Consider the following 55,610-nt stretch of genomic DNA (forward strand, 5'->3'; position numbering starts at 1 on the left):
TGGCCGCGGGGTCATCAGCCGGGCTGGCCGCCTTCAGCCCCGCTTTGCCGGCTGATTTATAATGGCGGCATGACGTCTCCTACCCAAATCGGGCCGGCGCTGATCCGCCACCTCGGTCTCGCCGACTACGACAGCACCTTTGCCGCGATGCGCGCCTTCACCGACGCGCGCACGCCGGACACCCGCGACGAACTGTGGATCGTCGAGCACCCGCCCGTTTTCACGCTGGGCCTGGGCGCCGACCGTGGCCACCTGCTGGCCGGCGCGTCCGCCATCCCCGTGGTGCAGACCGACCGGGGCGGCGAAGTCACCTACCACGGCCCCGGCCAGGTGGTGATATACATGCTGATCGACCTGCGCCGCAACAAGCCCGGCGGCAAGCTGTATGCCCGGCAATTCGTCCATAAAATCGAGCAGGCGATCATCAATGTGTTAGGGGCGTATAATCTCGTCGGTGAGCGCGTTGAAGGCGCGCCGGGCATTTACATGGCCGATGGGCCGAAGCGAGGCGCCAAAATCGCCGCGCTCGGCTTGAAAGTGCGCGGCAACGGTTGCACCTACCATGGGCTGTCGCTGAATGTGGCGATGGATTTGGCCCCGTTTTCCTGGATTAATCCTTGCGGCTATGCCGGGCTGGAAACAGTCGATATGCGGTCCGTCGGCGCCCAGGCGCAATTGTCGGACGTGCAACAGCAACTGGCCGACGAACTGATACGCGTCCTGGCTCTTGTAGAACCAGCAGCAATACACGAACAACCAAACTATGCCCGCGAGGGCACGCAGCCAAATGACCACTGAGACCACCTCCAGCATTGCCCCCGCTTACAACCCGAGCGAAAAGCAAAAAGGCGCGAGCAAGACCGCGCGCATCCCGATCAAGATCGTGCCGATCGAGCAAGTTGAGCGTCTGAAGAAGCCGGAGTGGATCCGCGTCAAGGCCGCGTCGGCCTCGACCCGTTTCTACGAGATCAAGGACATTCTGCGCGAGAACAAGCTGGTCACCGTCTGCGAAGAAGCGAGCTGCCCGAACATCGGCGAATGCTTCGGCAAGGGCACGGCCACCTTCATGATCATGGGCGACAAGTGCACCCGCCGCTGCCCGTTCTGCGACGTCGGCCACGGCCGTCCCGATCCGCTGGACAAGGAAGAGCCGGGCAACCTGTCGCGCACCATCGCCGAGCTGCGCCTGAGCTATGTGGTCATCACCTCGGTCGACCGCGACGACTTGCGCGACGGCGGCGCCGGCCACTTCGTCGAGTGCATCCAGAACACCCGCGCGCTGTCGCCGCGCACGCAGATCGAAGTGCTGGTGCCGGACTTCCGCGGCCGTCTGCAAAAGGCGCTGGACATCTTCAAGGACGGTCTGCCGGACGTGATGAACCACAACCTGGAAACGGTGCCGCGCCTGTACAAGGAAGCGCGTCCGGGTTCGGACTACATGCACTCGCTGCAGCTGCTCAAGGAATTCAAGGAGCTGTATCCTGAAGTCAAAACCAAGTCGGGCATCATGGTCGGCCTGGGCGAGACCGACGAGGAAATCCTGCAAGTGATGCGCGACATGCGCGAGCACAACATCGACATGCTGACCATCGGCCAGTACCTGGCGCCGTCGAACAGCCACCTGCCGGTGCGCCGCTACGTGCACCCGGACGTGTTCAAGATGTTCGAAGCGGAAGCGTACAAGATGGGCTTCAAGCACGCCGCCGTCGGCGCCATGGTGCGCAGCTCGTACCATGCTGACGAGCAGGCGCATAACGTGCTGGCCGCCGTCAACGAGTAATCAAGAACGGGGTCAAGTCTGTCATTCGGACACGACCTCATCTTTTTGGGGCGGCGCGATTGGCTCTTTCGAGCGCAGCGATTGCGCGGCTTACCGTTTTCACCGAGACCTGAAAATAGGCGGCTATCTGACTCATTGTGTAGACGGTAGAGTGGTAGGCCTCGGCCATCGCTATCTCGCGCGTTGAGAATTTAGCTGCGTAGTCTTCGAGCGGTAAGGCGGTGGCTCGCCGTTGCTCCCTCGCGATCTCACCGGATATCTCGGTCGCCGCCGATTTCCGGTGTTGCGCGATGAATTCGTCGTCGCCCAAAATGCACCGGAAAGCCACTTGCTCAAGCGGGCTCTCCGCGTCAATCCCTGAGAGCAGGAAAGCGAGATAAGCCTGCCTCGCAAATATGGGATCCTCGCCAAATGAATCCAGTAGCCACTTAGCGTTCATCCACGGTGGCGACGGACGGTCCCCCAGCATAAATTGGAGACTGCTCCATTCCCAGTCTCCCAATTTATCGACGATGCCCGCTCGAATGGGGTTCAAAACGATGTAGCGCGCCAGCTCCAGCAGGTAGCTTTCTTTCTGAACCAATATTGCGTGGTACCTGCCTTGTAACACGTGGCCGACCAAGTTGTGGCGGCGATTGTAGTATCGAGAATAGACACTGTTCAATTGCCGCATGCCCTGGCCCAGGTTGCCGTCGGGTGTCTCGATGAGCAAGTGATAGTGATTCGTCATCTGGCAATAGGCGTGAATCACGAAGTGAAAGCGGTCGCACATGCGCGCAGTTTCTTCGAGCCAGACGAGACGATCTTGCCTGTCGCAGAATACCCTCTCGCGTCGGTTGCCTCGGCAAGTGACATGATAGAGTGCTCCAGGAAATTCAAGTCTGAGAGGTCTGGCCAATCTTGGTCTCCTGACAGCTTATTGAGAGAATATGCCAGTCCGGCGTAGTCTCCGATCGGATTTTTCGAAGTAGGGCTGAGCGCGTGTCCGAATGTCAGACTTGACCCCGGATTTGGTTACGGCCGCCAGCATCGGGCGCTTCCGCCAGTATCTCGCCATACAACGCCACCAGCTTGGCGCCCTCCCCATCCCACCGGTATTTGCTTTCGGCCGCGCGCCTGCCGTTGCGGCCCATCGCGTCGGCCTCCTCGGGATGCGTCAGCAGGTAGTTGATCGCCTTGGCGATCGCGTTTGGATTTTCGGGATCGACGCAGATGCCGCATTCGGCGTCCTCCACAATGCCGCGCCACAGCGGAAAGTCCGAGGCGATCACCGGCACGCCGGCCGACATGTATTCGAACAGTTTGATCGGCAGCGCATTGACGAAGTTCGGCTCGGGCTTCAACGTCACCAGGCCGCACAGGCTGCGCGCCATGATCTCCCCCACCTTTTGGCGGTCGACGAAGCCGTATTCCTCGACCTGATGCCAGCCGCGATAAGCCCGGAGTTCCACCCGCAACGCGGGCGGGTCGAAGGCGCCGGCCAGCAGCAGTTTGACCGGCACCATCTCCAGCGCCTGGATGATGTGACGGATGCCGCGCATCTCGTTGATCGCGCCGACATAGCAGACGCTGTCGCGCGGGAACGCGGTCAACACCGTCGCTGGCGCGGCGGCAAGCTCGTTGATGGCCGGATAGTTGTGGACCACCGCCACCCGCGCGGCGCTCTTGTCGAACAGCGCGCCGATGTACGGCGTGGCCGCGACCATGGCGGCGAAGCGCCGCGCCGCGAAGTGCTCCACCGCGCGCGCGACCGAGCCGATGACGTGGCGCAGCGGCCTCGGTATCCATTGCTTCGAGTGGATGTCGGCGCGCAGGTCTTCATGCAGGTCGTAGATGACCTTGCGGCCCTGCCAGCTCAGCAGCAAGCCATACGGAATCAGCTCGGGATCGTGAAAATGATAGACGTCGGCGTTGAGCGCCTTGGCGGTCCGGTAGCAGCGCCAACTGTGCGCCACCATGCGCCGCAAACGCCCGCCCGGCAGCGCGGTCAGCGGATGGATGGTGACGCCGGCGCCGGCCGCCTCGGCGACTTGCGTCGCGTCGGCGCCGATGACCAGATGCACGTCGAAGCCGGCCTGCGCGAGCGAGACGCATTGCTTGCGGTAGATGCGGATGTCGAGGCCGGGATGCACCGACGAAAAATGGCAGATTTTTTTCATGGCACGGCTCCCTCGCTAGGCCGCCAGCCTGGACGCCCCGGTCTGCCGGCGCGGCACGCGTGTCGGATCGACCAGCCATGCCAACAGCAGCGCTTCATCGAGCAGGTCCGGGTCCCGCGACAGCGCTTCGTCCGACAGCAGCGTGTCGAGCTGTTGGCTGTTTTTGAGCGGCCCCTGCAATGCCGTCGCATGGTCGAAGATGGTCCCGCGCAGCGCCGCCCCGATGCCCTGGGTGATCCAGTTCTGCGTGACGTCGAAGCCGCGCTTCTTGCGGTTGAGCCGCACGGCGTCGGGCACCAGGCCCTTGGCCGCATGGCGCAGCATCCATTTGCCGTAGCCGTTGGCGATCTTCATGCGCGTCGGCAGCGCCAGCGCGAATTCGATCAGGCGGTAGTCCATGAACGGCAGCCGGGTCTCGATGCCGTAGCCCATCGAGTTGCGGTCCTCGTAGCGCAGCAGGGTGGGCAGGCTCCATTGCTGGATGTCCTCGATCTGCCGGTCCGGCAGCGAGATGCCGGCCTCGCCCCACAGGTTGTGCGCGCCCGGCTCCCAGTCGATCAGGCGGAACGCGGCCGCCTTGCGCTTGCCGCCATTGTAGCGATTGAGGTTTTGCCAATACATGCGCGCCTGGCCAGCCTCGTGCGCGAGCATCAGCCCCAGCGAATACATCAACCGCAGCGCGCCTTTCGGCTCGCGCCGGTGCAGCGCCTCGCGCAGCGCGATGACGATGAACTTGCGGTAGCCGGCGAAGATCTCGTCGCTGCCTTGCCCGCCCAGCAGCACCTTGAAGCCGGCCTTGCCGACCTCGCGGAACACGGCGTTCTGCGCGATCGGGCTCATGCCGGAAAACGGCGCCTCCTGGAAGGCCATCGTCTTCTCCAGCACCTCGTACAAGTCCCAACCGCTGTAGCGCGGCCAGACGTAGGTGACGTCGATGCCGGTGGCCTTGGCCAGCGATTGCGTGCCGGGGCCTTCGGACGTGCGTTCGGACGGCGAGCCGAACGAGAACGCGTGCGTGTCGGCGCCGTGGCGTTGCATCATGCAGGCGATAGCAGCCGAATCCAGGCCGGCGCTCAACGACACGGCCACCGGCACGTCGCTGCGCAACCGCAACTGCACGGCGCTGTCGAGCAGCCGGCGGCATTCTTCGAGCAGGTCGGCGTCACCGGTGTGCGCCATGGCCTTGCGCCGCCGCGCCACCGCGTCGCGCAGCGAGTACCAGCGGCCTTCGGCGATGCCGATGCATTCGGGTGACAGCTGGAACTTGACCCAGCATCCGGCGCCGACCGCGTTCACGTGTTTGTAGGGCGAGCCCGATTGCGCGCTTTCATAGGCTTTGTAGCGTACGCCGCGCGCGCAGTAGTCGGTGTCGATGTCGGTGCCAACCGCGCTGGCGATGCTGGCGACCGACGAGCCGAAGACGATATCGCCATTCTGGCAGCGACCCCACAGCAATGGCTTGACGCCGAAGCGGTCGCGCACCAGCCAGAGCTCGCCGGTCTTTTCGTTCAACGCGGCAAAGGCGAACATGCCGTTGAGGCGCTGCAAGGCGTCCGGGCCCCACAGCGCCCATGCGCGCAGCAATACCTCGGTATCGCTGCCGCCGTTAAATACTTGCCCGTTGGCTTGCAGTGCTTCGCGGATTTCGCCGTAGTTGTAGATCTCGCCGTTGTAGACGATGGACCAGCCGGACGCCGCATCGACCATCGGCTGCGCGCCAAGCGCCGACAGTTCGATCACCGCGAGCCTGCTGTGGGCGATGGTGACGGCGTGGCCGCGACAGGCCACCTGCCTGGCGCCGCGCGCGTCCGGGCCGCGTCCGTTGATGTAGCGAAAGGCGGCGGCCAACGCGGCAGAGTTGTCGCATTGCGGCGCGCCATTGTTGATCATGCCCCATATTCCACACATTTTTTTGTTCCCGCGATCGATGAAAGTGGCGTTGATCGTAGCTGAACAAAAAGACAACGGATGCGAGGTGGGTCAATATCGCGCGTGATCCCTCACACCTGGATGTCGAACGCACGCTCGACGAACCAGACCAATGCCACCAAGGCGATCACGGCCGAACCACCGGTGAGCGCGCGCCGGTAGAACACGGTATTTCGCAGCGTAAATGCCAGCGGCAGGAACAGTGCGACGATGCACAATTGCCCAAGTTCCACGCCGAGGTTGAATCCGAACAAGCTTGCCAGCAGCGCCGTCTTCGGCAGGCCAAGATCGATCAGCACGCTGGCGAAGCCGAAGCCGTGGATCAGGCCGAACACGAAGGCGGCGACCGGCCGCCGTCCCCGGAACAGCGGGTAGATGTTGTTGACCGCCGCCAGGATCACAGAGGCGGCGATGGCCGATTCGACAAAGCGCGACGGCAGCGAGATCAGCGACAGGCTGGCCAGGGTCAGCGTGAGCGAGTGCGCCAGCGTGAACGCCGTCACCACCTTGAGCACGTCGATGAAGGCGCCGCGCAGATTGTCGGACGGCGCGGCCAGCAGCACCGCCGGCAGCAGCAGCGACAGCAGGAACAGGATGTGGTCGTAGCCGATCCAGATATGCCACACGCCTTCCTTGATGTAGGTGGCGAATTGCTGCCAGCGGTTCGGGACCGTCAGCGACAAGGTCTGGCGCGCGTGCTGCGGATCGAAGATGGCGGTGGAGGTTTCGCCGTCGTGCGTCAGCCGCAGCAAGCCTTTGTGTTGCGGATCGAGGTCGGCGAAAAGGTGATAGTCGATGGTTAGCTGTGTCACCGGTTTTTGGCAGGTGACGCCGAAGCGCATCACGCTGTAGGCGCCGTCGGTGTGGTCGTCGATCAGTTGGTCGGCGATGTTGATGGTGCACGGGCCGTTGTCGGTTGATAGCTTCAGGCGCTCCAGCGCGTAGGCGGAGATGGCGGCGTGGCGGGCGCGGATTTCGTCCCAGGTCAGTTTGCCGTCGCCGTCTTGATCGAGGCCGATGGCGAAGTCCAGGTCGCGCAGGGCGATGTCCCACTGGCCGGTGATGTTATCGCCTTGCGTTGTCAGCGACAGATAACTGTCGCTCGGCTTGTGCGCCTGCGCCGGCAGCATGGCGCCGAACAGCAGCGCGAGGAATATAAAAAGACGTGCCATTATGTCCCCGTGGTGAGTTGGCGCATCAGGCGCTGCGCGGCGACGTCTTCGATCTTGTGCTGCGTTATCCAGTCGGTGACCGGCTTGGCCGCTGCGGCGTCCCGTGCCGCTACCGCCGCTTCCAGATAGATGCGCATGTCGGCCGGTTCTTTTTGTATCGCCCAGTTTTTCTTCGCCAGTGTCAGTGCGGTTGGCGCGTCCCGGCGCAGCAGCAATTCAAAGCGCGCTTGCTCGCGTTGGTGCACCGTGTCGCCGCGCAGCGCTGCGGCGTCGAAGCGGGCGGCCAGCTCCTTGACGTCGGAGGCCAGCACGCTGCTTTTGCCATCCTGCTGCTGCAATGCCAGCGCGCGCCGCAACAGCAGCGCGTCGATCCGCGATTGGTCGCGCAACAAGGTCAACACCTCGGCAGGCCGCTTTTGCTCCAGCAGCAGGTCGGCGTAGGCGCCCAGCAGATAGCTGTCGTTCGGCGCCATGGCCAGCGCGCTCTTGTAGCGCGCCTCGGCCACGGCGCTGTCGCCGCGCCGCTGCGCCATTTCGGCCAGCAGCGTCAACGCCCACTCCTTCAATTCCTCCGGCGCGTTGGCGCTGCGTTCCAACGTCAGCTCCAGCAACTGCTCGCTTTTGACGGAGCGGCCCGTGACCGTGCCCACATTGGCGATGCACGTCACGGTGATCAGTTCTATCGACAGCGCCGACAAATGCGCGCAGCTGGCGGTGGCGCCGGCGTAGTCGCCCTGCACCGTTTGCACGGTCGCTTGCGTCAGCCACGCCTGCGCGTTGTCCGGCTGCGCCGCCAGCACGCCTTTCAGGTCCGCCAGCGCGGGACCGAATTGATGGGTGCTTTGCAGCAGCGTGGCGCGCAGCAGGCGCACCGGCGGCGGCGGCGCGGCCTGCGACCACCACGGCGCCAGCGCGGCCTGCGCGTAGCCCAGATAGCGCGGATCTGTTTCGCTGCGGCCCAACGAAATGTAGCGCTTCGCGACGCTGGTCGCCAGCGCGACGTCGGTCGGCTTGGCGTTCAGTTCCGCGCGCAGGCTGCGCAACTGCTGCTGCACCGGATCGCCACGGCGCGGCAGCGTTTCGATCACTTGCTTGCCGCTGGACGGTATATAGGGCGCGGCTTGCGCGAGGGCGGCCGGCAATGCCAGGGCGATGATTATTGTTGTTCTCATGGGGACCTCTGAATCGATCTCTAAACGGACCTCTAAACGGCGTAAAGGGCGGACCATGCGGCGTCCGCCCTTGTCACTGCTTGCTTACTTCACGGCTGCCGGTTCCGTGTCGTCCGGCGTGGTGACGGCGACAGGATCGGTCGCCGTCGGCTCGGTGGTGGTTTCGCTGCCATCGCCGATGAGGGACATCACGGCGGCAAAGAAGCTATCCAACATGCTGACCGGCGGCGTGACCACCGGTGGCGTCACCACAGGCGGCGTCACCGGCGGTGTGGAGGCGATGTGGTCGCTGCCGCCGCCGCAGGCGCTCAACGCGAGCACGCATACCAGGCCCAGATATTTAAGGGATCTCATGTCGTCCCCCTTACATCTGCGGCGAACCGGCGATCGGCGTTTTCAGGTACGGGAACGAGGCGTTGAAGAAGCTGTCGTCCAGGTAGGCGCCGTCGGTGAAGTGCAGGCCGCCGGCAGCTGCGTCGGCCGGTGCGCAGCCCAGGTTCAGGGTACACAGTTTGCCCATCACCACGCGCAGCGCGATGTCGACCACATCGTCGCCCGGACGGCGGCCGTTCGGGAAGCCGGCGTTGTCGCCGTCGATGACGCCAAGGCGCTTCTGCGCGCCGGCGGCGACGGCTGGCGTCGACGTGTTCAGGCGCAGCATTTCAGACGCGGTGACAGTCGTCGGCTGGTTCAAGCCTTTGACGCCGGTGAGGAAGGCCGCCACCAGGTCGTTGCGCGGGAAATTGGTCGGCGCCTTGGCGCCGGCGCTGCCGTACAGGATTTCGATCAGCGCCGGCAAGGTCGGGTTGGTGACGTAGGTGGCGAACTGGCCGTCGCCGGAAGGCTTGCTGGCGTTGAAGGTGTCCTTGTCTTTGAGGCCGATGACGACTTCATTGACCAGCGGCGCGCCCAGGCGCGATACCTGGGTCCAGGCGCCGCCCTCTTTCGACGGCGAGCTGGAATTCGGCGTTGGGTTCAACAGGCGTCCCTGGCGCAGGCTGGCGGTGGTCCAGCCGCCGATGACCGGGTCGCCGCCGGTGGACGCGATCAGGCACGATGCCGCCACTTCCAGTTCGATCGCGGTCACGTTCTTGGTCGCCAGGTCGTCCTTGGCGCCCTTCTCGGCGCCGGCGGAAAACTCGGTGGCCGGCGCCTTGATGTTGACCAGGTCGAAGGTCTCGCCCAGGTTGACCACGAACGGGTCTTTGCGCTGGCCGACGAACAGGCGCGCCGGCGTGCTGCAGCCGGGGATGTTGACGTTGTAGACGTGGGCAGCGGCATACGCGGCGTAGTTGGGGATCGACTTGTTGCCGATGTTATCGAGCGGCTTGTCGAAGATGGCGCCGCCGGCGACGTTGGTGACGGCAGCCTTGGTGCCGGTACGGCGGTCGCCGCGCACGACGTTGACGGTGTAGGTCTCGCGCACGTTGGCGCCGGGGGCGTTGACGCCGGCAATGGCGCCGCCGTTGATCACCAGCGGAATCGAGACGTCCTTGCCGCCGACGGACAGTTTGGTGTCCTTGTTGGTGTTGGTGAAGCGGAACTGGAACGTCAAGTCTTCCTTGGCGTCGCCGTTGTTATCGATGTGGATCTCGTACAACGCGTTCGGGTCCATGGCGAAGTAGTTAGGGCCGCCGTAGGCGTCCTGCAGCGGCACGTAGTCGGCGATCAGGGTGACGAAGTTGGATCGGCCGCTCTCGTAGCTGCGGAACATATAGAAGTCGGTGGCGTCGACTTTGGGACTTTGCGTGACGAACGGTGCTTCGCGGTGGCTGGACGCCATGGCCGCCGGTGCGATGGCGCCGGCAAGAGTGCCCAGCACGGCCGCGTACAGCGCCTGCTTGAAGATTGTTTGCATTCGATTTCTCCCCAACTGGTTGATTTGATTGGACTGCACGGTCGTATACGCGGCGTCCATGACGCCAGATTCAGATTCGATAAGATTTTTGAAAATATATTCAAAAGTGATGCGTTAAAAACTGTGCGACAGCGTCACGCGCCAAGTGCGCGGCTCGACCGGGTGCGAGTGGACGTCGTCGACGCCCTCGGCCGGTTCGCCGGGCAGGCGCGAGGCGTAGTAGTAATCGATGTCGCTAGCGCGGCGGTTGAACAGGTTGAAGCCGTCGAGCGTGAGTTTGGTGCGCTTGCCGAGCTGGTAGCCGATGCGGCCGTAGGCCAGCGCCGTCGATGCCGAGCGCACGCTGTTGTCTTCGATGAGCGGGCGGGGTCCGAAGTAGCGCAGCTCCATGCCGCCGAACCAGCGTCCCAGGTCCTTGACCGTGACACCGAACGAGGCCACCTTGTTGAGCGAACCGGGCACGCGGTTGCCGGCCGGGTCGTCGCGACGATAGCGGGCGCGCGAGGCCGACAGGTCCAGGTCGAACAGCAGCCACGGCGCGGCGATGTAGTGGTTGCTCCATTCGATGCCGCTGCGGCGGCTGGGGCGGCTCGCCTCGGTGTCGCCGCTGTCGCCAACGTAGACCAGTTCGGAGTCGATGTCGAGCGTCCACAGCGACAGCGAGCTTTGCAGGCCGCGCAGCCATTCGCTGCGTACGCCCAGCTCGGCGCCGCGCGTGCCCACCAGCGGCGTGGCCCCGGCCGCGCCGGGCGCGATCACGCCACGGGCGTCGTTGCTGTGGAAGCCGGCGCCGTAATTGATGAAATATTCGGTGCTGGCCCATGGTCCGAAGATCAGCGACAGCTTGGGCGAGGCCTTGTTCGCGCTGGCGCTGTTGCCGTTGACGTCGAAGCGGTAGGCGTCATAGCGCAGGCCGGCGATGGTGCGAAATTCCGGTAGCCAATAACTGGTGTTCTCCAGATACAGTCCGGCGCTCGCTTCCTTGACGCGGTCTTCGCGCACGGTGCTCAGCCGCTCGCGTTCCCGCGTGGCGTACAGGCCGATCGGCGATATATGGTCGTAGCGGGTCTGCACGCCGACCTTGTTGCGCATGTCGATGCCGGCGATCTTGTCGAGCCAGGTCTGGCTGGCGTTGAAGCCGCCCATGGTGCGCCGCTCGCTCTGCTGGAACTGGTCGCCGTTGACCGGGTCGGCCAGCAGGTAGGTGAAGTTGCTGTATAGATCCAGACTGGAGCGCACCACATAGGCCGACGCTTCGGTGATGCGGCCGTCGTCGCGCCGGTGCATGTCCCACGACAGGCTGCTGCGGGACGTTTCGCCGCCGTCGCTGGCGTCGAGCGTGCCGAAGCGGTCGATCAGGCCGTCGCGCACGGCCCGTTGCGGCACCTGGTCGGTGGCGTTCCAGCGGTTGCGGTAGGCCATGGCGGTGACGCTGTAGCCATTTTGCGCGTCGCCACGGCTGTAGCGCAGCATGGCGTTGTATTTTCGCACCTGTTCCGGGGTTTGCCACGGACCGTCGTTGCGGCCCAGATCGATGCCGTACAGCAAGGTGCCGCCGGCGGCGTCCATCGAGTCCGCCAGCAAGGCGCGGCGGTAGCCGTAGCGTCCCAAGGTCAGGCTGGCGATGCCTTCTGGCAGCCGGTCCGACAGGCGGATGTGGGCCGCGCCGGCCGACGAAAAGTCGCCCTCGTCGGCGAAGTAGCTGCCCTTTTTATAGTCGATGCGCTGCACCAGCTCCGGGATCAGGAAATTCAGGTCGGAGTAGCCCTGGCCGTGCGCGTTGCTGCGCATGTTGACCGGCATCGCGTCGACATAGGTGGCGAAGTCGGTGCCGTGGTCGAGGTTGAAGCCGCGCAGGAAGTACTGGTTGGCCTTGCCGTCGCCGCTGTGCTGCGTGACGATCATGCCGGGCACGAACTCCAGCAGCTCGCCGGTGCGCAGCGCTGCGCGGCTGGCGATCAGGTTGGACGTCACCGTGCCCTGGCTGGCCGCGTCCGAGGTGCCGACCGCGTTGTCGTAATGCGCCAACACCGTCACCCGGCTCATCGCCACCGTGCCGGCCACTTCGGCGTCCTCGGCGGCGAGCGCCATGCCGGCCGGCCCCTGTGCGGCGGCCACTGCCAGCACCGCCGCCATGTTGCGTTTCATCCCCATCGCGTCTCCCAACCCGAGTTATTTTTTATTCAAAGTTGGGTAGTTGTACGGAGGGGGAGGCGGTTCGGATTCAATTGCTGACCCGATAATATATTTTCGCGCGCGCGTGAGAATATGGTATTTTTCACACGCCCAATTTGTTTTCCATCAATGCATCATCACTTTCAAGGCGCGCAGTGTCCGACGTTCATTCACTCGATCCCCAGCAGCTGCGCACGTGGCTGCAAGGCGCCGCCAACCGCGATGACGCCGCCTTCCGTTCCCTCTATGACGCCACATCATCGAAACTGTTTGGCTTCGCGCTGCGTATATTGAACAAGCGCGAACTTGCCGAAGAGGTGTTGCAAGAGAGTTTCGTGGCGATCTGGAACAACGCCGGCAGTTATCAAAGCCATTTGGCCGCACCGATGACGTGGATGACCACCATCGTGCGCAACAAGGCTTTCGATCTCTTGCGCCGCAGCGATGTGACCACCGAAATCGATGGGGAACAGTTTGACAGCGAGGTTATCAATGCATTACGGGATCCGGGCGCCACGCCGATCGAGGCACTTCAGATGAGCAGCGACGCCAAGGCACTGGCCTACTGCATGTCCGCGCTGGAAGGGCTGCACCGCCAGGTGGTGGGCCTGGCGTTCTTCCACGACCTGTCGCATAGCGAGGTGGCGGCGCAGATGGCGCTGCCGATCGGCACCGTCAAGACGTGGATACGCCGCAGCCTGGAACGGCTGAAGACCTGCTTGTCGAAGCGGGAGCAATCATGAACATCCGCGACAACGGACCGCTGCGCGAGAAGCTGGCGGCTGAATACGTGCTTGGCACCCTGAAGGGGGGCGCGCGGCGGCGTTTCGAAGGCTATATGCACAACGACGCGGCGCTGCGCCGCACCACGCAGGAGTGGGCGGACCGACTGACGCCGCTGGCAGAGTTCGCGACGCCGCAAGCGCCGCGCCGCCAGGTGTGGACCAACATCGAACGGCGCCTGAACCTGAAGCGCGCGCACTCTGCCTGGCAGTTCTGGCGCAACGAGTCGGTCACGTTCTGGCGCTCGCTGGGCGTGGTGTCGACGGCGCTGGCGGCCTTGCTGGTGGTGGTCATCAGCACCCGCACGCTGGACGCGCCGCAGCTCGATTATGTCGCCACGCTGACCGACGAGAAGTCGCAGACCGCGCTGGTGCTGACCGGCGACACCGGCCGCAAGGCGCTGACGGTGCGCATGGTGGGCAACGCGCCGGTGCCTGCGGATAAATCGCTCGAGCTGTGGGCGGTGCCGAAGCAGGGCAATCCGCGTTCGCTCGGTCTGCTGGCCGATCGGGGCGAGGTCAAGCTGGCGCTGACCAGCAACGCCATCGGCGACGACGTCGCGCTGCTGGCGGTGACCCTGGAGCCGAAGGGCGGCTCGCCGAAGTCCGACGGCCCGACCGGTCCTATCCTGTACAAAGGCGCTTGGGTACGCGTGATGTAGTTGGTATCATGGGGAGTACTGGGCTTCGGCCCTTACTCCGGGCCAGGGCTCAGGCATGAATTCATGGCTTCGCCGCGAGCGCAGCCGTTACCACTTCCCATTGTGCCAACCACCGTGCCGTCTCAACGCAACGGCTCTTGATTAGCCTGGCTATCCGCAAATGATGCTCATCCAATGGATGGGCAAAAATCGGTTCGTGGTGAGCGATTCTGTTTCGAAATCCCCGCAGTGCTTCCATTTCGTCATACAGCTTGGTTCTGGCCGCTGCCACTGTCAGCGGAAAGGGCAAGAAGGGAAACGCAATCCGCAAATTAACATTCCAGACATGAGGGTCGTGGCGTACGGTGAACATCTTGCACCAGAAAACGAATTTCAGCTCGGCGATCACTTTGCCGGTGGCACCGACGGGGATGCCTTGGCGAGCTTGTTGAAGATCGCCTTTGCGCGCTGCCGTCAACGTGCGTTCGAAACCGGCATCCCACGGCCAGTCGGGTCCATACTTGAGTTCGAGCGCATGAGCGATGCCGTTGCGCATAACTACCTCGCAGATATGTAGCGATGAGAAGAAAGCGCCGGACACCAGAGCATTCCAAATGTAAATATCCAGAGCGGTCGCGGCCGGGGAAAACCCCGTAGCAGCGAGATAGGTGCCCAAACGCACTGGCGAGATAGTGCGGCTAACAGCGACGGTTTGGGCGGGTGTTAGTGCCATTTTCATCAAATTTGATGCTTCGGTTTTAGGATTCGTATACAATCAGGTTGTGATTTCCAGGACTTGTTGGCTTCGGCCTTCCCCTGGGGACAAGAGAGTTAGAATGGCCCACTTCGGTGGGCCATTCCCGTTCACGGCTTTATTCTTCAGTCGGCCTTTGTAACCATGACGGCGGCCTTACGCTTGTGACGCTCAACGTCAAAGTCTGCGAAGCTGCGTATTACCACACAACGTACTCCACATCCCTTGCGACATTCCTGTAGCGCGTCAAGCCAATCGATTTCAGCACACGAAGTTTGCGCAGAAACCCGAAATTGCAAAAATTGCTATCATTGCCAGCTAAATTTTAAAAACTGAAAGGCTGGCAATGGACGCGCAAAAATTCACGCCCGAGTACTTCAACCAGTTCGGCCAGGAGACGTTGCCGTCCCATCTCGGCATCGTCATCACGGCGGTGCGCGAAGGCGAGTTGGTGGCGCAGTTCGAAGTCGCGGCCAAGCACCTGGCGCCGAATGGCTTCCTGCACGCCGGCAGCGTGGTCACCCTGGCCGATACCGCCTGCGGCTACGCCTGTTTCGCGCACCTGCCGGAAGGGGCGCAGAACTTCACCACCATCGAGCTGAAGTCGAACCACCTCGGCACCGCGCGCGACGGCGTGGTGGTGGCCACGGCGAAGGCGGTCCATCTGGGCCGCACCACGCAGGTGTGGGACGCGGTGGTGACCAGCCAGGCCACTGGTAAAACAATAGCGTTGTTCCGCTGCACACAGATGGTTTTGTTCCCCAAATAGCGCCAAATAGCTGATAAATTGTGCATGGGAGCAACCCTCGCACAAGGATATCAAATGAGTCGATTCACGAAGCTGGCCGGCGTCTGCCTGGGCATGATTTTGGCGTCCTCCTTGGCTTCCTCGCTGGCGTTCGCGCAGACGCCGTACACCGACGATAAGGTGTATCAGGGACTGGGTGGCAAGGAAGGCATCAAGAAGATCGTCGATACCTTCATTCCGCTGCTGCTGGCCGATCCGCGCATCAAGGACAGCTTTACCGACTTCGACATGGAGCAGCTGAATGTGCGCCTGCAGGAGCAGTTCTGCGAGTTCGCCGGCGGCCCGTGCAAGTACACCGGCAAATACCGCGACAAGACGATGGACGGCGTCGGCACCGAGCGTGACATGGCGAACGTGCACCAGGATTTGAAAGTCACCAACGCGATGTTCAATGCGCTGACCGAGGATTTGCAGATCGCCATGGAGCGCAACAACGTGCCCAATAGCGTGGCGAACAAGCTGATAGCCAAGCTGGCGCCGATGCAGCGTGCCATCGTGACCAAATAACCGGCCGGGAGCCCCGCAGTGAACAACCATCCTCTAAAAAATATCGTGGCGGCGTTGGCCGCGGCTTTGGCCTGCGGCGGAGCGGCCGCGCAGGCGATGCCGGACATGGGCAAGTTCCTCGCCACCGGTGGCGTCAGCCAGGTCGAAGGCGCGGGTGGTGGCGGCATCGTGCCGTGGGCGCTGATTTCCGGCTACGGCACGCGCGACAGCTGGGGCGCGAACGCGCACTACACCTATGTCAAAACCCAGGACTACAAGTTGACCAGCTATGGTGTGGCGGTGGGGATCGCGGACCGGGTCGAGATATCGCTGGCCAACCAGGAATTCAAGGGCAGCCTGGCGCCGCTCAACCAATTGGCCATCAAGCAGGATATCGTCGGCTTGAAAGTGAAAGTCGCCGGCGACGCCGTCTACGAACAGGATAGCTGGCTGCCGCAAATCGCCGTCGGCGCCATGTACAAGAAAAACAAGGGCGTCGGTGGCCTGGGCGCGCTAGGCGTGACCAATGTGACGCAGCTGGGCGCGAAGGACGATCATGGCTACGACTACTACGTCGCCGCCACCAAGATCCTGTTCGAACAAAGCCTGCTGCTCAACGCCACTTTGAGGTCGACCAACGCCAATCAAATGGGTTTGCTGGGATTCGGCGGCGACCTGCGCGACAGCCGGCGCTTGATGCCGGAGTTCTCGGCCGCGTACCTGGTTTCGCGCAAGCTGGCGGTGGGCGCCGAGTACCGGCGCAAGCCGCGCAACCTGACCGTCGATGACGAGAAGGCGTATTACGACGCCTTCGTGGCCTGGTTCCCGACCAAGCATCTCTCGGTGACGGCGGCCTACGCGGAGCTGGGCGACATCACCATCTTCAATCCCAAAAAGCAGCACGGCGTGTACCTGTCGGTGCAGGCCGGGTTCTGATCAATACGATTTGTAGGGCAGGAATTTGCCGCTCAGGACCACCTGTACGCGGTCGCCCTTCGGATCTTCTTCGCGCTGGATGTCCATCGAAAAATCGATCGCGCTCATGATACCGTCGCCGAACTCCTCGTGGATCAATTCCTTGATGGTGGTGCCGTACACGCTGACGATCTCGTACCAGCGGTAGATCAGCGGGTCGGTCGGCACCGCCGACGGCAGCGAGCCTTTGTACGGCACGATCTGCAGCCACGCCGCCTCTTCGTCGGTCAGGTCGAACAGCCGCTGCGCCGTGTCGGCCTGCTGGCGGTTGAACGTCATCTGGCCTAGCAGCGCGGCGGTCGTCCACTCCTTGCTCTGGCCGATCTCTTTGGCGATGTCGCCCCACAGCATTTTGCGTGCGACTTTGACGGACAGGATTTTATGCGTGACTTGTTGGCGGTCCATGACGGCTCCTCGGGTTGGGATGGTCATGGAGCATGCAAGCGCTATGCCAGCGCCGGCGGGGCGGGGACTGTTAGCTCTTCAGCGACGTCGCCAGCAGCTTGTGCAGCTCGTCGAAATCCGGCTTGCCCAGATAGCGCTTGAGGATTTTGCCGTCCTTGCCGACGACGAAGGTGGTCGGCGTCATGGAGACGTCCCCGTAGGCCTTGGCGGCCGAGCCGTCCGTGTCCAGCGCCACTTTGAAGGGCAACTGGCGCGTTTCGGCGTAGTTGATGACGTAGTTGGCCGGATCGTAGCTCATCGCCACGGCGACGAATTCCATGCCCTGCGGTTTAAACTTGTTGTAGGTCTCGACCATTTGGGGCATTTCGGCCACGCACGTGGTGCACGACGTCGCCCAGAAATTGACCATGTAGACTTTGCCGCGCAAAGCGTCGGGGGAGATCTTTTCGCCTTTGATGGTGACGAAGCCGACGTCCGGCGCGACCGGGCGCTTGTTCAGCGAGAGATAACCGCCAAAGCCGATGGCGGCGATCACCACGGCCGCCAGCACCGGCTTGATCCAGCCGCGCGACGACGAAGTAGGGGAAGGAGCAGCGGAAGTGAGCGTATCTTGCATGATGGTGTCGGGCGCCGAAGAGGGTGGTGTCATTATAGACCGGTATCCCCGACGACGCCCGCGAGCCGTTTTTACTGCACCGAGTGGGTGGTGGCGCCACCGCTGTCGGCGTTGGCCGGGGCTGCAGCCGGGGCTGCGGCCGGCGTGGCTTGGTACTGCTTGTACTCTTCCTCGGAGATGTATTCGAACACCTTGACCACCTTGTTCACGCCGCTCACGCCACGGGCGATGTCGGCGCCGATCTGGCCTTCGCGCTGGGTCACGCGGCCCTGCAGGTAGACCGTGCCGCGCTCGGTGGTGACCTGATACGAATTGGCCGAGATATCCTTGGCGTCGACCAGGCTGGCCTTGACCTTGGTGGTGATCAGCGTGTCGTTGGAACGCGAGGTGTAGCTAGCCGGGCCGGCGATTTCCAGCTCGTTGGTGACAGAGATCACGCCTTCGACGCTGCGCACTTCGCGCTCGGCGGCCGCTTTCATGGCCTCGTCGCGCACTTCGCCGGTCAGCAGCACGCGCCGGTTGAAGCTGTTGACGTTGGTGTGGCCGGCGTCGCCGACGACGTTGCGCAGCTTGTTGGCGGCCTTGATCTGGATCGTGGTGTCCTCGGTCTGGGCGCCGAAGGTGCGGCGGTCCGACGCGGCCAGGGTGCCGGAGATGGCGCCGCCGGCGACCAGCGCGATACAGCCGGTCAACGAGGTCATCATCGCCGCGCACAGCACGCTCAGGGCCAGCGGGCGCTGGATCTTGTTCCAGATAGCACCTGGGTTAGTCATTCACATCTCCTCCGAATAGCGCGACGTCGATGCCGTCGCAAATGCAATGTATGGATACCAGATGGACTTCCTGGATACGGGCGGTGCGGTCGGCCGGCACGCAGATGTGGACGTCGGCGTCGGTCAGCATCTTGCCGATGGCGCCGCCGCCCTTGCCGGTCATGGCCACCACGCGCATTTCGCGTTCCAGCGCCGCTTCGATGGCCGCCATCACGTTGGCCGAGTTGCCCGACGTCGAGAACGCCAGCAGGATGTCGCCGGCCTGGCCGAACGCTTGCACCTGCTTGGAGAAGATCTCGCGGTAGCTGTAGTCGTTGGCCACCGCCGTCAGGATCGAGGTGTCGGTGGTCAGCGCCATCGCCGGCAGCGGGAAGCGCTCGCGCTCGAAGCGTCCCACCAGCTCGGCCGCGAAGTGCTGGGCGTCGGCGGCCGAACCGCCGTTGCCGCACACCAGGATCTTGTTGCCGTTGGACAGCGCCGAGAACATCAGTTCGATCGCCTGCGCCAGATGCGGCGCGAGGACGGTGGCGGATTGGATTTTGATTTCGGCACTTTCGTGGAAGTGCGCCAGGATGCGTTGATTATTCATAGTGTGCTGATTATAGTGCAGTCCCTCGGGGAGCCGGACAAGCTCTGTTAAAAATGCTTACAACTCCAGAATGTTTTGCATCCATGACAACGTTTCATCGTCGATGGCGACCAGGTCGAAGCGGCATGGGGGCGGATCCGGGTGGCGCAGCAGGTAATACTGGGCGGCGTTGATCAGGCGCCTGCGCTTGGCCGGGGTGACGCTGGCGGCCGCGCCGCCGAAGCCTGCCGCCGCGCGGCGCCGCACTTCGACGAACACCAGGCCGCCCCGGTCCTTCATGATCAGGTCGATCTCGCCGACCTTGCACAGGAAATTGCGCTCGACCAAGGTCAGGCCCTGGCCGATCAGGTGGGCGAGCGCGCGGTCCTCGCCCAGCCGGCCCAGCCGTTGCTGCTCGGTGGGTTGCCCGCCGGAGGAACCAGCGCGTTGCCGGGGCGGGGACATGGCGATCTCATCGTGCGACGGCCTGCGGCACGCCGTTTTTGTAGATGGCCGGCTGTTCGATCCGCTCGAAGCTGGACGTGCCCGCGCCGAAATCGACCGTCAGGCGGCCGGTGACGCCGTCGATGTTGAAGCGGCCGGCCGGGCGGCGGCTGATTTCGCGCGCCACGCGGTAGGCGTCGATGCCGAGCGCGTACAGGCGTTCCATGTCGGCCGTGCCGGCCTGCACCGGATGCGGATAGACCATCACGGCCGGATGGTCGCGTTGCACCTGCCAAGGCAGGTCCAGCAGCCGCACGCCGTCGAGCTCGGGGCCGGCGAAGGCCATGGTGGCGCCCGGGTTGAGCGCCGAGGTGCCGTAGACCGGCAGCGCGCTAAACGAGCTGAGCTGAACCGGCGGCTGGGCCGGCATGGCGTCGGCGGTGCTGATGGTGGGATTGGTCGGCTCGGTCGTCACCGGGGCGCTCAGCGCGCCGCGCAGCTGGCGGGTCTGGTCGGCGCCCATGGCCGAGAACAGCAGGCCGGGAGGGTCTTGCGCCAGGCGCGCGCGCAGCTGGACCAGATCCGGATCGCTGAGGTAGCCGTTGGGCGCGTTGAGCTCGACCATGCGCACCGGCTGGCCGATGCGCTGCCACTGGCCGGCGAAGGCGGCGGCGATGCGGCGCTGCCACGACGAGCTGGTGGTCAGAATCATCGCGCTGGCGCCGGGATGGTCGGCGGCGGCCCACTGGGCGGCCTGGCGCGCTTCTTCCTCGATCGACAGGCCCATGGCCAGCATCTTCGGCGGCAGCGGCGGGGCGCCGGCGCTGCCGTAGCCTTCCGGATAGTTCAGCGCGATGGTCGGCTTGCTCACCAGCGGGCTGGAGGCGATCGCCGCCACGGCCGAACGCGCCAGCGGGCCGACGATGATGTCCTCGCGCTCGGCCGCGCTGGCGTAGGTCGACAGGATGTCCTGTGGCACATCGGTGGTCTCGATGACCGTGACGGTGATGTTGTCGCGGTCGCGCTCCCACGCGGCCATGAAGCCGGCGCGCAGCGATTCGGCGGCCGCGCCCAGGGTTTCGGAGCGCAGCGGCAGCAGCAGCGCCATGTTGACCGGCGCGTTGGACGGCCGCGCGCCCTCGTCGGCCAGGCGGCCCTGCGGCTGGTCGCCGGTGCTGCTGGCGGTGGCGCCGGGCGCTGCGGGGGCGGCGCCGCCCGGCAGGTCGATGGCGAAGGTTTCGGCAGCCGGGGGCGTCGGCTCCGGTGGCGGCTTTGGCAGCGGCGGAGGCGGAGCGGGCGGTGTCGGGGTTGCGCTTATAATGGGCGCCATGGGTGGGATCGGCGTGCTGCCGCAGCCACTCAAGGCGACGGCCGTGACCGCCGCAATCGTCGTAATAGCCGCACACCGCAGCGACAACCTCATACTTTTCATTCGACCCCCAATGACCGACCAAGATTCCCGCGCCATTTCCACCCTTCCCGTGCTGGGTGAAACGGCGCACCAGGCCTATCCTAGCGCAACCTTGTATATCGTGGCGACCCCCATCGGCAATGTGACCGATATTACACTGCGCGCGTTGCACGTTTTGAGCCTGGTCGACGCGGTCGCCTGCGAGGATACGCGCAACACGGCGCAGCTGATGACCCGTTTCGGGCTGCACAAGCCGCTCATCGCCGCGCACCAGCACAACGAGCGCGAGGTGGCCGAGACCCTGATCGCGCGTTTGCAGGGCGGCGAGCGCATCGCGCTGGTGTCGGACGCCGGCACGCCGGGCGTGTCCGATCCGGGCGCGCGCATCGTCGACGCGGTGCGGGCGGCCGGTTTGCGCGTGTTGCCGCTGCCGGGGGCGTCGGCGGCGGTCACGGCCTTGTCGGCCAGCGGATTGGTCAATGACCAGTTTTACTTTGTCGGCTTCCTGCCGGCCAAGGCCAAGCAGCGCGAGAATTTCCTTGGCACATTGCGCGCGGTGACGGCGACGATGGTTTTCTACGAGGCGCCGCACCGGATACTCGATTGCGCCGTGGCGCTGGCGTCCGCGTTCGAGCCGGAGCGCGAAGTGGTGTTCGCGCGCGAGCTGACCAAGATGTTCGAGGAAATCCACCGCTGCCCGTTGTCGGAGGCGGAGGCGTGGATCAAGGCCGATCCGCACCGCGAAAAGGGCGAATTCGTCGTGCTGCTGGCCGGCGCACCGGCGGCCGAGGACGAGCAGGATGTCGAAGCCGAGCGGATTTTGAAGATCTTGCTGACCGAATGCTCGGTCAAGCAAGCCGCCAACCTGGCCGCCCAGATCACCGGCCGCAAGAAAAACGCGCTGTACGACCGTGCGTTGCAACTGAAAGAAGAAGACTGATCAGAACTTGCAGCCGTGATCCTTCTTTTCCAACAACCAGAATAGCGGCGTCAGCAGGTTGGCGCCGGGCTGGTTGAGGCAACTTTTACGCTTGGCGCCTTCCATTTTGGTCGCCAGCTCGGTCCCCGTCTGCTCGGGATAAAGCGGATGGTCACCCAGCTGCGCGACGGGCAAGCCCGCGCGCGCCGGGTCTTTCTCATTCGCCACTTTACGCGCCGTCTTCAGTGCCGCGTTCATATCGAACTGCTTGGCCTGCTGCTTGGCTTGCTCCGGATATAGCGGATCGGGCAGATTGTTGGCCGACGCCGGCATAGTGATCGCCTGCGACGGCTTGTCCTCCGCCTTGTCCGCTTGCGCTGGCGCTGGTTTGCCCGCCCGGGCCACCTCGACCTTCCTATCGCGTTCGCGCGGCTGAGCCTGCTTGACCGGCGGCGGCTCAAGCTTGAGGACCACCGGCCCCGGCGGCTTGGGCGGCGGCACCAGCCACACCGTCATGGCCTCCCTTGGCGGCAACCCGGCTGGCGCCTGTGGCGAGGTCAGCCGGTAGCCGAAAATCAACAGCGCATGCAAAACCACCGAAACGGCGATGCCCCACACCATGCCGGGCCGCCGCAGTCGTGCGGGCTGGCCCAGGGTCAAGGTCGCGCTCATGGCTTTTTAGTTAAGTTATGCATACCCCCGGGATCTTACCTTGAAAAAAATCGGCGGTGGTACATAATGATTTTTATAGCGGCACTTGACGGATACTGGGGCAGCTTGTATTATCTTGCTTCTTCGGAGTGTAGCGCAGCCCGGTAGCGCACCTGGTTTGGGACCAGGGGGTCCAAGGTTCGAATCCTTGTACTCCGACCAGTATTTAAAACCCTCGTTTGATGGCAACGTCAAACGGGAGTTTTTCCATTTCAAAACCGTGTTCATCCCGCAAATTCGGCTGTCGGTCGCATCTGCCCCAGGAACGCGGGACGGCTCGCTAGAATGCCTTCAGTTCAAACCGGAGGTGACGCCATGATGTCGTTCAAATTGCCGTTCAACGCCAGGGTTGCGCTTGTCGAGCACGACCCATCGCTGGTGCGCCGGTATTTCTTGCAAACGCTGTTGCGGCATGCGCTGGCGGCGGTGCTGGTGTGCGGCCTGTGCCTGTCGCTTCCCGTCGCATATGCCTGGTGGTCGCAGGGCTACGTCGCCGACAGCGTCAACTGGTTCTACCTGTTACCCCTGATCGATTTCATCCTCATGTTCCCGGTGCTCATCGCCATGGCGTGCGGTTACCTCGGCAAGCTGCGCGAGGCCGGCACGGCGCTGACGCCGGAGATGATCTCCTCGCGGCCCAGCATGACGGTGAGCTCCCCGCTCGACACGCTCAGCACCTTCGATCTGTGCGCCGAAACCTTGTCCGGCCTGACCCTGGGCCTGGCGCTGGGCTATCCGGGACCGGCGTCGTTTTCGCACCAGCAGTTCAAGGGCAGGATCCGGATCTCGCCGCCACACACGCTGTGGCTATGGCGGCGCATGGAAGTGCTGGTGATCGGCGAACCCGGGCAACCGACGCAAATCCTGGTGCGGCGCCGCTTCGGCCTGGAGTTTTTCCAGGTGCAGAGGGGCGAGCCATGGGACGCGGTGCAGACGGTGGCCCATCATCTGCATGTCGAAGTCAAACGCCGCCACCACACGCTGCAACTTGCGCGGCGCGAGCACGAGCTGGAACGCGCGGCGTTGAACGCGAAACTGTCTGCGCTGCAGGCGCAGGTGGAGCCGCATTTTCTGTTCAATACCCTGGCCAACCTCAAATACCTGATTCGCACCGACGGCGACACGGCGCAGCTGATGCTTGATCATCTGGTCGGTTACTTGCAAAGCGCCCTGCCGGACATGCGCTCCGTGTCGTCCACCGTGGGGCGCGAGCTGGCGCTGGCGGGCGATTATCTGTCGATCATGCAGATACGGATGGGCGAGCGGCTGCGCTTCCGCATCGACGCCGATGAAGCGGTGCGCGCGCTGCCGTTTCCGCCGGCGATGCTGATTTCGCTGGTGGAGAACGCGATCAAGCATGGGCTGGAAAGCGCCACGCGTCCCGGCGATCTGACTATACGCGCGGCTGTCGATGGCGGTGCGTTGCGGCTGACGGTGCGCGACAACGGCGCGGGCCTGAGCGATCAGCCGGGCCAGGGGCTCGGCCTGGCCAACATCCACGAGCGCTTGCGGCTGTTGTATGGAGAGGGCGCGTCGCTGACGGTGGAGGCGCTGGACGATGGCGGCGTCGAGGCCACGCTGTCGGTGCCGTTGCCCGTGTTGGAGGTGGCATGACCAGCGCTTTGATCGTCGAGGACGAGCCGCTGCTGCGCGCCGAGCTGGCGGACCAGCTGGCGGCGCTGTGGCCCGAACTGGAAATCGCAGGACAGGCGGAAAACGGCATCGAGGCGGTGGCGATGCTGGAGGCGCTGCGCCCGGATATCGTTTTTCTCGATATCCAGATACCCGGCTTGAATGGGCTGGAGGTGGCGCGGCATGTGCCGGAATCGGCGCAGATCGTTTTTGTCACCGCGTATGCGGAACACGCGTTGAATGCCTTCGACGCCGGCGCCGCCGACTATCTGGTCAAGCCGCTGTCGGCCGCGCGCCTGCTGCAAACGGTGAAACGGTTGAAGAACCGCGAAAGCCGCGTGGTCGCGCCCGAAGTGTGGGAGCGCTTGTTCGGCAAGGCCGCCGCACCGGTCTATCTGAAGTGGATCAAGGCATCGACCGGCAGTTCGGTGCGGCTGGTGATGGTGAAGGATGTGCAGTTCTTCACGTCGGACGGCAAGTACACGCGGGTGGTGACCGCCAGCGGCGACGCGTTGATACGGGTGCCGCTGAAAAGCCTGATCGAGCAGCTGGACCCGGGGCAGTTCGCGCAGGTGCATCGCGGGGCGATCGTCAACCTGGAGGCGATCGAGCGTATCGACCGCGACGGAGCGGCGATGGAGATTCGTTTGAAAGGACGATCGGAGCGGCTCGCCGTGAGCGAGGCGTTCATGCGCCAGTTCCGACAGATGTAGTCGGCGGCGGATCGCAGATGGCGGATTACGCTGCGCTAATCCGCCCTACGTGTCTCCACGTAACGCGACCGCAAATGGCCATGGAGACACGTAGGGCGGATTAGGCGGAACGCCGTAATCCGCCATGTGTGAGCCGTCGATAGCTTGATTTTAATTCGCGCGCTTGGCGGCGATGGCGTTGCCGGCGCGGCTGGCGCCTTTGCGGCCGAGGAAGTGCGAGATGAACTGGCCCGCATCGACCACGATATCGAGGTCGATGCCGGTTTCGATCCCCAGCCCCTGCATCAGGTACAGCACGTCCTCGGTGGCGACGTTGCCGGTCGCGCCCTTGGCGTACGGGCAGCCGCCCAGTCCCGACACCGACGAGTGGTAGATCGAGATGCCCACCTCCAGGCTGGCGTAGATGTTGGCCAGCGCCTGCCCGTACGTGTCGTGGAAGTGCCCCGCCAGACCGTCGGCGCGGAACTCGCGGATCGCGCGCTCCATCACCGCCTGTGTCTTGCGTGGCGTGGCCACGCCGATGGTGTCGGCAATGTCGATTTCGTCGCAGCCCAGGTCGCGCATGCGGCCCACCACGTCGGCCACCGCGTCGAGCGGCACGTCGCCCTGGTACGGGCAGCCGAACGAGCAGCTGATGCTGCCGCGCAGGCGCAGTCCGTTGTCCTTGGCGGTCCTGGCCACTTCCTCGAAGCGGGCGATCGATTCGGCGATCGAGCAGTTGATGTTCTTTTGCGAGAACGCTTCCGACGCCGAGCCGAAAATCACCACCTCGTCGGCGCGCGCGGCCAGCGCCGCCGTCAGGCCCTGCATGTTGGGCGTGAGCGCGGAGTAGATCACGCCGTCCTTGCGCGCGATGCCGGCCATGACCTCGGTGCTGGTGGCCATCTGCGGCACCCATTTCGGCGAGACGAAGGACGCCGCTTCGATATTCTGGAAGCCGGCGCTGGTGAGGCGGTCCACCAGTTCGATCTTGACGTCGGCTGGCACGCTGGCTTTTTCGTTTTGCAGGCCGTCGCGCGGTCCCACTTCGACGATCTTTACTTGCCGGGGCAGACTGTTCATCTTCAATATCCTTGGTTGCGGTCGACGATGTCGGCGACGGGTTCGCCCTTTTCGAGCTTGCGGATTTTCTCGGCGATCTGCTGCACGCTTTCGCGCCGCAGGGTCAGCGCCGAGATGTGCGGCGTGATCGTGATGCGCGGCTCCTGCCAGAACGGGTGCTGCGCTGGCAGCGGCTCGTTGCGAAACACGTCCAGCGTGGCGGCGGCGATGTGGCCGGATTTGATCAGCGACAGCAGATCCGGTTCGGCGATGTGCGCGCCGCGCGCGACGTTGATGATGAAGGCGCCGGCCGGCAGCTTGCCCATGTTGGTGCGGTCGATCAGGTTGGACGTCTCCGGCGTCAGCGGCAGCATGCAGACCAGCACCCGGCTGCCGCGCAGGAAGGTGTCCAGTCCATCGCTGCCGTGGTAGCACTGCACCCCCGGGATGCGCTTTTCGCTGCGGCTCCAGCCGCGCAGCGGGAAGCCGAACGGCGCCAGCGCTTCGAGCACGCGGGTGCCCAGCACGCCCATGCCCAGCACCCCGATCGGGAAGTCGCCCTTGGTATGCTGCGGCAGCGGCGCCCACAGGCCGGAGCGCGCCTGCGCCTCGTATTCGTCGAAGCGGCGGAAGTAGCGCAGCACCGAATACGTGACGTATTCGGCCATCTGCACCGCCATGCCGGCGTCGCCCAGGCGGATGATGGGCACTTCGCGCGGAATGGCGTCGCCGAAGCGCAGCAGCGCGTCGACGCCGGCGCCGGTGTTGAAGATCGCCTTGACCTGCGCCAGCTCCGGCAGCATGGCTTCGGGCGGCGACCACACCACCGCGTAATCGCAAGGCTGGCTGGTTTCGCCGGCGTGCCAGATCTCGAATTCCGCCTCGGGCAGGAACTTGGTGAAGTCCTTGATCCACGGCTCGGTCTTGCCGTCCGCGCGATGTAAAAGAATGCGCATGATGATCTCCTGATCGTTCCTTACGCCGTCTTGAACGCCAGCAGCGGTGCGCCATCGGCCACCTGGTCGCCAACGCCGTAGAGGATGTCGTCGACCACTCCATCGTGCGGCGCGGCGATGGTGTGCTCCATTTTCATGGCTTCCATGATGACGAGGGCATCCCCTTTTTCACTTCCTGGCCTTTGGTGGCCAGCACCGCGACCACCTTGCCCGGCATCGGCGCGGTCAGGCGGCCGCCTTCGGCCTCCGTCTCGCCGGCGTGGGCCATCGGGTCGTTGTAGGTCAACTGGTAGTGCGCGCCGCCGGTGAAGACGTGCAGCACGTCGCCGTCGCGGCGCACGGCGCCGTGCACGGCCTGGTCGCCCAGCTTGATGCTGTAGCCGTTCGCGCCTTCGGACGTGAGGCTGAGGGCTTCGGGCTGCGCGCCCGCGCCCATGCTGAACAGCCAGCCGTCGGCGCGGTAGCTGACGTGGGTGGTGTAGGGCTGGTCGCTGGTGAATTCGTCAGCGAACGACAACGCGCGCACGTAAGGCTGGTTCATGCGCCAGCCCAGCGCCTGGCCCCACGGGTCGGCCGGGTTGGCGCGCGATTGCGCGGCGGCGCTTTGTTTTTCGGCTGCGATCAGCGACACCACGGCCAGGGCCAGCGCCGCTTTCGGCGCGGCCTGCGGCGCAGGGAACAGCGCGTCCTGATTGCGTTCGATCAGGCCCGTGTCCAGATCGGCGGTGGAGAAGGCCTGGCCTTCGACCAAGCGTTTGAGGAAGGCGATGTTGGTCGCCAGGCCGACCACCTGGTATTCGGACAGCGCCTGCGCCATGCGGGCCAGCGCCTGCTTGCGGTCCGCGCCCCAGACGATCAACTTGGCGATCATCGGATCGTAGAACGGCGAGATGGCGTCGCCGGCGCGCACGCCGGAATCGATGCGCACGCCGGCCGGCAGATTAATCGCGCCGCCAAGCTCGAACGAGACGGCGTCCGGCGTGGCCACATGGCGCAAGGTGCCGATCGACGGCAGGAAGCCTTTTCCGGATTCTCGGCGTAGATGCGCGCCTCGATGGCGTGGCCGTTGATGGCCAGTTCGTGCTGCTGTTTCGGCAGCGGTTCGCCGGCGGCCACGCGCAGCTGCCATTCCACCAGGTCGGTCCCGGTGATCATCTCGGTGACGGGATGCTCGACTTGCAGGCGGGTGTTCATCTCCATGAAGTAGAACGAGCCGTCCTGGTTGGCGATGAATTCCACCGTGCCGGCGCCGACATAGCCGACCGCCTTGGCGGCGGCCACCGCAGCCTCGCCCATGGCGGCGCGGCGCTCGGCCGTCATATTCGGCGCTGGCGCTTCCTCCAATACCTTCTGGTGGCGGCGCTGCACCGAGCAATCGCGCTCGAACAGGTAGATGCAGTTGCCGAGGGTGTCGGCGAAGACCTGGATTTCAATGTGGCGCGGACGCTGGAGGTATTTCTCCGCCAGCACCTTGTCGTCGCCGAAGGAGCTGATCGCCTCGCGCTTGCACGACGCCAGCGCGTCCTTGAACTGCGCCGAGTTCTCGATCACGCGCATGCCCTTGCCGCCGCCGCCGGCCGAGGCCTTGAGCAGCACCGGGTAGCCGATCTTGTCGGCTTGCGTGTGCAGGAAGTCGGCGTCCTGCTGTTCACCGTGATAGCCCGGCACCAGCGGCACGTTGGCCTTTTCCATCAGCGACTTGGCGGCGGACTTGGAGCCCATCGCGCGCATCGCCGATGCCGGCGGGCCGATGAAGACCAGGCCCGCCTCGGCGCAGGCGTCCGCGAAGGCAGCGTTCTCGGACAGGAAGCCGTAGCCGGGGTGGATCGCTTGCGCGCCGGTGGCCTTGGCGACGGCGATGATCTTGTCGCCGCACAGGTAGCTCTCCTTGGCGGCGGCGGGGCCGATCAGCACCGCTTCGTCGCAGACGGCGACGTGCTTGGCGTTGGCGTCGGCCTCGGAGTAAACGGCGACGGTTTTGATGCCCATGCGGCGTGCGGTGGCGGCGACCCGGCAGGCGATCTCGCCACGGTTTGCGATCAGGATTTTGGTGAACATTTTTGTCTCCGTTTATTTTTTGTTTTTAACCCACCACCGCGACGCAGGTTCGCCCGCGCCGGGGGTTTGGGGTCGTACCCCGTACGGGGTACGACCCCGCCCAGCTTTGCGGGTTAGCAGCCGCACTTTTCCTTCGGCGCCGAATCCAGCACGGCGCCACGGGTTTTGAGGCCCAGTTTCGCCAGCAGGTTGCGGTCGTCCTCCGCTTCCGGATTTTCGGTCGTCAGCAGCTTGTCGCCGTAGAAGATCGAATTGGCGCCGGCCATGAAGCACATCGCTTGTACCGCTTCGCCCATCTGGCGGCGGCCCGCCGACAGGCGCACGCGGGCCTTCGGCATCGTGATGCGGGCGACGGCGATGGTGCGCACGAATTCGAACGGGTCCAGCGGGTCCATGCCGTACAGCGGCGTGCCTTCGACCTGCACCAGGTGGTTGACCGGCACCGATTCCGGATACGGGTTCAGGTTGGCCAGCTGCGCGATCAAGCCGGCGCGCTGCAGGCGCGTCTCGCCCATGCCGACGATGCCGCCGCAGCAGACTTTCAGGCCCGCTTCACGGATGCGGCCCAGCGTGTCCAGGCGGTCCTGGTATTCGCGGGTCGAGATGACGTTGTCGTAGAACTCGGGCGCGGTGTCCAGGTTGTGGTTGTAGTAATCCAGGCCGGCGTCCTTCAGGCGCTGCGCCTGGCTTTCCTCCAGCATGCCCAGGGTGGCGCAGGTTTCCAGGCCGAGCGCCTTCACTTCGCGCACCATCTCCTCGACCTTGTCCATGTCGCGGTCCTTCGGGCTGCGCCAGGCGGCGCCCATGCAGAACCGGGTGGCGCCGTTGTCCTTGGCCTGGCGGGCGGCGTCGAGCACCGTGTCGATGTCGAGGATCTTCTTGGCTTCGACGCCGGTGTCGTAGCGCGCCGCTTGCGGGCAGTAGCCGCAGTCTTCCTCGCAGCCGCCGGTCTTGATCGACAACAGCGTGGCCAGTTCGACGTCGCCGTCCGGGAAGTTGAGGCGGTGCGTTTGCTGCGCCTTGAACATCAGGTCATTGAACGGCAGGTCGAACAGCGCCATCACGTCTTCCAGCGGCCAGGTCGCCGCCGGCGGCAGGGTGATCGCGGCGGTCGGACGGTGCAGGGCGACGGTTTTAGGTTCTTGGAGGGTGGTCAGGGACATCGTGTTTCCTTGTCTGTTCAAAGTTCGTTCAAAGTTTGTTCCGGGTTGGCCAGTTGGGCAGCCCGGTAAAATCGATATGGGCGGCGGCCGCCTCCGCGCTGGGGTTGTCCAGGCGCGGGATGCGTCCCAGCAGCGGCGCGTCGATGCGCTGCGCCAGCGCGGCGACGTTTTCGTCGGCAAAGGCCATGTCGGCCTGGGTCTCGTTGGCGACCCAGCCGATCACCGTCAGGCCGCGCGCTTCGATCGCCTCGACCGTCAGCAGCGCGTGGCTGATGCAGCCGAGCCGCAGCCCGACCACCAGCACCACCGGCAGCGCGAGCTGCTCGGCCAGGTCGGCGGTGTCGAATTCGTCGTTGAGCGGCACGCGGAAGCCGCCCACGCCCTCGACCACCACGGCGTCGGAGGCGGCGTTGATTTCGACATAGGCGGCCAGGATCGGCACCGCCGAAATGGTGACGCCCTCGAGCGCGGCGGCGATGTGCGGCGCGGCCGGCTCCTTGAGCAGGAACGGCGTGGTAATCGTCGGCAGCAGGTGGACGTTGCCGGCGGCGGCCAGCTGGTCGCAGTCGTCGTTGTGCCATTCGCCGTCGCGCAGCTCGGCGCCGGCGGCCACCGGCTTCATGCCGCAGGCGCGCACGCCGGCCTTCACCAAGGCGTGCAGCATCGCCGACGAGACCAGCGTCTTGCCGATTTCCGTGTCGGTGCCGGTGACGAAGCAGCAAAAGCGCGGCGGCAGGCCCCCGGCCAGCACCGCCGGCTGCATCTCTGGCTCCTGCTCCAGTACATCTTCGACCGCTGGCGCGTCGGACGGTATATCGACTGCTATGACGGGATCATCGAGACTCATCTGACGTCCTTTCCGAAGGCATCCAAATTATTCAGCGCGGTGATCAGCTGCGCCACTTCCATGCTGCTATGGGCCGCCGACAGCGTCACCCGCAGGCGCGATGTGCCTGGCGCGACGGTGGGCGGACGGATAGTGCCGACCCACAGCCCCCGTTCGTACAGAGCCGCGCCGGCGCGCATGGTTTCGGCATTATCGCCGATCAGGATAGGTTGGATCGCCGTCACCGACGGCAACCGCCGCCAGCGACGCAGTTTGAGCCCAACCTCGCCATCGTCCAATTGTGCCACCAATGCGGCAAGGTGCGCGCGCCGTTTTATGCCTTCCTGGCCCTCGATCAGGTCGATGCTGGTCAGCAGGGCGTGCGCCAGCGCCGGCGGCGTAGCGGTGGTGAAGATGTAGGGGCGGGCTTTCTGGATCAGCGTCTCGATCACCGTCTCGTGGGCGGCCACGAAGGCGCCGCCGACGCCGGCCGCCTTGCCCAAGGTGCCCATATAGACCAGGTAGGGCGAGCGCAGGTTGAAATGCTCCAGCGCGCCCCGTCCATGGTCGCCCAGGGTGCCGAAGCCGTGGGCGTCGTCGATGACCAGCCAGGCGCCGTGTTGTTCGCACAACGCAAGAAGGGCGGGCAGCGGCGCCAAGTCGCCATCCATGCTGAAAACGCTGTCCGTCACTACCAGCTTGGTAGCAGCGTTGCTGGCCGCGAGCATGGCGCCCAGCGCCTCCAGGTCGGCGTGCGGGTAGACGGTGACCTTGGCGCGCGACAGGCGGGCGCCGTCGATCAGGGAGGCGTGGTTGAGCGATTCGGAGAAGATCTCGGCCTCGCGGTCGCCGGCGGTCAGGCCGGTGATGATGGCGAGGTTGGCCATGTAGCCGGTGCAGAAGGTCAGCGCGCGCGCCGATTCCAGATGGGCGCCGACGAATTCGGCCAGGCGCTCCTCCAGCATGGCGTGGGCGCGGACATGGCCGCTGATCATGTGCGAGGCGCCGCTGCCGACGCCGTAGATCGCCGCCCCTTCCTGCAGCGCGAGCTTGAGCTTCGGGTGGTTGGCCAGGCCCAGATAGTCGTTGCTGCAGAAGGCTAGCAACTGGCGGCCGTCGACCGACACGCGGGCGCCGCATGGCGTGTCGACGGTGCGGCGCTTGCGGATCAGGCTTTGCTCGTCGAGCGCGCGCAGCTGGACGGTGAGTTTGTTCAGCAGTTCCATCGTCAGCCCGCCATCGTTTTGTCGAACACGGCCAGCGTGTTGGCGGCCAGGCCGTCGATTTCTTCGTCGGACAGGATATACGGGGGCATCATGTAGACGGTGGCGCCGATGGGGCGCATCAGCAGTTCATGCTCGACCGCCGTGGCGAAGAAGCGGCGCGAAAAGTCCGGCGTGGCGCCGATGGCGTCGAAGGCCCAGATCATGCCGCGCTGGCGGAAGTTGCGCACCTGTTTGTGCTGCGCCAGCGGTTGCAGCGCGGCCGTCAGCCGCGCCGCCTTGACCTTGTTCGCGTCGAGGACATTATCTTCCTCGAAGATTTGCAAGGTCGCCAGCGCGGCGCGGCAGGCCAGCGGGTTGCCGGTGTACGAGTGCGAGTGCAGGAAGCCGCGCGTGACGTCGCTGCTGTAGAAGGCCTGGTAGATGTCGTCGCGCGTCATCACCAGCGACAGCGGCAGGTAGCCGCCGCTGATGCCCTTGGACAGGCACAGGAAGTCCGGCCAGACGGCGGCCTGCTCGCAGGCGAAGAAGGTGCCGGTGCGGCCGCAGCCGACGGCGATTTCGTCGAGGATCAGGTGCACCTGGTGGCGGTCGCACAGTTCACGCACCAGTTTGAGGTACAGCGGGTCGTGCATCGCCATGCCGGTGGCGCATTGCACCAGCGGTTCGATGATGATGGCGGCGATCTTGTCGGCTTTTTCCACGAACAGGCGTTCGACGTCGGCGGCGGCGCGGCGCGCCACGCCTTCGGCGGTTTCACCTTCGGCGGCGTTGGCATTGCGGGCGTCCGGCGACATCACGGTCTGCGAGGCGCGCAGCAGCGGGCCGTAGGCGTCCTTGAACAGGGCGACGTCGGTGACGGCCAGCGCGCCGATGGTCTCGCCGTGGTAGCTGCCCTTGAGGCAGACGAATTCCTGCTTGCCGGCCTTGCCGTTGTTGCGCCACGAGTGGAAGCTCATTTTAAGCGCGATTTCCACCGCCGAGGCGCCGTCGCTGGCGTAGAAGCTGTGGCCCAGCACATGGCCGGTCAGGGCCGACAGTTTTTCCGACAGCTCGATCACCGGTTCGTGCGTGAAGCCGGCCAGCATGGCGTGTTCCAGCGTATCCAGCTGGTCCTTCAGCGCGGCGTTGATGCGCGGGTTGGCGTGGCCGAACAGATTCACCCACCAGGAACTGATCGCGTCCAGGTAGCGGCGGCCGTCATGGTCGTACAGCCACGCGCCCTTGCCCCGGCTGACCGGGATCAAGGGCACCGTCTCGTGGTGCTGCATTTGCGTGCATGGATGCCATACGCTGCGCAGGCTGCGTGCCACCCATTCGCTTTGTGTTTTGTCTTGCAAGGAAACTCCGATGTCTTTAATGCGTCAGCCAGTTCGGCTTGCGCTTTTCGAGGAACGAGGCCACGCCTTCGCGGCCCTGCTCCGATGCGCGGATATGCGCGATGCGCTCGGCGGTATCGGCCAGCAGCGCATCGTTCACTGGTCGCCCGACGACGTCGCGCACCAGCGCCTTGGCTTGCCGCACCGCGTTGGGGCTGTTGTTGACCATCGCCTTAACGATCTCCGCCACCTTGGCGTCGAGGGCGTCGGCGGCCACCACCTCGTGGGCGAAGCCGATGCGCAGCGCTTCGCCGGCGGAGAAGCGCTCCGCCGTCAGGAAGTAGCGGCGCGACGCGTTTTCGCCCATGGCCCTGATCACGTAGGGCGAAATGGTCGCGGGGATCAGGCCCAGTTTCACTTCACTCAGGCAGAAGTTGGCCTCGTCGACCGCGACGATGATATCGCAGGCGGCCACCAGGCCCATGCCGCCGGCGTAGCAATCGCCCTGCACCTTGGCCACCACGGGCTTGGGACACAGGTAGATCGTGCGCAGCATCTCCGCCAGTTGCAGGGCGTCGGCATGGTTTTCGGCGTGCGTGTAGCCCGCCATTTTTTTCATCCAGTTCAAATCGGCGCCGGCGCAGAAGGCCGGGCCGTTCGCGGCCAGCACGATGGCGCGCAGCTCGTCGTCCGCACCCAGTTCGCGGAAGGCGCGGGTGATTTCGGCGATGGTCTCTTCGTTGAAGGCATTGCGCGTGTCCGGCCGGTTCAGCGTGACGGTGGCGATTTTGCCGTCGCGGGTAACATTCAGTGTGGTGAAAGCCATGCCTACTCCTTGATTGCGTACTTGATTTCGGTCGGCATGCCGATCGTTTTGAGAAAGCGTTCGGTCTCCGGCAGCCAGATTGGCACGCCGTCCGCGCTCAACACCATCGTGTGCGCGTCCTTCTTGAAAGGGCCGAAGGCGACCAGTTGGGCCTTGCCGCCGGCGCCTGTGTAGGCCGCGTACAGGTCCTCGGCCAGCTTCGGTCCGAAGTGGGCGTCGTTGGCGCCGTAGAACCACAGCGTCGGCACCTTGCTGCGCGCGCCATAGGCCTTGAAGGCGTCGACCAGCGCGCCCTGCCAGTCGCACTTGGAGCGGCTGTTGACGCCACCGGCGAAGTTGATCACGCCGCGCACACCGCTGATATTGTGGCTGCCGGCGGCGATGGCCGTCAGGCCGCCGTGCGACTGGCCGGCCAGCAGCACGTGGGTTTGATCGGCCCACGGCTGCTTCATCGCGTATTGCATCGCGAAGAAAAGGGAGTTGGCCTGGTCGTCGCCGTTTTTCTCGGCGCGGCAGTGGGAGTTGACGTAGATGCCGCCCGAGCCGGCAAAACCCAGCCGCATCGGGATCACGACTGCGTAGCCGCGCCGTACGAACTGCTTCGACAGCACGACGTAGCGGGCACGCTCCTGCTGGTGGGCGTCGGCGCCGCCCGATTTACCGTGGTTCATGAACAGCACCGGGAACGGGCCGTTGCCCGGTGGTTTGAAGATCGTCGTTTGCAAGGTGATCGGGTCGCCGCCGATGGTGGCGGGGACGTCGACCACTTGTTCGCCCATGCGTTTCTCGACCAGCGGCAGCGACTGCCCGGGCGCCGTCAGCGGCTGCAGCATCTTCACCTGCGTCCCCTCCTGCGCGCCGGCGCGGGCGCACGCCAGCACGCAAAGAAGCGCGCATAAAGGCGCGGCCAAACGGTGACGGGGTGGCAGTCGATGGTGCATGGTCGTCGTTACATCCTGAAGACACCGAACTTGGTGTCGGGGATTTCGGCGTTGAGCGCGGCCGACAGGCCCAGGCCCAGCACCATGCGGGTGTCGGCCGGGTCGATGACGCCGTCGTCCCACAGGCGCGCGGTGGCGTAATACGGGTGGCCCTGGTGCTCGTACTGGTCCTTGATCGGCTGCTTGAAGGCCGCTTCCTCCTCCGCCGTCCACGAACCGCCCTTGCCCTCGATGCCGTCACGCTTGACGGTGGCCAGCACCGATGCCGCCTGGTCGCCGCCCATGACGGAGATGCGCGCGTTTGGCCACATCCACATGAAGCGCGGCGAAAACGCGCGGCCGCACATGCCGTAATTGCCGGCGCCGAAGCTGCCGCCGATGATGACGGTGAACTTGGGCACGGCGGCGGTGGCGACGGCGGTGACCATCTTGGCGCCGTTGCGAGCGATGCCCTCGTTTTCGTATTTTCGCCCGACCATGAAGCCGGTGATATTTTGCAGGAACACCAGCGGGATCTTGCGCTGGGCGCACAGCTCGATGAAATGCGCGCCCTTCAATGCCGATTCCGAGAACAGGATGCCGTTGTTGGCGATGATGCCCACCTTCATGCCGAAGATGTGGGCGAAGCCGCAGATCAGCGTGGTGCCGTAGCGCGCCTTGAATTCATCGAATTCGCTGCCGTCGACGATGCGGGCGATCACCTCGCGCACGTCGAACGGCTTGCGGGTGTCGACCGGGATCACGCCGTACAATTCTTCGGTGGCGTATTTCGGCTCTTCCGCTTCGCGCAACGCGCCCTGCTGCGGCTTGGTGCGGTTCAAATTCGAGACGATGGTGCGCGCCAGCGACAGCGCGTGCAGATCGTTCTGCGCCAGATGGTCGGCCACGCCGGACAGGCGGGTGTGGACGTCGCCGCCGCCCAGGTCCTCGGCCGTCACCACCTCGCCGGTGGCCGCCTTCACCAGCGGCGGACCGCCGAGGAAAATCGTGCCCTGGTCCTTGACGATGATCGATTCGTCGCTCATGGCCGGCACGTAGGCGCCGCCGGCCGTGCAAGACCCCATGACGACGGCGATCTGCGGAATGCCCTTGGCCGACAGGTTGGCCTGGTTGTAGAAGATGCGGCCGAAGTGGTCGCGGTCGGGGAAGACGTCGTCCTGGTTGGGCAGGTTGGCGCCGCCCGAGTCAACCAGGTAGATGCAAGGCAGGTTGTTCTGGTCGGCGATTTCCTGCGCGCGCAGGTGCTTCTTGACCGTCATCGGGTAGTAGGTGCCGCCCTTGACGGTGGCGTCGTTGCAGACGATGACGCACTCCTGGCCCGCCACGCGGCCGATGCCGGTGATGATGCCGGCCGCCGGCGCGGCGTCGGCGCCGTTGGCGTCCTGGTACATGCCGTAGGCGGCCATCTGCGACAGTTCGAGGAAGGGCGTGCCGGGATCGAGCAGCATTTGCACGCGGTCGCGCGGCAGCAGTTTGCCGCGCGCGACGTGCTTGGCCGACGCCGCCTCGCCGCCGCCGGCCGCGATTTTGGCGACCTTGGCGCGCAGGTCGTCGACGACGGCCCGCATGGCGGCGGCGTTGGCCTTGAAGTCCTCGCTGCGGGGATTGAGCTTGCTTTCGATCTGCGGCATTGTTTTTCCTTTGTGCGCGTGGTCTCGCACGCGTCGTGATGATTATTCGGGAAAACTACCGTCAACGTAATACCAGCGCGGGCCGCCCTCGGCCGGCTCGCGCACGAAGTTGCTGATCTCGTGCAGGCGCTGCGCCTTGCCGTTGACCTTGAAACGGGCGACGAATTCGACCGTGTCACGGTCCGGATCAATTGTTTGCTCGGCAACTTTCGCTTTACGTTGACGTAAACGTAAAGCAGATTTTACCTCAAGTCCCAACCATTGCAATTTTTCTTCGTCGCTCAGGATCGGCTCGCTCGGGCGGGTGCTGGCGTGCCAGGTGGCCAGCAGGTAGGGCTCGTCGCGCAGGCCATAGGCGGTGTAACGCGAGCGCATCAGCGTTTCGGCGGTGGGCGGGATGGCGGCGCCCGCGATATAGGGGCCGCAGCAGGCCGCGAGGGACGGGCCGCCGCATGGGCAGCCGGCGGGCGCGGCGGACTTCTTGGACATGGGTGGCAGGACGGGCTGGTGTGACAAGCCAGCATTATCCGCCAAATGGGCCGCTTGCGCACCGCCCCGCGTTTCGCCGGGCGCACTAAATAATGTGTTTTACGGCCTTGCGGGCGCACGGGCTTGCGTATCGCTATTACACTAGGGGGGTTAGGAGAAACAAATGAGCCAGAGTGGTTTTGAATTCAAGGCGGACGCCAACGACAGTTCGCCCCTGTACATGCAGATTGCCCGGAAATTGAGCGACGATGTGCATAACGGCCGCTATCAGGTGGACCAGGCGCTGCCGTCCGAGCGGGCGCTGTCGGAGTTGCTCAACGTTTCGCGGGTGACCGCGCGCAAGGCCATCGACCAGCTGGTCGACCAGGGCCTGGTGGTGCGCCGGCGCGGTTCGGGCAACTACATCGCGCCGCGCATCGAGCAGCCGTTGTCGAACCTGACCAGTTTTTCGGAGCAGTTGCAGCAGCGCGGCCACGTGCCGGGCTCGCGCTGGCTCAAGCGGGCGATCGTCACGCCCACGCCCGAGGAGCAGCTGAGCCTGGGCCTGTCGCCGTATTCGAAGGTGGCGCGGCTCGAGCGCCTGCGGCTGGCCGACGACGTGGTCATGGCCTACGAGGTCAGCGTGTTGCCGCAGACGGTGCTCAACGACCCGGACGCGGTCGGCGCCTCCCTGTACCAGTATCTCGACAGCATCGGCCAGTCGCCGGTGCGGGCGCTGCAGCACATCCGCGCGATGAACGCGTCGGCCGACCTGGCGCGCCAGCTGGGCGTGCCGGAGGGGCAAGCGGTGCTGTACATCACGCGTATTGCTTATCTTGAATCGGGCGAGGCGATGGAGTTGACGCATTCATATTGTCATAGTGACCATTACGACTTCGTCGCCGAGATGCGGCGCGCGACCTGACCCCGACGCCGGCACTGGCGCCACGATCATGCCCGACAAACTGACCTCATTGATGCTGCGCCACGCGCCAGCGGACGGCATGCACGATTGCGCCCTGCCCGGCGTGACCTTGATCCGCTCGTCCACGCCGACCACGCCGATGCCGGCGGTCTACGAACCGTCCATTTGCGTGATGGCGCAGGGCAGCAAGCAAGTGCTGGCCGGCGAGCAGATATTGAACTACGACAGTAGCCGTTATCTGATCGCGGCGGTGGACGTGCCGGCCGTCGGCGCGGTGACCGAGGCCACGGTGGCGCGGCCCTATTTGTGCGTGTATTACCGCTTCAACCGGCCGGAGTTGACCAGGCTGGCGTTGAAAGTCGACGCCGCCGTCCGGCAGGATGGGACATCCGGTCCCGTGCGCGGGCTGGCGGTTCATGAGACGACGCCGCAACTGGTGGACGCGTTCACCAGGCTGGTGGCATTGCTCGACACGCCGGCCGACATTGCGACCCTGGCGCCGTTGATCGAGCAGGAAATCATCTATCGGCTGGCCACCGGGCCGGCGCGGGCCGTCATGCATCATATCGCCAGCGGCGACCGCAGCCTGAACCAGGTGTCGCGGGCGATCGGCTGGATCAGGGACCATTATCGCGAGCCGATCACGATCGATGTGCTGGCCGAGCAGGCCGGCATGAGTCCGTCGTCGCTGCATGCGCATTTCAAGTCGATCACGCACTTGAGTCCGATTCAGTACCGGACCCGCTTGCGGCTGCAGGAGGCGCGGCGGCTGATGGTGGCCGAGGGCATGGACGCGGCGCAGGCAGCGTTCAAGGTCGGCTACGACAGCGCCTCCCAGTTCAGCCGCGAGTATGGGCGCCTGTATGGCGAGGCGCCCGCCACCGATGCCAGCCGCCTGCGGGGGCGGGCGGCAATACTGTAACGCGGCCGGGTCAGGCTTTGTATTGGGTAGTGATCAAATAAACCTGGAAGGCGAACGAGGCCGCCGCCGCCAGCAGCGCCCGGGCGGCCCACAGCTTGCGCCCGGCGCTCAGGCTTGGATGCTTGTTCAGTGTGCCGCGGTAGGCGCGGTAGCCCAGGTACATGTTCAGCGGCCCGAAGATGTAGACCGTAATCATCAAAAACATCAGCGGGTAGGACAGCAGGATCAGCAAAAAAGTCAGCAGGTACATGATTTGGCGGCGCTCGGTTGCGTATTGTTCGTTGTGTGCGTATGGTAACTGCCGTGAGCATAACAGCAGCGGCCGCCGCGAAAGGAAGTATGAAGCAACAACGCAACCCGTGGAGCTGGGTGCCCAGCATTTCCTTTAGCCAGGCCGTGCCCTATGTCGCGGTGATGATGCTGTCGACGGTGATGTATAAAAACCTGGGCATCTCCAACACCGATCTGGCGTTTTATACGGCCTGGCTGTACCTGCCTTGGGTGATCAAGCCGCTGTGGTCGCCGCTGGTCGAACTGGTCGGCACCAAGCGGCGCTGGATCGTGCTGCTGCAACTGCTGACGGGCGCGTCGCTGGCGTGCGTGGCGCTGACGCTGCACCTGCCGCAATTCTTCGCCATGAGCCTGGCCGTGCTGTGGCTGATGGCGTTCAGCTCGGCCACCCACGATATCGCCTCCGACGGCTATTACATGCTGGGCCTGCCGACCCAGGGCCAGCAGGCGGCCTTCGTCGGCGTGCGCAGCGCCTTTTACAAGCTGGCGATGATCGCCGGCCAGGGCGGCATCGTCTACATGGCCGGCGAGTTGATCAAGTCCAGCGGCGATCCGGCCTGGGCCTGGTCGGTGGTGTTCGGCGTGATGTCGGCGCTGTTCCTGCTGCTGTGCGCCTATCACCATTTCGTGCTGCCACGCCCTGAGTCCGACCGCAGCCATGCCGGCGGCGGCGCGCTGTGGAGCGATTTTATCGATACTTTCCGCAGCTTTTTCCGGAAGCCGGGCATCGTTGCCATCCTCGGCTTCCTGCTGCTGTACCGGCTGGGCGAGGCGCAACTGCTCAAAATGGCGGCGCCGTTCCTGCTCGATCCGCGCGACCAGGGCGGCCTGGGCTTGACCACATCGCAGTTCGGGCTGGTCTACGGCACCATCGGCGTGTGCGCGCTGGTGCTGGGCGGCCTGGCCGGCGGCGTGGTCATTTCGCGCTTCGGCCTCAAGCGCGCGCTGTGGCCGATGGTGTTCGTCATGCACGTGCCGGACCTGGTGTTCGTCTACCTGGCGACGGCGTTGCCGACCGATACCGTGCTCATTTCGGCCTGCCTGGCGGTCGAGCAGTTCGGCTACGGCTTCGGCTTCGCCGCCTTCATGCTGTACATGATCCTGGTGGCCGACGGCGAGCACAAGACCGCCCATTACGCCATCTGCACCGGCTTCATGGCGCTCGGCATGATGCTGCCGGGAATGGTCAGCGGCTGGATCCAGGACCATTTGGGCTATCAAAAGTTTTTCATCTGGGCATGTATTTCGACCCTGCCGGCGTTTTTCATGACCGCCAGGGTGCGTATCCCGATTGAATTCGGTAAGAAATAGACGTCCCCGGCTTTACAATAGAAGGCTCAACTGTATCGGGGAATGGTTTTGGTTTTTAATGCAAAGAAACGGCTGACCTTGACCGCCGGCGTGGCCGGCGTCATGGCGGCGCTGCTGGAAGGTTGTTCAAGTACGCCGTCGGCGCCCGCCGCCGATGGCGCCACCCCGCCGCCGCCCTCGCCCGGCACGCCGCGCCCGCCGGGCGCCATCGCGCCGCCACCGCTGCCGTTCGATCCGAACATGCCGCCGCCGGCGCCGCGCGAGTTCCGCGCCGCCTGGGTGTCCACGGTTGCCAATATCGATTGGCCCAGCCGCAGCAACCTGAGTTCCGAGAAGCAGCAGGCCGAAGCCGTCGCCATCCTGGAGCGCTGCAAGGCGCTCAACCTGAACGCCATCGTGTTGCAGGTGCGTCCAAGCGCCGACGCGATCTATCCGTCCGAACTCGAGCCGTGGTCGGAGTTCCTGACCGGCCAGCAGGGCCGCGCGCCCAAGGGCGGCTACGATCCGCTGCAATTCTGGATCGAGCAGGCGCACGCGCGCGGGCTCGAGCTGCACGCCTGGTTCAACCCCTACCGCGCCCGCCACGCGACGGCCAAGTCGGCGCTGGCGCGCAACCACATCGCCAACACCAACCCGGAAGCGGTCAAGACCTACGGCCGCTACCTGTGGATGGACCCGGGCGAGTCGGCCGCCTCGCAGCGCACGCTCGACGTCATCCTCGACGTGGTGCGACGCTACGACATCGATGGCGTGCACATCGACGATTATTTCTATCCGTATCCGATCGACACGCCCAACGCGGCCGGCCCGGAGGGCGTGGCGCTGGACGGCGGCGCGGGCGGTGGCGGCGGCAGGCAGGAGCTGGAATTTCCGGACCAGCCGTCGTGGCAGCGCTATCTGCTCGGCGGCGGCACCCTGGACCGGCCGCACTGGCGGCGCCAGAACGTCAATGCGCTGATCCAGGCGCTGTATATCGGCATCCACAAGGAAAAAAGCTGGGTGCGCTTCGGCATCAGCCCCTTCGGCATCGGCCGGCCGGACCGGCGCCCGGCCGGCATCGTCGGCCTGAGCCAGTACGACAAGCTGTACGCGGACGCCGAACTATGGCTCAACAACGGCTGGCTCGACTATTTGGCGCCGCAGCTGTACTGGCCGGTGGCGCAGGCGCCGCAGGCGTTCGACGTGCTGCTCGATTACTGGCTGGCGCAGAACACGCGCGCGCGCCACGTCTGGCCCGGGCTCTACACCAGCCGCATCGACAACACCGCCAAGACGTTCGCGCCGGAGGAGATCGTCAAGCAGATCGGCGTTACCCGCAGCCGCGCCGGCGCCCGTGGCCATCTGCACTTCTCCGTCGCCGCGCTGATGGAGAACCGCAAGGGCATCACCGACCAGCTCAAGGCGCGCACCTACCAGGCGCCGGCGCTGTCGCCGGCCACGCCGTGGCTGGGCGCCGAGCTGCCGACCGCGCCGAGCGCCACCGCCAAGCGCGAATCGCAGGGCGTTGGCCTGCGGCTGGCGGCCGGCGGCGGCAAGCCGGTGACGCATTACGCGATCTGGAGCCGCTACGGTGCCGAGTGGCGCTTCGCCGTGGCGCCCGCGTCGCGCGCGGTGTTGCTGCTGGCGGACGATGCGGCCGGACAGGCGGCCGAGATGGTGGTGGTCAGCGCAGTCGACCGGCTGGGCAATGAAAGCCCGCGCATCAGCGTTTACAAGCGCGGGTGATGATGAACGGCCTGGGCCTCGGCATCGACGCGGGCGGCACGCAAACCCGCTGGGCGCTGGCCGATGCGGCCGGCGTCATCGTGGCCGAGGGCGCGGTCGACGGCATGTCGGCCACGCAGATGGGCAACGACGCCGGCCGCGACGCCGTGCGCGCGGTGTTCGCTGCCTTGGCGGCGCAGGTGCGGGTGCGGGCGCTGGCCGCCGGCCGGCCTGTGGCCGTGTGCGCAGGCCTGACCGGATTCGACGGCGCCGCCGGCTTGCCGGCGCAATGGCTGGCCGAATTGCTGAACGTCGCGCCGGCCGCCGTGACCGTGCGCAGCGATATCGAAATCGCCTATCTGGACGGCTTCGCGCCCGGCGAAGGCTATCTGGTGTACGCCGGCACCGGCTCGATCGCTGCCTGGATCGCACCGGACGGCCAGTTCCACCGCGCCGGCGGACGCGGCGTGACCCTGGACGACGGCGGCGGCGGCTTCTGGATCGCGCGCGAGGCGATGCGCCACATCTGGCGCCTGGAGGACGAGGAGCCCGGCGCGTGGCAACGTTCGGCCATGGCGCGCGCTGTGTTGGACCACGTCGGCGGCAGCGACTGGGCCTTGTCGCGTCAGTTTATTTACGGGCAGGAGCGGGGCGCGATCGGGCGGCTGGCGCTGGCCGTCGCCGCCAGTGCCGACGCCGATCCGGTCGCGCGCGGCATCCTCGAACAGGCCGGCCGCGAACTGGCGCGCATCGCGCTGGCGCTGGTGCGCCGCTACGGGCCGCGTCCCATTGCATTGGCCGGACGCGCCGCCACCTTGCATCCGCTGATTGCGCAAACGATGCGCGCGGCGATGCCCGAAGCGTTGTTGCTGACGCAGCGCGCAACAAAAGGGCACCACGCGGCGGCCCGTATTGCTCTAAACTCACTAAATTGAATCGCTGCCGAGATTGCCCATGAAGATTGTTCCGTTGACCGTTTTGTCCACCATGATGGCGCTGCTGGCCGGTTGCGCCACCGTGCCGCCGTCCGAGCCGCGCATCGACCGCAGCCTGAGTTCGCGCGGGCAGAGCGATCGGGTCAAGTACATCATCATTCACTACACGGTGTCGGACCTGCCGCGCTCGATCAAGATACTGACGCAGCAGGATGTCAGCGCGCATTATTTGCTGACCGACACCGAGCACCCGTTCTTCTACGCGCTGGTCGACGAGTCGCGGCAGTCCAACCACGCCGGCATCAGCAGCTGGAAGATCTACAACCAGCTCAATTCGGCGTCGATCGGCATCGAGATCGTCAATCGCGGCTTCACCGAATCGCCGCAGGGACGGGTGTGGTATCCGTTCCCGCAGGCGCAGATCGACCAGCTGATTTTGCTGCTCAAGGATATCGTCAAGCGCCATGGCATCAAGCCGGAGAACATTCTCGGCCACAACGATATCGCGCCGCAGCGCAAGCAGGACCCGGGGCCGTTGTTCCCGTGGAAGCAGCTGGCGGACGCAGGACTGATCACGTGGCCGGAGCCGAGCCGCGTGGCCGCGCGCCTGCCGGGGTATCAGCAGCAGTTGCCGGATGTGCTGTGGTTCCAGCTGAAGCTGGCGCAGCATGGCTACGCGGTGCCGCAGACCGGACAGTTCGATCAGGCCACGCGCAATGTGTTGACGGTGTTCCAGTCGAAGTATCGGCAGTCGTTGTTTGACGGCGTGCCGGATGCGGAGACGGCGGCGATTCTGGATGTGTTGACCAGTCCGCTGCCTGCACTGCCGGCGCAAGGGGCAGGGCTCGCGCCGGCGGTTGCGACGCCAGCACCGGTGACGCCAACACCCGTCACGCTGCCCGCAACGCCTGCGCCGGTCGCGCCCGCGCCAACGCCGGTGACTCCGGCCGTGCCTTCGCAGCCGGTGCCGCCCACCGAGCCGGTCGAGTCGCAATAAGCCACCGGGTGCCTGCAATGACGTCTCCCATCCACTGCGAAACGATTGCCGGCCACCCAGATTTCCGTCGTCTCGACACCATCCAGGGCATCGCCGTCGATCTGCGCTACGCCACGCCGGACAACTTTGTCGGCAGGGATCTCTATTCGCCGTTGGATTGCAGCTTCCTGCATAAAGATGCGGCCGCCGCGCTCGAGCGGGCGGTCGCATGGCTGGCGGCGCGCCGTCCGGATTACAAGTTTTTAGTGTTGGACGCCCTGCGCCCGCAACGGGTGCAGGAGCAACTCTGGCAAGCACTGCAGGGAACCGATCTGCTCGGCTACATCGCCGACCCGGTGCGCGGCTCGATCCACTCGTTCGGCATGGCGCTCGACGTCACCTTGGTGGGCGCCCAAGGCCGCGAGCTGGACATGGGGACCGGCTTCGACGACTTGAGTGAGCGCTCGCATCCGGCCAAGGAGGCACTATTGCTGGCGCGGGGCGAGCTGAGCGTGCACCACATCGAAAACCGCCGCTGGCTGCGGGGCGCGATGTTCCAGGCCGGCTTTGTCGGCATCAACAGCGAATGGTGGCATTTCGACTGTGGAGATCGGCTGTTGGTTCGGCGCGATTACGCCCGCGTACTGTAGAACCTCCCCTGAGGCCCCGCCACCCGGCAGCGAGGGAGGGGAGCTCTTTTTTCAGCTTTTACTAAAACCTGCTATTTCTTACTACACTGCGCTATTCCCCACTATTTCGTGCTCTTTGCTGCTACTCCGAACACTAAAAAGCGCTAATTCGTACTATTTCTCAGGTGTCGCGATAATTTAGTAAGTTTTAGTGTGTTGCATAGGAATTTTAGTAATAGACAGAGCGGAGTAGTAAAGGTTAGTTGCGAATAGCAGGGATTAGTAAATCCGGCTTTTTCAGGCTACTGCCCCCGGAGTCGTTCGGGATCAGTCTCACCGTTACCGGTCCACCATCGCCATCCGCTCCTGACTGTAGCGCGGTCCCGCGACCTGCTTCAGCGCGTTGTCGAGTACCTCCGTCTCGCGGCTGTCGAGCGCGATCCCGGCGGCTGCCACGTTCTGCTCCAGGTAGGTGCGGCGGCGCGTGCCTGGGATCGTCACGATGTCGTCGCCCTTGTGCATCGCCCACGCCAGCGCGATCTGGCCCGGCGTGACCTGCCGCGCGTCGGCAAGCTCGCGCACGATGGCCGCCGCCTGCATGTTGCGGTCGAAATTCTCGCCTTGCAGACGCGGGTCCAGATGGCGGAAGTCGCTCGCCGGATATTCCTCCGCGCGCTTGGCGCTGCCGGCCAGGAAGCCCCGTCCCAGCGGACTGAACGCGACCAGCCCGATGCCCAGCTCGCGCAGCACCGGGATCACGTCCGCCTCCAGGTTGCGCTCCCACAGCGAATACTCGCTCTGCACCGCGCTGATCGGGTGCACCGCGTGCGCGCGGCGGATGTTGGCCACCCCCGCCTCGGACAGCCCCAGATAGCGCACCTTGCCCTCCTTCACCAGATCGGCCATCACGCCCACCACGTCCTCCACCGGCACCAGAGGATCGATGCGGTGCTGGTACAGCAAATCGATGTAGTCGGTGTTCAACCGGCGCAGCGAGCCTTCGACCTTGGCGCGGATGCCGGCCGGGTCGCTGGTGACGCCGACAGTCTTGCCATCGCGGATGTCGAAGCCGAACTTGGTGGCGAGGATGACCTCGCCGCGACGCCCGGCGAAGGCGCGGCCCAGCAGCGCCTCGTTGTCGTAGGGACCGTATTGCTCGGCCGTGTCGAAGAAATTGACGCCGAGATCGATCGCGCGGTGCAGGGTGGCAACCGCTTCATTCTGGTCGGCAGGGCCGTAGGTGTTGCTCATGCCCATGCAGCCGAGGCCCTGCGCCGAGACCGTCAGTCCTTGGCTACCTAAATTGCGTTGTTTCATGTTGACCTCCTGTCGGTTGGATGGGATTCAGTATGCCACCATCTAAAAAATCCACAATCCGATTAAAATGCAAAGCATTATTGATGCAGGTGCAACGGTGAGGCGGCTCAATTATGGAAATGCTGAAGGAAATGGCGATCTTCGCGCAGGTGGTCGACAGCGGAGGATTCTCGGCCGCCGCGCGCCACCTGGGCCTGACCACATCGGCAGTCAGCCGCCACGTGTCGCGGCTGGAAACTTATATTGGCGGGCGGCTGTTGCAGCGGACCACGCGCTCGGTGTCGCTGACGGAACTCGGCGAACAGGTGCACGCAGCCTGTGTCCGCATGGTCAACACGGCGCGCGAGATCCACGCGCTGGCCGGCAGCTACAGCGCGCGGCCGAACGGCGTGGTGCGCATCAGTGCGCCGGTGGTGCTGGGTCAGCTGTGGCTGGCGCCCTTGCTGCCGGCGTTTTTGGACCGCTATCCGGAGGTCGATGTCCGCCTGTCGCTGGTGGACCGCAATGTCGATCTGATCGAGGAGGGCATCGACCTGGCGATCCGCATCTCGGCCGACCTGGCGCCGGGGCTGGCCGCGCGGCCGCTGGGGCCGATGCGCTATCTGCTGGTGGCGTCGCCGCAATACCTGGCCGCGCATGGGACCCCGGCCACGCCACAGGAGTTGCCCGGTCATCGCTGCAATTATCTGGGCTATGCGCGTTTCGGCGCCGCCTGGACCATGCGGCGCGAGGGGACGGGCGGTCCGGACATCGCCAGCATCCGCGTGCCGTCCCGCTTGACGATCAATAACAGCGCGGCGCTGATGGCCGTGGTGGAGGCCGGCGGGGGTATCGGCCTGGTGCCCGACTTCACCGCGCGGGCGGCGCTGGCGCAGGGGCGGGCGATAAGGATATTGGCGGACTGGACGTTCGACGAGCCGTATGCGGGCACCGTGCACGCGGTCTACATGCCCGGCCCGCACTTGGCGCTGAAGGTGCGGGCCATGATCGATTACCTGGTGGCCGAAGGCGCGCTCGGCGCATAGGGGACCGCGGCCGCCGGCACGCCGGAGCGCGCCACCCAGTCGATCAGCGCGTCGAGCACCGCGCGGCCGGCGCCGTTGGCGACGTGCTCGTCGTTGAGCATGGCGACCACGATGACGGGCTGGTTGTTGGCGTCCTGCACGTAGCCGGCAATGGCGATCACGCCCTTGAGGCTGCCCGTCTTGATGCGCGCGCGCATCGCCGCCGGACTGTCCTTGAGGCGCCGCCGCATGGTGCCGTCGGTGGCCGCGATCGGCAGGCTGGAGAGGAACTCGGGCATCCACAGGCTTTTCAGGCCCGCCTGCAGCACACCGGCCACCTGCGCCGGCGTGGCGCGCGCGGTGCGCGACAGGCCCGAGCCGTTGTCTATCACCAGGCCGTTGCCGTCGATGGCGTGTTGTTGCAGCCAGGTGCGGATCGCCGCCTCCGCGCGCGCGGCCGTGGTGGGCTGGGCGGCGTCCGGTGGCAGCGGGCGGCTGCCGAGGACCGGGTCGGCCTCCAGGCTGCCCAGGCTCAGGAAGATGGTGCGCGCCAAGGTGTTGTCGGAGTTTTTGTTGGTGTCGCGCAGCACTTCCGGCAACGGCCGCGAGACGTGTTCGGCCAGCAGGCGCAGCACCGGCGTGGTGGCCGGCGCGGCCACGGCCGCTGGCGGCGCGGTGGGTACGTTCGTGGCGGCGGTGGCGTCGGTGTCGGCATTGGAGGCATTGGCGGCCGGTGCCTGTGCCTCAAGCGCGGGCGGCGTCGGCGCGCTTGCTTCGCGCACCTCGCCCTTCAACGTGCCGCCCAGTTTTTGCCAGGTGAGGCGCACCAGTCGCGCCAGATAATCGTGCGGGTCGAGCACGTTGATGCTGATCGATTTGACGCAATCGCGGGGGAAGCTGCCATGCAACACCACTTCGATCTTGTCGCCGCTGCGCTTGAAGTCGGGATTGCGCCAGCCGTTTTCCCACGCCGGACAGGGCGCGTCGCTGGCCGCCATTTCCGAGCGCACGCTGACCTGGTCCAGGTCCGGCATCATCGCCAGCGACAGCTTGCCGCCGACCGAGCGCATCTCCACCTTCAGCAGGTTGGTGTTGACCAGCAGCGCATCCGGTACGACGTTGTAGTACGCCCAGGGATATTCGTCGAACTGGGGCTGGCCGAGGTCGGGCCGCGACGGCTGGAATAGCTGCCGGTCCAGCACGATGTCGCCCTTGATGTTTTTGATGCCTTGATTGCGCAGCGCGCGCAGCATGTGGCCGAGGACGTCCTCGTTGAAGTCGGCGTCGGCGCCGCCGCGCAGGATCAGGTCGCCCTGCAGCACGCCGTTGACGACCGCTGCGCTGGTGAGCATTTCGGTGCGGCCGCGGAACACCGGCCCCAGTTGCTCGAGCGCCGTCAAGGTGGTGAACAGCTTCATGGTCGAAGCCGGCTGCATGCTTTGTTGGGCGTTGTGCGAGATCAGCGTGGTGTCGCCGCGCATGACCAGGATACCGGCGGCCTCGGGCGGGATTTGCGCCGATTGCATCAGGCGCGCGACCGGCTCCGGCAGGTCGGCGGCGTGGACGGCGCCGGCTGCGATGAACGCCCCCACGCTGGCGAGGATAAGACGACGAAACATGGTTAATCCGTTCAATGGAAGAAGACGTAGGCGACGGCGATGGCGGTGACGACGCCGGCGAAGTCGGCGATGAGGCCGCACGAGATCGCGTAGCGCGTCTTGCGGATGCCGACCGAGCCGAAGTACAGCGCGACGATGTAGAAGGTGGTGTCGGCCGAGCCCTGGAACACGCAGGCGAGGCGGCCGACGAAGGAGTCGACGCCATAGGTTTGCATGGCGTCGATCATCATCGCCTTCGAGCCGCTGCCGCTGAGCGGCTTCATCAGCGCGGTCGGCAGCGCCGGCACGAAATCGGTGTTGAAGCCGAGCGCGCCGAACAGCCAGCTGAAGCCCTCGACGATAAAGCCGAACAGGCCGGCGTTGCGGATCACGCTGATGGCCACCAGCATGCCGACCAGATACGGGATGACCGTTAGCGAGGTCTGGATGCCGCCCTTGGCGCCCTCGATGAAGGCTTCGTAGACGTTGACCTTCTTCCACAGCGCCCCGATGATGAAGCCGCCGATGACGCCGATGAGGACCAGGTTGCTGAAGACCTTGGAGAACAGTTCGATCTCCGGGCGCGTGAGCACCTGGGTGAAATACCAGATCAGCGCGGCGATGGCGGCGGTGCTGCACCCGAGCCAGCTCAGGACCACGCGGTCGAACAGGTTGATGCGCTGGCGGATCGCCACGGCGATCAGGCCGGTGACGGTGGCCACATAGGTGGCGATCATGCACGGAATGAAAATGTCGGACGGGTCGGCCGCGCCCAGGATCGAGCGCTGCGCCATGATCGCCACCGGGATCAGGGTCAGGCCGGAGGTGTGCAGCACGAGGAACAGGATCTGGGCGTCGGTCGGCTCGTCCTTGCTGGGGTTGAGCGTTTGCAGGCTTTCCATCGCCTTCAGGCCGAACGGCGTGGCCGCGTTGTCCAGGCCCAGCAGGTTGGCCGAGAAGTTCATCAGCATGTGGCCGGTGGCCGGATGGTCCTTCGGCACGCCCGGAAAGATGCGCGAGAAGAACGGCGCGATGACGCGCGCGAGCAGGTTGACGGCGCCGGCCTTCTCGCCGATGTTCATGATGCCCAGCCACAGGGTCATGACGCCGGCCAGCGGCAGCGCGATGTCCATCACGCCGCTCTTGGCCGACTCGAACGTGCCGTCGATGATGCGCTTGAAAATTTCCGTGTCGCCCATGAACAGGAACTGCGCCAGCGCGGCGGCGAACCCGACGAGGAAGAAGCCAGACCAGATGTAATTGAGCGACATATGTGCGGATTTTCTTGAAACTGTGGGCGACAGGCAAAGTATAGCGGGTCGGCACGCGGAAAAAGTTATAAGCTGCCGCTTTACGTATGCGATGTGAAATGGATGCCATGCTGAAAAGTTATGCAGCGGCCGTGCTGGCGCTGGTGGTCGGGCTTGCCGCGCCGGCGACGCCCGCGGCCGCCCCCAAAGTCCTGCGCGCCTTCCTCAGCACCGGCGAAACCGGCCTCGATCCGGCGGTCGCCTCCGACATCGCCAGCCTCAGCCTCTTGGAAAACCTGTTCGATCCGCTGTTGCGCTACGATTACCTGGCCCGTCCCGTCAAATTGCAGCCGAACACGCTGACGGCCATGCCCACGGTCGGGGACAACGGCCTGACCTACACCTTCCACCTGCGGCAGGACGTGTATTTCACCGCCGATCCCGCGTTCAAGGGCGCGCGCCGGCAAGTGACCGCGCAGGATTACGTCTACAGCCTCAAGCGCTTGTACGATCCGGCGCTCAAGTCGCCGTGGAGCTTCCTGCTGGAAGGAAAAATCGTCGGCGACGCCGCGCTCAAGGCGCGCTTCGGCTACGACGTCGACATCGCCGGCCTGCAGGCGGTGGACAAGTTCACCTTGCGCATCCGGCTCAACGCCGCCGATCCCAACTTCCTGTTTTACCTGGCCATTCCCGCCACGGGCGTGGTGGCGCGCGAGGTGGTCGAGGCGTACGGCGTTCAGGTCGGCAACCACCCGGTCGGCACCGGCCCGTTCAAGATCGGCACGTGGAAGCGCAGCGACCAGATCTCGCTGCTGGCCAACCGCGACTTCCGGCCGGTGTATTTCCAAAGTCGGCGCTTGCCGCTGGTCGACCGGGTCGACATCAAGATCATGGAGGAATACCAGTCGCGGGTGCTGGGCTTTTTGAACGGCGAATTCGATTTCCTCGAGCAATTGCCCGAATCGATGAAGGAAATGGTGCTGACCGACGACGCCGAGCCCACCTTGAAGCCCGAGCTGGCGCGCAAGGGGTTGGTACTGTCGCCCTTCCCCGTGCTGCAAACCTATTACATGTGGATGAACATGGAGAACCCGTTGATCGGCGGCTACGGCAAGGACAAGGTGGCGCTGCGCCGCGCCATCGCGCTCAGCTACAACAGCGCCGAGGACATCGCCCAGATGAAAAAGGGGCTGGCGCTGCGGGCCCAGACGCCGCTGCCCCCGAACGTGCTCGGCTACGATCCGGCGTACCGCAGCCCGGTCGGCTACGATCCGGCGCTGGCCAACGCGCTGCTGGACCGCTACGGCTATAAAAAAGGCGCGGGCGGCTTCCGCACCCTGCCCGACGGCAAGCCGCTGACCCTGGTCATGCACACCGAGCCGTCGATGGTGGGCCGCCTGCGCGACGAACTGTGGCGCAAGAATCTGAACGCGATCGGCCTTAACGTCACCTTCAAGAGCGACAAGAAGACCGAGATCATCAAAGCCTCGCGCCTGGGCAACGTGATGATGTTCGAAACCAACTGGGTGGCCGACTTCCCCGACGGCGACAATTTCTATCAATTGCTGTACGGCCCGAACAAGGCGGGACCGAATTACGCCCGCTTCAACCTGCCGGCCTACAATCAGCGCTACGAGCAAACCCGCACGATGGGGGAGTCGCCGGCGCGCACCAGGTTGTATGATGAAATGGCGCAGATCATTCACGCGTACACGCCATGGGTGCTGCTGACGCATCCGATCGCCGCCGATTTGCAGCAGCCATGGCTCAAACATTACACGCGCCACCCGGTGGAATTCACCAACTGGCGCTATCTGGACGTCGACGCACAGACCCCGCGCTGAGCTGCCGCGTAGAATGGACAAATGAAATTTCTCAATCGCCGGGGCCTGGCCTACGTGCTGACCCACCCCATGGACTTCCTGGTGCAATGCCTCAAGGGCTTTCGCGCCAACCAAGGCCTGCTGCTGGCGGGCGCGGTGGCCTATTACTCCTTGCTATCGATCGTCCCGCTGCTGATGCTGGTGGTGGTGGCGTTGTCGCACGTCATCGACCAGGATGTGCTGCTGGAAACGGTGGGGCGCTATCTAAACTATTTGGTGCCCGGACAAACGAAACCGTTCGTCACCGAGGTCGGGCATTTCCTCGAACACCGCGACGTGGTCGGCGGCGTGCTGCTCGTCAGCATGATCTTTTTCAGCTCGCTCGCCTTCACGGTGCTGGAGAATGCCATGTCGGTCATCTTCAAGCACCGGGTCGAGATCAAGCGCCGGCGCTTTCTGATCTCGGCCATCATGCCGTACTGCTTCATCCTGTCGCTGGGCGTGGGCATGCTGCTGGTGACCCTGGTGGCCGGCAGCCTGCAAGTGATGGGCGAGGAAAGCGTGCACCTGTTCGGCTATGACTGGTCGCTCGAGGGCGTGTCCGGCGCGCTGCTGTACATGCTGGGCCTGGGCGGCGAGGTGCTGGTGCTGACGGCCATCTACCTGGTCATGCCGGTGGGCCGCTTGTCCCTGTCGCACGCCCTGATCGGCGGCGTGACGGCCGCGCTGCTGTGGGAACTGGCGCGCCACATCCTGGTGTGGTATTTCTCGACCTTGTCGCAGGTGAACGTGGTGTACGGCTCGATGACGACGGCCATCATCGTCATGTTCAGCCTGGAAATCGGCGCCACCTTGCTGCTGTTCGGCGCCCAGGTGATTTCCGAGTTCGAACGGGCCTGCCGCCACAAGCCCCGCCGCACTCCGACGCCGCTGACCACGGAAGCGACAGAGATGAAATAATTTGTGCGTCGCACAAACAACTGTGTTACACTACGTTCGTGGTTGAGGTTCTCTTGGTTTCCAAGCGTTCAGTCCCACGTCCGAGGCGAGCGCCGTAGTCCGATATGTGTAAGAGCGGATCACAGCTGGCGCTACCTGGAGTTGTAGTTTCGAATACATTGGTCGTTTTACACGTTGGAGGCACCATGCAGATAGCATGGGCGTCCGAGAAACGCTGAAGTCACTTTGCAGATAGCACTGGACGACGGCACGATTAAAGCATTGGTAATACATTGGAACGAAGCCCGTTGAGATACGGGCTTTTTTTTCGTCCGCGTTTTCGTAAAAATTCGGGGGTCAAGTCTGTCATTCGGACACGGGCTCTACTACACAATGCTTCAGTTCGTGTCCGAATGTCAGACTTGACCCCGGAGTTGCTTTTACAGCGCGCGGGCGATGAGGAGCTTTTGGATGTCGCTGGTGCCTTCGTAGATCTGGCACACGCGCACGTCGCGGTAGATGCGCTCGACCGGGAAGTCGGAGACGTAGCCGTAGCCGCCGTGCACCTGGATCGCGTCGGAGCAGACTTTTTCCGCCATCTCGGAGGCGAACAGCTTGGCCATCGCCGCCTCCTTTAAACAGGGCAGCCCGGCGTCCTTCATCGAGGCGGCGTGGCGGATCAGCTGGCGCGCCGCTTCGATTTGCGTGGCCATGTCGGCCAGCCGGAATTGCACCGCCTGGTGCTCGAAGATCGGCTTGCCGAAGCTTTCGCGGTCGCGCGCGTACGTCAGCGCCGCTTCGTACGCCGCCCGCGCCATGCCGACCGCTTGCGAGGCGATGCCGATGCGGCCGCCCTCCAGTCCCGACAACGCGATCTTGTAGCCCTGGCCTTCTTCGCCGATCAGGTTGTCGGCCGGGATGCGGCAGTTCTCGAACAGGATCTGCGCCGTGTCCGACGAGTGCTGTCCCATCTTTTGCTCCAGCCCGGCGACGGTGTAGCCCGGTGTCGACGTCGGCACCCAGAACGCGCTGATGCCCTTCTTGCCGGCGGCCTTGTCGGTGACGGCCAGCACGATGGCGACGTCGGCGTACTTGCCGCTGGTGATGAATTGCTTGACGCCGTTGATGACGTAGTCGCCGCCATCGCGGGTGGCGGTGGTGCGCAGCGCGGCGGCGTCGCTGCCGGTGTGCGGTTCGGTCAGGCAGAAGGCGCCCAGCATGTCGCCTTGCGCCAGGGGACGCAGCCATTGTTCCTTCTGCCGGTCGTTGGCGTACATCATGGCGATGCTGCACACCGGGCAGTTGTTGACCGAGATGATGGTGGAGGTGCCGCCGTCGCCGGCCGCGATTTCTTCCAGCACCAGCGCCAGCGAGACGTAGTCCATGCCGGCGCCGCCCAGGGCTTCCGGCACCGCGACGCCGAAGGCACCCAGCGCGGCCAGTTCCTTCAATTCCTCTTTCGGGAAGTGGTGTTCCTTGTCCCAGCGGGCGGCCTGTGGCGCCAGTCGTTCCTGCGCGAAGGTGCGCAGGGCGTCGCGGATCATTTCGTGTTCTTCGGTCAGTATCATGTCGTCTCTTGTTTTTAATTTTTAACCCGCACCCCGGATGCTGGGGACGTACCCCGTACGGGGTACGTCTCCGCCTGGCTGTGCGGGTTTCGCCGTTGATGGGTGCGTCGTTACCAGCCGATCTCGCTGCCGTCGTAGTTGCGGTAGACGGCGCGCTCCGACGCCGGCAGCGCTGCCAGCGTCGCACGGATGCCGCCGGCGCTTTCCTCCACCGAAATGTCGGCGCCCTCGCCGCCCATCTCCGTGCGCACCCAGCCGGGATGGAACGCCACGCAGGTGGCGCCCTGCTTGCCGAACACCAGCGCCGTGTCGATCAGCACCGAGTTCAAGGCGGCCTTGCTGGCGCGGTACAGCGAACCGCTGGGACTGCTGCGTTCGCTCAGCGATCCCATCTTCGACGACAGCACCGCCAGCTTGCCGCGCGCCGCGCCCACCATCGGCGCGATGATCGGCAGCAGGCGCATCGCCGCCAGCACGTTGGTGTGCATCACCGTATCGAAATCGGTCTGCAACGGGAAACCGTCGTGGCGCGGGCCGTACACGCCGGCGTTCAGGATGGCGACGTTGAGTTCCTCGCCGTCGAGCTTCCAGCCGATGCCGGCGCACGCTTCGACGTCGGTGACGTCGAGCTGGTGCGGCTCGGCTCCCAGCGCGCCGAGCGCGGCGCAGTCCTCGGCCTTGCGGGCGGTGGCGATCACGCGCCAGCCGTCGGCCAGGTATTGTTTGACGAGCTCGTGCCCGATGCCGCGCGAGGCGCCGATGATGAGTGCGGTCGCCATCGCTTATGCCTCCACCAGTTCGATGGCCATGGCGGTGGCCTCGCCGCCGCCGATGCACAGCGCGGCCACGCCCTTCTTGCCGCCGGTGCGCTTGAGCGCGCCGATCAGGGTGACGATGATGCGCGCGCCCGAGGCGCCGATCGGGTGGCCCAGCGCGCAGGCGCCGCCGTGCACGTTGATCTTGCTGTGCGGGATGTCGAGGTCGCGCATCGCGGCCATCGGCACGGCGGCGAACGCCTCGTTGATCTCGAACAGGTCGACGTCGCGGCTGGCCCAGCCGATCTTCTTGTACAGCTTTTCCACC

Annotated in this window: 52 protein-coding genes, 1 tRNA gene and 2 pseudogenes (1 of these 55 running past the window's edge); 21 read left to right on the top strand and 34 right to left on the bottom strand. The window is 64.9% G+C overall.

Translation table 11 applies throughout. The annotated features are described in order from the left end of the window. Positions 1-69: 69 nt before the first annotated feature. Positions 70-798, top strand: a complete 729-nt coding sequence (gene lipB / locus AC0IYS_RS00860; RefSeq protein ID WP_471703412.1) for a lipoyl(octanoyl) transferase LipB — start codon at positions 70-72, stop codon at positions 796-798. Beyond that, positions 788-1,780: a lipoyl synthase gene (gene lipA / locus AC0IYS_RS00865; RefSeq protein ID WP_471703413.1), complete on the top strand. Its 993-nt coding sequence runs from the start codon at positions 788-790 to the stop codon at positions 1,778-1,780. Before lipB ends, lipA begins: the two co-directional genes overlap by 11 nt. Before the next feature lie 37 nt (positions 1,781-1,817). Here the strand turns inward: lipA and AC0IYS_RS00870 are convergent, their stop codons facing one another. From AC0IYS_RS00870 to AC0IYS_RS00905, 8 genes are all read right to left on the bottom strand, one after another. Further along, positions 1,818-2,678, bottom strand: a complete 861-nt coding sequence (locus tag AC0IYS_RS00870; protein ID WP_471703414.1) for an REP-associated tyrosine transposase — start codon at positions 2,676-2,678, stop codon at positions 1,818-1,820. 94 nt (positions 2,679-2,772) lie between these two features. Continuing rightward, the gene (locus AC0IYS_RS00875) at positions 2,773-3,939 is read right to left on the bottom strand and encodes a glycosyltransferase family 4 protein (RefSeq protein WP_471703415.1); all 1,167 of its coding nucleotides are present in this window, start codon (positions 3,937-3,939) and stop codon (positions 2,773-2,775) included. Positions 3,940-3,954: 15 nt separating this feature from the next. Continuing rightward, complete coding sequence (gene asnB / locus AC0IYS_RS00880) at positions 3,955-5,847, bottom strand: asparagine synthase (glutamine-hydrolyzing) (RefSeq protein ID WP_471703416.1); 1,893 nt, start codon at positions 5,845-5,847, stop codon at positions 3,955-3,957. A gap of 92 nt (positions 5,848-5,939) precedes the next feature. Continuing rightward, on the bottom strand, positions 5,940-7,040 hold the full coding sequence (locus AC0IYS_RS00885; protein ID WP_471703417.1) for a HupE/UreJ family protein: 1,101 nt from the start codon (positions 7,038-7,040) through the stop codon (positions 5,940-5,942). Further along, entirely contained in the window at positions 7,040-8,212 is a 1,173-nt protein-coding gene (locus AC0IYS_RS00890; protein ID WP_471703418.1) for a tetratricopeptide repeat protein, read from the bottom strand. Before AC0IYS_RS00890 ends, AC0IYS_RS00885 begins: the two co-directional genes overlap by 1 nt. 84 nt (positions 8,213-8,296) lie before the next feature. Next, positions 8,297-8,566 carry a hypothetical protein gene (locus tag AC0IYS_RS00895; protein ID WP_471703419.1) on the bottom strand — a complete coding sequence of 90 codons (270 nt, stop codon included), beginning with the start codon at positions 8,564-8,566 and terminating at the stop codon, positions 8,297-8,299. 10 nt (positions 8,567-8,576) lie between these two features. Then, entirely contained in the window at positions 8,577-10,070 is a 1,494-nt protein-coding gene (locus tag AC0IYS_RS00900; protein ID WP_471703420.1) for a DUF4331 domain-containing protein, read from the bottom strand. Positions 10,071-10,184: 114 nt separating this feature from the next. Then, on the bottom strand, positions 10,185-12,218 hold the full coding sequence (locus tag AC0IYS_RS00905; RefSeq protein ID WP_471703421.1) for a TonB-dependent receptor: 2,034 nt from the start codon (positions 12,216-12,218) through the stop codon (positions 10,185-10,187). A 182-nt stretch (positions 12,219-12,400) separates the two neighbouring features. On the opposite strand from AC0IYS_RS00905, the gene AC0IYS_RS00910 reads away from it, so the two are divergent. Next, positions 12,401-12,988 (top strand): sigma-70 family RNA polymerase sigma factor, encoded by a 588-nt coding sequence (locus tag AC0IYS_RS00910; protein WP_471703422.1) that lies wholly within the window; start codon positions 12,401-12,403, stop codon positions 12,986-12,988. After that, on the top strand, positions 12,985-13,689 hold the full coding sequence (locus AC0IYS_RS00915; RefSeq protein ID WP_471703423.1) for an anti-sigma factor: 705 nt from the start codon (positions 12,985-12,987) through the stop codon (positions 13,687-13,689). Before AC0IYS_RS00910 ends, AC0IYS_RS00915 begins: the two co-directional genes overlap by 4 nt. Positions 13,690-13,750: 61 nt before the next feature. Here AC0IYS_RS00915 and AC0IYS_RS00920 read toward each other — a convergent pair whose 3' ends face one another. Further along, the gene (locus tag AC0IYS_RS00920; protein WP_471703424.1) at positions 13,751-14,407 is read right to left on the bottom strand and encodes a hypothetical protein; all 657 of its coding nucleotides are present in this window, start codon (positions 14,405-14,407) and stop codon (positions 13,751-13,753) included. A gap of 361 nt (positions 14,408-14,768) precedes the next feature. Here AC0IYS_RS00920 and AC0IYS_RS00925 point away from each other — a divergent pair, with 361 nt between their 5' ends. From AC0IYS_RS00925 to AC0IYS_RS00935, 3 genes are all read left to right on the top strand, one after another. Further along, positions 14,769-15,191, top strand: a complete 423-nt coding sequence (locus tag AC0IYS_RS00925) for a PaaI family thioesterase (RefSeq protein ID WP_363507356.1) — start codon at positions 14,769-14,771, stop codon at positions 15,189-15,191. A gap of 54 nt (positions 15,192-15,245) precedes the next feature. Continuing rightward, positions 15,246-15,737: a group I truncated hemoglobin gene (locus tag AC0IYS_RS00930; RefSeq protein WP_471703425.1), complete on the top strand. Its 492-nt coding sequence runs from the start codon at positions 15,246-15,248 to the stop codon at positions 15,735-15,737. A 96-nt stretch (positions 15,738-15,833) separates the two neighbouring features. Beyond that, a complete protein-coding gene (locus AC0IYS_RS00935) occupies positions 15,834-16,652 on the top strand; it encodes a DUF3034 family protein (RefSeq protein ID WP_471708772.1) in 819 nt (272 codons plus the stop codon). On the opposite strand, the gene cynS is transcribed toward AC0IYS_RS00935, so the two are convergent. The 6 genes from cynS to AC0IYS_RS00965 all read right to left on the bottom strand — a co-directional run bounded on the left by cynS (position 16,653) and on the right by AC0IYS_RS00965 (position 20,827). Further along, complete coding sequence (gene cynS / locus AC0IYS_RS00940; protein WP_471703426.1) at positions 16,653-17,096, bottom strand: cyanase; 444 nt, start codon at positions 17,094-17,096, stop codon at positions 16,653-16,655. It abuts the gene before it with no gap. A 70-nt stretch (positions 17,097-17,166) separates the two neighbouring features. Next, positions 17,167-17,745 carry a peroxiredoxin family protein gene (locus AC0IYS_RS00945; protein ID WP_471703427.1) on the bottom strand — a complete coding sequence of 193 codons (579 nt, stop codon included), beginning with the start codon at positions 17,743-17,745 and terminating at the stop codon, positions 17,167-17,169. 38 nt (positions 17,746-17,783) lie between these two features. After that, positions 17,784-18,485 (bottom strand): BON domain-containing protein, encoded by a 702-nt coding sequence (locus AC0IYS_RS00950; RefSeq protein ID WP_471703428.1) that lies wholly within the window; start codon positions 18,483-18,485, stop codon positions 17,784-17,786. After that, on the bottom strand, positions 18,478-19,074 hold the full coding sequence (locus AC0IYS_RS00955) for a phosphoheptose isomerase (protein WP_315215861.1): 597 nt from the start codon (positions 19,072-19,074) through the stop codon (positions 18,478-18,480). The genes AC0IYS_RS00950 and AC0IYS_RS00955 overlap by 8 nt, the downstream gene beginning before the upstream one ends. Before the next feature lie 57 nt (positions 19,075-19,131). Beyond that, on the bottom strand, positions 19,132-19,518 hold the full coding sequence (locus AC0IYS_RS00960) for a YraN family protein (RefSeq protein WP_471703429.1): 387 nt from the start codon (positions 19,516-19,518) through the stop codon (positions 19,132-19,134). A gap of 7 nt (positions 19,519-19,525) precedes the next feature. Then, entirely contained in the window at positions 19,526-20,827 is a 1,302-nt protein-coding gene (locus AC0IYS_RS00965) for a penicillin-binding protein activator (RefSeq protein ID WP_471703430.1), read from the bottom strand. A gap of 112 nt (positions 20,828-20,939) precedes the next feature. On the opposite strand from AC0IYS_RS00965, the gene rsmI reads away from it, so the two are divergent. Next, positions 20,940-21,848, top strand: coding sequence for a 16S rRNA (cytidine(1402)-2'-O)-methyltransferase (rsmI, locus tag AC0IYS_RS00970; protein WP_471703431.1), 909 nt, complete (start codon positions 20,940-20,942; stop codon positions 21,846-21,848). On the opposite strand, the gene AC0IYS_RS00975 is transcribed toward rsmI, so the two are convergent. Further along, a complete protein-coding gene (locus AC0IYS_RS00975; protein WP_471703432.1) occupies positions 21,849-22,499 on the bottom strand; it encodes a hypothetical protein in 651 nt (216 codons plus the stop codon). 124 nt (positions 22,500-22,623) lie between these two features. On the opposite strand from AC0IYS_RS00975, the gene AC0IYS_RS00980 reads away from it, so the two are divergent. The 3 genes from AC0IYS_RS00980 (at position 22,624) to AC0IYS_RS00990 (ending at position 24,883) form a co-directional block, all read left to right on the top strand. After that, positions 22,624-22,700, top strand: a tRNA-Pro gene (locus tag AC0IYS_RS00980). A gap of 153 nt (positions 22,701-22,853) precedes the next feature. After that, positions 22,854-24,152 carry a sensor histidine kinase gene (locus AC0IYS_RS00985; protein WP_471703433.1) on the top strand — a complete coding sequence of 433 codons (1,299 nt, stop codon included), beginning with the start codon at positions 22,854-22,856 and terminating at the stop codon, positions 24,150-24,152. Then, the gene (locus AC0IYS_RS00990; RefSeq protein WP_471703434.1) at positions 24,149-24,883 is read left to right on the top strand and encodes a LytR/AlgR family response regulator transcription factor; all 735 of its coding nucleotides are present in this window, start codon (positions 24,149-24,151) and stop codon (positions 24,881-24,883) included. Before AC0IYS_RS00985 ends, AC0IYS_RS00990 begins: the two co-directional genes overlap by 4 nt. 150 nt (positions 24,884-25,033) lie before the next feature. On the opposite strand, the gene AC0IYS_RS00995 is transcribed toward AC0IYS_RS00990, so the two are convergent. The 11 genes and pseudogenes from AC0IYS_RS00995 to AC0IYS_RS01045 form a co-directional block, all read right to left on the bottom strand. Then, on the bottom strand, positions 25,034-25,945 hold the full coding sequence (locus AC0IYS_RS00995; RefSeq protein WP_471703435.1) for a hydroxymethylglutaryl-CoA lyase: 912 nt from the start codon (positions 25,943-25,945) through the stop codon (positions 25,034-25,036). Positions 25,946-25,947: 2 nt separating this feature from the next. Beyond that, positions 25,948-26,880, bottom strand: a complete 933-nt coding sequence (locus AC0IYS_RS01000; RefSeq protein WP_471703436.1) for a 2-hydroxyacid dehydrogenase — start codon at positions 26,878-26,880, stop codon at positions 25,948-25,950. A 20-nt stretch (positions 26,881-26,900) separates the two neighbouring features. Continuing rightward, positions 26,901-28,938, bottom strand: a pseudogene (locus AC0IYS_RS01005) (acetyl/propionyl/methylcrotonyl-CoA carboxylase subunit alpha). 113 nt (positions 28,939-29,051) lie between these two features. Beyond that, on the bottom strand, positions 29,052-30,101 hold the full coding sequence (gene bioB / locus AC0IYS_RS01010) for a biotin synthase BioB (RefSeq protein WP_471703437.1): 1,050 nt from the start codon (positions 30,099-30,101) through the stop codon (positions 29,052-29,054). A gap of 28 nt (positions 30,102-30,129) precedes the next feature. After that, the gene (gene bioD / locus AC0IYS_RS01015) at positions 30,130-30,948 is read right to left on the bottom strand and encodes a dethiobiotin synthase (RefSeq protein WP_471703438.1); all 819 of its coding nucleotides are present in this window, start codon (positions 30,946-30,948) and stop codon (positions 30,130-30,132) included. Then, entirely contained in the window at positions 30,945-32,153 is a 1,209-nt protein-coding gene (gene bioF / locus AC0IYS_RS01020; protein WP_471703439.1) for an 8-amino-7-oxononanoate synthase, read from the bottom strand. The genes bioD and bioF overlap by 4 nt, the downstream gene beginning before the upstream one ends. Before the next feature lie 2 nt (positions 32,154-32,155). Next, positions 32,156-33,490, bottom strand: a complete 1,335-nt coding sequence (gene bioA, locus AC0IYS_RS01025; RefSeq protein ID WP_471703440.1) for an adenosylmethionine--8-amino-7-oxononanoate transaminase — start codon at positions 33,488-33,490, stop codon at positions 32,156-32,158. Between the two features lie 16 nt (positions 33,491-33,506). After that, a complete protein-coding gene (locus tag AC0IYS_RS01030) occupies positions 33,507-34,295 on the bottom strand; it encodes an enoyl-CoA hydratase/isomerase family protein (protein WP_471703441.1) in 789 nt (262 codons plus the stop codon). A gap of 2 nt (positions 34,296-34,297) precedes the next feature. After that, positions 34,298-35,236 carry a dienelactone hydrolase family protein gene (locus AC0IYS_RS01035; RefSeq protein WP_471703442.1) on the bottom strand — a complete coding sequence of 313 codons (939 nt, stop codon included), beginning with the start codon at positions 35,234-35,236 and terminating at the stop codon, positions 34,298-34,300. Between the two features lie 8 nt (positions 35,237-35,244). Continuing rightward, positions 35,245-36,867 (bottom strand): carboxyl transferase domain-containing protein, encoded by a 1,623-nt coding sequence (locus AC0IYS_RS01040; protein WP_471703443.1) that lies wholly within the window; start codon positions 36,865-36,867, stop codon positions 35,245-35,247. A 42-nt stretch (positions 36,868-36,909) separates the two neighbouring features. Then, positions 36,910-37,356, bottom strand: a complete 447-nt coding sequence (locus tag AC0IYS_RS01045; protein ID WP_471703444.1) for a YchJ family protein — start codon at positions 37,354-37,356, stop codon at positions 36,910-36,912. A gap of 163 nt (positions 37,357-37,519) precedes the next feature. On the opposite strand from AC0IYS_RS01045, the gene AC0IYS_RS01050 reads away from it, so the two are divergent. Both AC0IYS_RS01050 and AC0IYS_RS01055 read left to right on the top strand, forming a co-directional pair. Then, a complete protein-coding gene (locus AC0IYS_RS01050; protein WP_363507293.1) occupies positions 37,520-38,260 on the top strand; it encodes a GntR family transcriptional regulator in 741 nt (246 codons plus the stop codon). Between the two features lie 28 nt (positions 38,261-38,288). Next, positions 38,289-39,182 carry an AraC family transcriptional regulator gene (locus AC0IYS_RS01055; protein WP_471703445.1) on the top strand — a complete coding sequence of 298 codons (894 nt, stop codon included), beginning with the start codon at positions 38,289-38,291 and terminating at the stop codon, positions 39,180-39,182. 10 nt (positions 39,183-39,192) lie between these two features. On the opposite strand, the gene AC0IYS_RS01060 is transcribed toward AC0IYS_RS01055, so the two are convergent. Next, a complete protein-coding gene (locus AC0IYS_RS01060) occupies positions 39,193-39,432 on the bottom strand; it encodes a hypothetical protein (RefSeq protein WP_471703446.1) in 240 nt (79 codons plus the stop codon). An 89-nt stretch (positions 39,433-39,521) separates the two neighbouring features. Between AC0IYS_RS01060 and AC0IYS_RS01065 the strand changes: the two genes are divergently transcribed. The 5 genes and pseudogenes from AC0IYS_RS01065 to AC0IYS_RS01085 all read left to right on the top strand — a co-directional run bounded on the left by AC0IYS_RS01065 (position 39,522) and on the right by AC0IYS_RS01085 (position 45,049). Further along, positions 39,522-40,784: an MFS transporter gene (locus tag AC0IYS_RS01065; RefSeq protein ID WP_471703447.1), complete on the top strand. Its 1,263-nt coding sequence runs from the start codon at positions 39,522-39,524 to the stop codon at positions 40,782-40,784. Positions 40,785-40,826: 42 nt separating this feature from the next. After that, positions 40,827-42,509 carry a glycoside hydrolase family 10-like protein gene (locus AC0IYS_RS01070; RefSeq protein ID WP_471703448.1) on the top strand — a complete coding sequence of 561 codons (1,683 nt, stop codon included), beginning with the start codon at positions 40,827-40,829 and terminating at the stop codon, positions 42,507-42,509. Positions 42,510-42,511: 2 nt separating this feature from the next. Continuing rightward, positions 42,512-43,423 carry an N-acetylglucosamine kinase gene (locus AC0IYS_RS01075; RefSeq protein WP_471708773.1) on the top strand — a complete coding sequence of 304 codons (912 nt, stop codon included), beginning with the start codon at positions 42,512-42,514 and terminating at the stop codon, positions 43,421-43,423. Positions 43,424-43,442: 19 nt separating this feature from the next. Beyond that, positions 43,443-44,219, top strand: a pseudogene (locus AC0IYS_RS01080) (N-acetylmuramoyl-L-alanine amidase); the annotation flags it as partial. Between the two features lie 218 nt (positions 44,220-44,437). Next, a complete protein-coding gene (locus tag AC0IYS_RS01085; RefSeq protein WP_471703449.1) occupies positions 44,438-45,049 on the top strand; it encodes a M15 family metallopeptidase in 612 nt (203 codons plus the stop codon). A 318-nt stretch (positions 45,050-45,367) separates the two neighbouring features. Here AC0IYS_RS01085 and AC0IYS_RS01090 read toward each other — a convergent pair whose 3' ends face one another. Next, on the bottom strand, positions 45,368-46,345 hold the full coding sequence (locus tag AC0IYS_RS01090) for an aldo/keto reductase (protein ID WP_471703450.1): 978 nt from the start codon (positions 46,343-46,345) through the stop codon (positions 45,368-45,370). Between the two features lie 113 nt (positions 46,346-46,458). On the opposite strand from AC0IYS_RS01090, the gene AC0IYS_RS01095 reads away from it, so the two are divergent. Then, entirely contained in the window at positions 46,459-47,370 is a 912-nt protein-coding gene (locus AC0IYS_RS01095; protein WP_471703451.1) for a LysR family transcriptional regulator, read from the top strand. On the opposite strand, the gene AC0IYS_RS01100 is transcribed toward AC0IYS_RS01095, so the two are convergent. Both AC0IYS_RS01100 and AC0IYS_RS01105 read right to left on the bottom strand, forming a co-directional pair. Further along, positions 47,337-48,968 (bottom strand): D-alanyl-D-alanine carboxypeptidase/D-alanyl-D-alanine-endopeptidase, encoded by a 1,632-nt coding sequence (locus AC0IYS_RS01100; RefSeq protein ID WP_471703452.1) that lies wholly within the window; start codon positions 48,966-48,968, stop codon positions 47,337-47,339. The two genes, AC0IYS_RS01095 and AC0IYS_RS01100, sit on opposite strands and share 34 nt — an antisense overlap. 11 nt (positions 48,969-48,979) lie before the next feature. After that, complete coding sequence (locus tag AC0IYS_RS01105; RefSeq protein WP_471703453.1) at positions 48,980-50,218, bottom strand: nucleoside recognition domain-containing protein; 1,239 nt, start codon at positions 50,216-50,218, stop codon at positions 48,980-48,982. A 107-nt stretch (positions 50,219-50,325) separates the two neighbouring features. On the opposite strand from AC0IYS_RS01105, the gene AC0IYS_RS01110 reads away from it, so the two are divergent. Next, on the top strand, positions 50,326-52,041 hold the full coding sequence (locus AC0IYS_RS01110; protein ID WP_471703454.1) for an ABC transporter substrate-binding protein: 1,716 nt from the start codon (positions 50,326-50,328) through the stop codon (positions 52,039-52,041). A 21-nt stretch (positions 52,042-52,062) separates the two neighbouring features. After that, positions 52,063-52,980 (top strand): YihY/virulence factor BrkB family protein, encoded by a 918-nt coding sequence (locus AC0IYS_RS01115; RefSeq protein WP_471703455.1) that lies wholly within the window; start codon positions 52,063-52,065, stop codon positions 52,978-52,980. 419 nt (positions 52,981-53,399) lie between these two features. Here AC0IYS_RS01115 and AC0IYS_RS01120 read toward each other — a convergent pair whose 3' ends face one another. The 3 genes from AC0IYS_RS01120 to AC0IYS_RS01130 all read right to left on the bottom strand — a co-directional run. Next, positions 53,400-54,527, bottom strand: a complete 1,128-nt coding sequence (locus AC0IYS_RS01120; protein WP_471703456.1) for an acyl-CoA dehydrogenase family protein — start codon at positions 54,525-54,527, stop codon at positions 53,400-53,402. Positions 54,528-54,637: 110 nt separating this feature from the next. After that, positions 54,638-55,306, bottom strand: coding sequence for an SDR family oxidoreductase (locus AC0IYS_RS01125; RefSeq protein ID WP_471703457.1), 669 nt, complete (start codon positions 55,304-55,306; stop codon positions 54,638-54,640). 3 nt (positions 55,307-55,309) lie between these two features. Next, a protein-coding gene (locus AC0IYS_RS01130; protein ID WP_471703458.1) for an acetyl-CoA C-acyltransferase crosses the window boundary here: on the bottom strand, positions 55,310-55,610 show its 3' portion. Its footprint extends 905 nt past the window's final position; 301 of the gene's 1,206 nt are visible here — the last part of the coding sequence; the start codon falls outside the window, past its right edge; it ends in the stop codon at positions 55,310-55,312.

This window comes from Duganella sp. AC237 (assembly GCF_979254035.1).

Bases quoted from the DNA above. Each gene is read 5' to 3' on its own strand.
- lipB (WP_471703412.1), top strand. From the start codon at position 70: ATGACGTCTCCTACCCAAATCGGGCCGGCGCTGATCCGCCACCTCGGT.
- lipA (WP_471703413.1), top strand. From the start codon at position 788: ATGACCACTGAGACCACCTCCAGCATTGCCCCCGCTTACAACCCGAGC.
- AC0IYS_RS00875 (WP_471703415.1), bottom strand. From the start codon at position 3,939: ATGAAAAAAATCTGCCATTTTTCGTCGGTGCATCCCGGCCTCGACATC.
- asnB (WP_471703416.1), bottom strand. From the start codon at position 5,847: ATGTGTGGAATATGGGGCATGATCAACAATGGCGCGCCGCAATGCGAC.
- AC0IYS_RS00885 (WP_471703417.1), bottom strand. From the start codon at position 7,040: ATGGCACGTCTTTTTATATTCCTCGCGCTGCTGTTCGGCGCCATGCTG.
- AC0IYS_RS00890 (WP_471703418.1), bottom strand. From the start codon at position 8,212: ATGAGAACAACAATAATCATCGCCCTGGCATTGCCGGCCGCCCTCGCG.
- AC0IYS_RS00895 (WP_471703419.1), bottom strand. From the start codon at position 8,566: ATGAGATCCCTTAAATATCTGGGCCTGGTATGCGTGCTCGCGTTGAGC.
- AC0IYS_RS00900 (WP_471703420.1), bottom strand. From the start codon at position 10,070: ATGCAAACAATCTTCAAGCAGGCGCTGTACGCGGCCGTGCTGGGCACT.
- AC0IYS_RS00905 (WP_471703421.1), bottom strand. From the start codon at position 12,218: ATGAAACGCAACATGGCGGCGGTGCTGGCAGTGGCCGCCGCACAGGGG.
- AC0IYS_RS00915 (WP_471703423.1), top strand. From the start codon at position 12,985: ATGAACATCCGCGACAACGGACCGCTGCGCGAGAAGCTGGCGGCTGAA.
- AC0IYS_RS00920 (WP_471703424.1), bottom strand. From the start codon at position 14,407: ATGAAAATGGCACTAACACCCGCCCAAACCGTCGCTGTTAGCCGCACT.
- AC0IYS_RS00925 (WP_363507356.1), top strand. From the start codon at position 14,769: ATGGACGCGCAAAAATTCACGCCCGAGTACTTCAACCAGTTCGGCCAG.
- AC0IYS_RS00930 (WP_471703425.1), top strand. From the start codon at position 15,246: ATGAGTCGATTCACGAAGCTGGCCGGCGTCTGCCTGGGCATGATTTTG.
- AC0IYS_RS00935 (WP_471708772.1), top strand. From the start codon at position 15,834: ATGCCGGACATGGGCAAGTTCCTCGCCACCGGTGGCGTCAGCCAGGTC.
- cynS (WP_471703426.1), bottom strand. From the start codon at position 17,096: ATGGACCGCCAACAAGTCACGCATAAAATCCTGTCCGTCAAAGTCGCA.
- AC0IYS_RS00945 (WP_471703427.1), bottom strand. From the start codon at position 17,745: ATGACACCACCCTCTTCGGCGCCCGACACCATCATGCAAGATACGCTC.
- AC0IYS_RS00950 (WP_471703428.1), bottom strand. From the start codon at position 18,485: ATGACTAACCCAGGTGCTATCTGGAACAAGATCCAGCGCCCGCTGGCC.
- AC0IYS_RS00955 (WP_315215861.1), bottom strand. From the start codon at position 19,074: ATGAATAATCAACGCATCCTGGCGCACTTCCACGAAAGTGCCGAAATC.
- AC0IYS_RS00960 (WP_471703429.1), bottom strand. From the start codon at position 19,518: ATGTCCCCGCCCCGGCAACGCGCTGGTTCCTCCGGCGGGCAACCCACC.
- AC0IYS_RS00965 (WP_471703430.1), bottom strand. From the start codon at position 20,827: ATGGCGCCCATTATAAGCGCAACCCCGACACCGCCCGCTCCGCCTCCG.
- rsmI (WP_471703431.1), top strand. From the start codon at position 20,940: ATGACCGACCAAGATTCCCGCGCCATTTCCACCCTTCCCGTGCTGGGT.
- AC0IYS_RS00975 (WP_471703432.1), bottom strand. From the start codon at position 22,499: ATGAGCGCGACCTTGACCCTGGGCCAGCCCGCACGACTGCGGCGGCCC.
- AC0IYS_RS00985 (WP_471703433.1), top strand. From the start codon at position 22,854: ATGATGTCGTTCAAATTGCCGTTCAACGCCAGGGTTGCGCTTGTCGAG.
- AC0IYS_RS00990 (WP_471703434.1), top strand. From the start codon at position 24,149: ATGACCAGCGCTTTGATCGTCGAGGACGAGCCGCTGCTGCGCGCCGAG.
- AC0IYS_RS00995 (WP_471703435.1), bottom strand. From the start codon at position 25,945: ATGAACAGTCTGCCCCGGCAAGTAAAGATCGTCGAAGTGGGACCGCGC.
- AC0IYS_RS01000 (WP_471703436.1), bottom strand. From the start codon at position 26,880: ATGCGCATTCTTTTACATCGCGCGGACGGCAAGACCGAGCCGTGGATC.
- bioB (WP_471703437.1), bottom strand. From the start codon at position 30,101: ATGTCCCTGACCACCCTCCAAGAACCTAAAACCGTCGCCCTGCACCGT.
- bioD (WP_471703438.1), bottom strand. From the start codon at position 30,948: ATGAGTCTCGATGATCCCGTCATAGCAGTCGATATACCGTCCGACGCG.
- bioF (WP_471703439.1), bottom strand. From the start codon at position 32,153: ATGGAACTGCTGAACAAACTCACCGTCCAGCTGCGCGCGCTCGACGAG.
- AC0IYS_RS01030 (WP_471703441.1), bottom strand. From the start codon at position 34,295: ATGGCTTTCACCACACTGAATGTTACCCGCGACGGCAAAATCGCCACC.
- AC0IYS_RS01035 (WP_471703442.1), bottom strand. From the start codon at position 35,236: ATGCACCATCGACTGCCACCCCGTCACCGTTTGGCCGCGCCTTTATGC.
- AC0IYS_RS01040 (WP_471703443.1), bottom strand. From the start codon at position 36,867: ATGCCGCAGATCGAAAGCAAGCTCAATCCCCGCAGCGAGGACTTCAAG.
- AC0IYS_RS01045 (WP_471703444.1), bottom strand. From the start codon at position 37,356: ATGTCCAAGAAGTCCGCCGCGCCCGCCGGCTGCCCATGCGGCGGCCCG.
- AC0IYS_RS01050 (WP_363507293.1), top strand. From the start codon at position 37,520: ATGAGCCAGAGTGGTTTTGAATTCAAGGCGGACGCCAACGACAGTTCG.
- AC0IYS_RS01055 (WP_471703445.1), top strand. From the start codon at position 38,289: ATGCCCGACAAACTGACCTCATTGATGCTGCGCCACGCGCCAGCGGAC.
- AC0IYS_RS01060 (WP_471703446.1), bottom strand. From the start codon at position 39,432: ATGTACCTGCTGACTTTTTTGCTGATCCTGCTGTCCTACCCGCTGATG.
- AC0IYS_RS01065 (WP_471703447.1), top strand. From the start codon at position 39,522: ATGAAGCAACAACGCAACCCGTGGAGCTGGGTGCCCAGCATTTCCTTT.
- AC0IYS_RS01070 (WP_471703448.1), top strand. From the start codon at position 40,827: ATGGTTTTGGTTTTTAATGCAAAGAAACGGCTGACCTTGACCGCCGGC.
- AC0IYS_RS01075 (WP_471708773.1), top strand. From the start codon at position 42,512: ATGAACGGCCTGGGCCTCGGCATCGACGCGGGCGGCACGCAAACCCGC.
- AC0IYS_RS01085 (WP_471703449.1), top strand. From the start codon at position 44,438: ATGACGTCTCCCATCCACTGCGAAACGATTGCCGGCCACCCAGATTTC.
- AC0IYS_RS01090 (WP_471703450.1), bottom strand. From the start codon at position 46,345: ATGAAACAACGCAATTTAGGTAGCCAAGGACTGACGGTCTCGGCGCAG.
- AC0IYS_RS01095 (WP_471703451.1), top strand. From the start codon at position 46,459: ATGGAAATGCTGAAGGAAATGGCGATCTTCGCGCAGGTGGTCGACAGC.
- AC0IYS_RS01100 (WP_471703452.1), bottom strand. From the start codon at position 48,968: ATGTTTCGTCGTCTTATCCTCGCCAGCGTGGGGGCGTTCATCGCAGCC.
- AC0IYS_RS01105 (WP_471703453.1), bottom strand. From the start codon at position 50,218: ATGTCGCTCAATTACATCTGGTCTGGCTTCTTCCTCGTCGGGTTCGCC.
- AC0IYS_RS01110 (WP_471703454.1), top strand. From the start codon at position 50,326: ATGCTGAAAAGTTATGCAGCGGCCGTGCTGGCGCTGGTGGTCGGGCTT.
- AC0IYS_RS01115 (WP_471703455.1), top strand. From the start codon at position 52,063: ATGAAATTTCTCAATCGCCGGGGCCTGGCCTACGTGCTGACCCACCCC.
- AC0IYS_RS01120 (WP_471703456.1), bottom strand. From the start codon at position 54,527: ATGATACTGACCGAAGAACACGAAATGATCCGCGACGCCCTGCGCACC.
- AC0IYS_RS01125 (WP_471703457.1), bottom strand. From the start codon at position 55,306: ATGGCGACCGCACTCATCATCGGCGCCTCGCGCGGCATCGGGCACGAG.